The organism is Legionella sp. PATHC039, assembly GCF_026191275.1.
Lineage (GTDB): Bacteria > Pseudomonadota > Gammaproteobacteria > Legionellales > Legionellaceae > Legionella > Legionella pneumophila.
Genome location: NZ_JAPHOP010000001.1, coordinates 229383 through 287053 on the forward strand (window position 1 = coordinate 229383; position 57671 = coordinate 287053).

A 57671-nucleotide genomic window follows, 5' to 3' on the forward strand; every position below is an offset into this window, starting at 1 on the left:
TATTGTTGATGAATACTGCTCTAATGAGTCGTTTTATCCTGTGCCGGAGTTTACCTCGCAGCCAAAATCACCGAAACAATTTAATAATTGGACTACTGACAAGGATGAAAATTGGTTTAGTATTGATTCTAAGTTGTCGGTTGATTTTGCAATATATAAAGGGCTTTACTTCTGCCCTGGGCGGGATGCCGCCGGCGGACTGGGGCGCGGCATTACCGCCGAGCTCGATTTAGATGCCATGACGGCATTATGTAAAGTAAGAACAAACGATTTTATCGATCTCAAATCGCAACTTGAAAACCAGATGACGCCAGATAATCATCACCAAGTGTTTCAGCTTTGACTGAATTGACATCATGTCGATGAAGTAGCTCGGCGGCGTAAGCCGCCACATGCTCATCCCAGCATGAGTCCAAAAACCATAAAAGCAAGTCCTGGTATAACCAGTGTGCAGTTGTTCTCACCCACCACAGACACCATCGATGCAAGTAACTGATGATGCACCGGGGAGAAACCCCATCTTTGACCATCCATTTAACTTGCTCGCGCGCTTAGTACTTTGTTCTTGCATGAGGAACAATGTGTGTTTGCAAAAGAGGCTGCTTTTCGGGTTGCCAAATTGTCTCTACCCCCCCCCGGGTTTGGATTGGTTTTGTTCAACTTGCTCCGTGTTAGGAACGTTTACAACAGCCTGTGTCATTGTGGTGTTATCCAAAGGTTGCGTCTTTGGATATTGGATGCCTAAAAAATGGAAACCCTTATCAATTGACCGAATACGCGTTTTTTCCCGGACAAGCGCAGGCACCTTTCCTGTAATACCTGCATGAGACGCTGCTTACAGCGATTGAGACTGCGCATGCTTTGGCACAAGATAAGGATATCATCCTGATACCGAAAGTAAGCCACATCCATTTAAACTGGATGGTTCCATGCTGAATATGGAGGAGGCCATTCAATCCGCAGTCAATAAAGTGGGTAGTGTTACAACAGCAGAGGCACTATAGCGGTTTGATACAACTAGGGCACCTATTCAAATAGTTCATGTTAGGATGATGAGCAAGGGGAAAGTCCGAAAATGTTATTAGACACCTTAAAATATTGTGGATGTGGTGGGCTCAATTGCTCAAGCTATGGAAGTAGAGTGGATGTATGAAACACCTAAACTTGATGACATCGTTAGCACGGTATCTGTGAGTCTTGATGGCACTTGTGTGCTCATGGTCAATGAAGGGTGGCGAGAAGCCATGACAGGAACAATTATTTTGTACAACAACACAGGAGAACGGTTGTATACTATTTATTTAGGGGCAGCCCCAGAATATGGCAAGGTGAACTTTTTGGAGTGTCTTGAGAGAGAGGTTAAATTACAATACCCTAGTGCAACATACGTGGGTATTGCTCATGGTGCAAAAGTCAATTGGGATTTTTTAGAGCGTCATACACAATACCAAGCGCTTGATTTTTTTCATGTAACTGAATATCTTGCAGCTGCTCCTGATGCCATGAACCAATCGATACTTCACTGCGAAAAATTTGGTTCCATTGTGCATGTCACCGACTAAAACATGAGGTTTTCGAGATCATACCCATCGAGACAATAAAAATTTTGCGATAATTAATTAGGTGAATTAAATGAATCTTGGTATTTTGCTTTGTGATAAGGTAAGCGAGGTATTTGTTGCGGATCATGGTCAATACCCTGAGATGTTTGCCAATCTATTGCGCCCGGCGGATTCTACTCTTGAATTTATTGTATTTGATGCAGAGCATGGGGAGCTGCCAACAGATATCGATGCCGTAGACGCTTATTTGATATCAGGAAGTCGACATGGGGTGAATGATGATTATCCCTGGATAAGAAAGCTTGAAGAGTTTGTTCGTACTTTGCATGCTTCCCAAAAAAAATTAATTGGTATTTGCTTTGGGCATCAATTAATAGCGAAAGCCCTAGGTGGAAAAGTGATTAAATCTCCCAAGGGTTGGGGGGTAGGTATGTCACAAAATCAAATTTACCAATTCAAAGAATGGATGAGACCATCTCTAAATTGCTTCAACTTGCTAGTTAGCCATCAAGATCAGGTGATTGAGTTACCAACCGGTGCGGAGATATTGGCAGGGAGTGATTTTTGTCCAAATTATATGATGCAAATTGGTTCTTTCTTGAGTGTGCAGGGGCATCCTGAGTTTACTAAATCTTATTCTCGTGATTTGATGGTGTCTCGTGAGGACTCGGTCAATGAAATTGAATTTGCAAAAGGGATGAAATCTCTTGAGTTACATGAGGATGACACAATTATTGCCCAGTGGATAGTTAATTTTTTAAAGGCCTGATGAGCTCTTTTTAATTGATTATTATACCCCCTTAGAGTACAATATGTGAACATTAATTTTATTCACTGACCAGAACTATCGGGAGTATGTATGGCGAAGACAATTAAGGCTACTGGAGATGGCGCTTGTCTATTTAATGCAGTGTCAATCGGACTGAGTGTCGAGATCTTGAGCGGAAGAGTGGATTCGCAGCTGGATACACCCGGTTATCAGGCCTTGCTGGATGAATTTGCCAAACATCACCCGAAATTTAACCCCAAAAGCTGGAAAACTTTAAAAGAGTGGCTAGCCTATTACAACGATACCAGAGACATTGAGCTGATTTTGGCACCCGTATTATTTAATTTGAATCAGAAATATCAAGATCATCTGGATGAAGAAGTTCTAAATGAATTAACCAATCTTGTATGGAAAAATAAGGCCAATATTGAAAATGGCCAAGCCTGGTTTCAATTGCAAAACATAGGGGATTTGGGCGAGGCTCTTTTTCCCAAATTGGAAAATCTGGATTTGAACAAAGACAGGGCGCCTTTATTAGATAAATTACGAGAAATTCTTAAAGACTACAAACTTGAACTGACACGTGAAAATGTAAAACAATTTCTGACCGAAAAGGCTAAAGAATTATTGTCTGCTTTAAAGAAAAAGATCAGTTCAGATCCTCGTGCCTTTCAAAGGGGTTATAGCTGTGATGAGTTAAAGGGTATGACAGATGCCTTAGCGATCAGTCTGGTTGAGAATAGAGAAGAGGACATTACGGACAGCCGAATCAAAATCAGATTAGAGAACCGGGAAGAGCATTGGAATGTATTGTGTAATGAAGAAGATAGCGAGCGTTTTCTGGATTCGACACCCTCACGTTTGAAAATGACTTCCTTGGAGGCTTATAGAGGTGATAAACAAGTTAGTGCACCAACATCTGAGCAATTGGATTTGATCGAAGAGCCTGGCGGTTTCTTAAGAGAAAGAACTATTGATAACCCTGGCCTTGGCAATTGCGCTTTTTATGCCTTTGCGATAGGTTTGGTGAATATAATTCAGGAAGAGGCAAAGTATAATAGAAGAACCATGTTTGATCGATGGGTAGGTCTCGATAGGTCAATTTCAGATCAATACGATAAGATTTTGAAACTTAATCTTGAAGATCCCGATAAAGAATTACTGGACAGGTTGCAAAGCTCCTTAAGAATAGTGACCTATCAATATCAAATACGAGAATTAAGAAATGCCTGCGTATTCAGAAATGGAAATTATAATCGATTAACTGGAAACAGCAATTTTGTTAATTTTGCAGCCTTATATTATGGTGATCCTCAGGATACGGACTCCCGTTACAATCCTTTTGCCGATTCTGTTCCTATATTGATTAAAATGGCAGAGATCGATCGAGACAGTGTACATCCAGGGCATGAAAATGATGTTTTGGTTCCCCTCTTTTTGAATTTATTGTATGGCGAAACCACAAATCCAGCCAATATCACTCTGGACACAGAGCCAAGGAGTGAGTCACCTATCATTACCGCTATGAATAACATCACTCAGGATTTTTTCTGGGGAACTCATTTGGATTTAGATTATTTAGCCGAAGCGTTTGAGGTGAATCTTCATGTGCTAAGGAATGATAGTCCAATTCAAGAATTTTTCGATATTCCAGAACGACATACTCTTACTTTAACTAGTAGCAATAATACACATTGGACTACCCAAATTACAACGGAGAGAGCCACTACAGGAATGCTTCTAGCACGTAACACCCCTTTAAGTCGAGTTAAAAGAATGATGGATCAACCAACAGTTACCGAGGATCTTCTTGGAAAAGAATCAGCTCGAGACTTTATAGTACCCCCTTTTGATACACTAACTAATCCTCATAACAGGAAAGGAAATGAAACCAATAAACCAATCAGTAAAGGGTTTTTCCATGATAGACCGGTAGTTAGTGAAGAGCAGAGAAAACTGGAGCAATTAAAACGAATTGTTGCTAATGCTACGCTCACTTACACCACTTACAGTGAAAGCATCTGGTTTTGCTTTTTTCATTATCATGGTCAGACAGGCCGAGATCGGGCGAATAACTTCTGCAAAACATTTTCTAAAATAACAGATTATGGCCAAGCCAAAGAAGCTTTGGTTCATTATTTGAATGACAGCAGAAATGGAAATACACATCCACACTCCTATAGAACAATGTTACTGGATGAATTACAAGGGAATCATGACAATAAAAAAGATTTGCAATATTTGTCCAGGCATTTTACTTCTTCTTTAAATAAACTAGCATCTGTTTTAGAAGTGCAATTGTTTGCCAACAGATATGTTCCCCAGTAAGAGCGGGTGTAAAAGGCATCCTTAGAGCCATTTGCACCCGCATAAGTCCCTAGAGTATATTATTTTTTAATTGAGGACGTTGATTTTTTATTAATTAAAGCGATGATGGGCGGTAAAATTGAAATCGCTATGACCCCATAGATGACCAATGAGAAATTCTCTTTTATTAATCGGATTGAGCCTAAATAATATCCCAGGCTAAGAAGACTTCCAATCCAAAGTATGGCGCTGATCAGATTGAAAAGCGTGAAATGCAATGATCGCATCCTGCCAATACCCGCAATAAATGGAGCAAAGGTGCGTATTATGGGAATAAAACGCGCCAGTATTATTGTTTTGCCGCCATGCTTCTCATAAAAAGTATGGGTATCATGCAGATGCTTGGGATTCAGTAACCAGGAGCGCTTGGCGCTAAAGACACGAGGGCCTATTACACGTCCAACAAGGAAATTCACTTGATTCCCTAATATCGAAGCCATGAAAAGCAAAACAAACAACAGCATGATATTCATAGGGTTTCCTGGTTGAGCGGCGATACTTCCTGCAGCAAATAATAGGGAATCTCCCGGTAAGAAAGGTGTGACGATAAAGCCTGTCTCACAAAAGATGACAGCAAATAACGCAAGATAAGTCCAAAACCCATATGTTGATACAAAGGCATTTAAATAAACATCGATATGAAGAATGTAGTCAATCAGGTGCTGTATGTTTTGCATAGTGTCTCTTTGGATTAAATGTATGACGTAAATTCCATGTATTTATACTAACGTGAGTTATGGATAAAATCAGTTGTTATCTCAAACCGATCGGGCTGAGGGGCATTTATATGCCGTCTCGAAGCCTTGTAGGAGATTTAATCTTTCATACCAAGGCTTCGAGACGATGCTTATGCATCTCCTCAGCCTGAACGGCTCCCTGGGTATCGACTGGTTCTTATATAATATTTATTCATAACTCACGTTACTCTAAAGAAACAAAAGGATACCCATTTTGAAAATATAGAGTTTATAAAAAATTTTGATCTTTTTAACTTGACCTCGAAATTTATGCCCGGGAATGCTTACTTTTTCATCAGCCCAAAATATTATTGTTTTTATTATCTTTTAAAAAAACTTACTAAATTCTACACGACTTACATAAAATCCCCAATCTTCTTAAAAGGAAATGAAATTTTCTGGCAAATGTCGATTATTGGTTATACACTTTATATAATATTTGCGCTGAAGGATTAAGCAAATAATTAATCAATAAGAGGGGACGTTATGAAGAAATGGAATAGCTTTCTATTGTTAATTTATTTGTCTTTATTTATAGACCATGCCCATGCAATTACTTCTTTGTTGGCTAATAATTCTTTGTTGACTAATTTCACGCAATTGGTCAGGGCGGTTGAACGAGGTGATGACGTCAAGGCCATTATACGATTGGATCGATGCCAAATTACAGATCCCACACTGCAAACTCAATTAGTACAGAATTTGGATGGCGCTTCAACAAGATTCAATTTTACAGAGTATTTGCATTTTCGAACCAGAATTAATGATCAATTACGAGATACGGTAACTACTGTCTCAAACAAGATATTTGAGTATTCACCTGGCGTGTTTTTATCTGCTTCTGGCCGTTTAAATGTCTTCGAAGATAATACTGCTACTTTGCGTGTAAATTTCTATAACCCTGCTTTAGGCACAAGTTTGTTAATTATCGATTGGCTTTGTGATATAAGTAATGGCAATGATGAAAATGGATTGTTTTTATATAATAGTCCTTAAGGCCTAAAAGTATAAAATTTACCCCTTCCATTTTGCTAACTCCTTAATGATGGTTCATATTCACCTAGTCTTCCTTAGTAAACAGGCATCAAACGATCCTTAAGCAATCAATTCTGCAATTTTATTTTACAAAATCTCTTCAAATTGTTTTAATAATAGTTAAAATTGAAAAAATATATCAATATTGATCATATCTAGAATAATTTAAACTATTCATGTAATAATGATTTGTCTAGGGAAAGAATTTTTAGTGCTTCATGCTTTGCTTTTGAATAGTTGTTTATAGTAAATGACCTGGAGAATAAAAATGAATTTTCTTAAAAAATTATATGTACAAGTTCTTCTGGGTGTTTTCATTGGTATTTTACTTGGATATTTTATGCCTGATGTAGGGGTTCAATTAAAAGCCATAGCCGATGTTTTTATCAAAATCATTAAGATGTTAATTTCCCCTATTATATTTCTTACTCTGGTCTCCGGAATCGCAGCAATGAATGATATGAGGCAAGTTGGGCGCTTGGCAGGCGGGGCATTGCTTTTTTTTACGTTCATCACAACTCTGGCATTGCTGATAGGTCTTCTGGCGACAGATTATTTTAAGCCTGGTGTTGGTTTAAATGTGAATCCCAATTCTCTGGATGCCAAAGAAGCGAGTTCTTACCTTGATGGGGCACATAAGGTAACCAATGTGACTGATCTGCTGATTAATATTATCCCCAGAACTTTTATTAGCGCTTTTGTCGACGGTGAACTGCTGCAAGTTATTTTTATTTCAATATTGTTTGCGATTGGCCTGATTCTTACAGGCAATGCAGGAAAATCATTGGTTACTGGAATGCAAGTCCTGTCTAATGTCTTTTTTAAAATCGTTCATTTTGTAATGTATATGGCGCCTGTAGCTGCCTTTGCTGCCATGGCATTCAGTGTAGGAAAATTTGGAGTTGGCCCTTTGTTTAATTTAATTGGATTATTGGCTTGTTATTATCTAACCTCCATTTTCTTTATCTTGATTATCTTGGGAAGTCTTTTGCAATGGTACTGCAAAATTAATATCTGGCATTTGTTACGGTATTTAAAGGATGAGCTTTTAATCGTGTGGAGTACCGCTTCCTCCGAGACCGTATTACCAAGTTTGATGCAGAAGCTTGAACGATTGGGATGTGAGCAATCTGTAGTCGGCTTGATTCTGCCATTAGGATATTCTTTTAATTTGGCAGGAACCGCAATCTATTTAACGATGGCTGCCATGTTTATTGCACAGGCTACCAATACTGATCTAACAGTTTGGCAAGAGTTATCGCTGCTGGGAGTCATGATCATTAGTTCCAAGGGTGCCGCTGGGGTGTCCGGAAGCGGGTTTATTGTGTTGGCGAGCTCATTAGCAACGATAGGACACATTCCTGTTGCAGGCGTCGTTCTTGTTTTGGGTATCGATAAATTCATGAATGAAGCCAGGTCAATTATTAATATGATGGCTAATGCAATCGCCACGATTATTATTTCCAGGTGGCAACAATCTTTGGATTACCAGAAAACTCAATTTGAATTGCAAGAAAAAGGACAAGCAGAAACCAAAAGTGTTTATGCCAGTGAGATGTAAGATTTCTACAGGACTCACGAAAAACCCCAATCTCATCGTTAAAAAATGTATTTAATTCGGTCATTTAGTTTATCTAAACTCCCTCATTAAAAACATTTTTTGCCTCGACCTTGGAGTTTTTGGTAAGTCCCGTTCTATTGCGAAAGGGGTCATGTAACTCCTCAAAAAAATCAAGCTTATAGAAAAACCTGGATGTCCTTGTGTTGGGCATCCAGACCCCAATCAATTGTGTTTATATTTACCAATAATCCCTTCAAATTAATTTAGGCCAGCTTCAGTATAGGTTCTTCTGAGTTTTTCATTTTTTCTCTTTTAGCTCGTTTTGCCGAACTAAAAAATAAACTCGAAGTGTTGTAATCTGAAGCAAGTTTTAATTGATTAGGCAGATCATCCATCATGTATACGAGTGCTTCTTTTGCGTCAAGCTGTCTTATCCAATCTCTGGATAAAGTAGATTGCATTGCTTTGTTTTCAATCAGTTTAAATAATCGATAACAAGAAGAGTCAGTCTTTAACAAGAAACAATGGATTTTTGCGAACTCTGCAAGTTGTTGAAAGGATTTGAGTAGAAGGATTATTTGTTCAGTAGTCTCATTTGTCATTTTTAATTTATTGATTTCCTTTATGCTACAGATAATCCGAATTTGCGTTCTACAAACTTGCAAACTGATGTTGTATCGATAGCAATCAAGGAGATTTGTGGCCGTTAATGTTGTATTTGTTTGAGCGCTTTTTAAAAATTCGGTCGTATTGTTACAGTATTGAGCAAGAGTTTTGAGATAGTATTTTGTGCCTTGAGGGTTGATTTCCTGTTCTGCTTTTCCATAAGCAAATACCGTTGCGGACTGGGAGTCGTGTTCTTTAATAAATTTATTAATGAAGTAGCCAAGAATATCAATGAATCTGAAATTATTGGAGTTATAAGCCATATCAAGAGTGATGGCTTGAAAAATGTTATCCAATTCCGTATCAATTACCTCAAAATGATCGCTGTTTTTATAGATACAGGAGTTGGGGGCTTCCTTGTTTAGCAAAAACATTTGGTTTTCAAGATCATCAAAAATGATTTTGGTATCCTGATTAAAGTATTTTTGAATAAAAAGTCTAATCTTAAATTTGATTTCATTGCTGATTTCTTTGCTATCAGATTCGGAAATTGCTGCCAGCTGTTTTAACAACAGCATTCTGTAGAGAACGAATTCATCAGTGACACGCGCTGATTGTTGTAAGGGATCCAAGCCTAATCCAGGTTTGATTTTATGGCAAAGCGATAATAAAAAGGCATAGGAGTTATCAAGATAACGATTGATGTTTTCCGCTGTTAGAGGCTCCCCGGCATCTCTTCTGGCGATACCTAACATTTGTCGATACTCCGGGTCTCCTAAAAAAATACAAGTCGAAGTATATAAAGGCTCATATTTTTTAAACAGATTCAGAGCTGTATCGCAGAGATAATTATAGGGGTTATGCTTGGGTTTATCTGGCGCATTGATGGGGGTCAAACGTTTTATATGAGAAAAATCGGATTCATTACCTCCCAGGCCACCTTTCTCTCTGGAGTTAGAATAGAATTTCAATAACATAGGAGGGATGTAATTGAGTTCACAGACAATCTCAAGGACTTGCTCTTTCATTTTGGGGATTAATTCAAATTCTTCAATCACAGATTGATTTTTTTCATCCTGCAAATAAGTCATGGTATCGTGAATCCATTTAATCAATAACTTGGAGTTTTTCTTGTTAATCGAATGAATGAGTTCTTGAGTTTGTATCCTGCTTTGCGTAATTAATTCTTTGTATTCATCCCCCAAATCAATTTCGATGGCTATACTGTGCCTATACCGAGAAGCGTATTCTCTTAACCATCCAGATACTGAGCCTCTGGCTACCTTTTTACCAATTGTGACTAAATGAAAGTTCTGGTTGATTTTTTGAAAATCTCTTGCATTTTCAATAACCTCATTGGTTGTTTCCTTTTTTAATAAACTTTCTTTTTTCAAACGTAAAAACTCTCCATTTATCATGTCGATAGATTGCTGAATATGAGCTCTATTATCTGAAGAGCGTTGGTAAGTTAATACGCTGATTTTATTGATCAGGAGGTGCGTTGCTATGCAAGAGAGAGCAAAAACCAGGACAGCCAGAGCAGCTATCGCCCATAGAAAAGTACCGCCAGTCATAATAATCATAGTCACACCGACTATTGGAGCAATAATGACTCCTGCAAAGAGTGAAAAAATGATAGGGTATCTTGCGAGTATCCCTTTCTGATTCATTTTTTCCAGTAAAAAATCTCTTGCCAGAAGCACGAATTTCAACTGGATTTCCTGAGTAAAGGCCAAGCGAACCTGTTCAGACTCTGACATTTGATTGATCCACTTGACCAGAGGCGATTGATGTTCACTTTGAATTTCCACATCGTGGACTTGATAAAGAGATTTAAAACCTGAGTTAAAAATACGACTTAATTCACGTGCAAAATAGATTTCGATAGCCAAATGAACAGATTCGCCAGATTGGTTAGCAATCTTTGCTTTGGCAATGAATTCCTCTCTGGAATTGGGTTCGATTGGTGATTTGCTTATTTTCCCAAGCAGCAACATTTCTCTGAAATGAAATAATTTGATAATTTCTATGGAGATGCGCTCACATTCTTTTTTTATCAAATTGGATAATTCAGTTTGTTTTTCCAGGGTTTCATTAAATTCTTTTTGTACATTCTCTGGCGCCCCTAAAAATTCATTATTGAAGTAATCGAATAATAGATCGGTAATTGATTTGCCTAAAGCGAGAGAAAAGACCTCGGCGGCTACAAAATTGAATAAGATATTGTCATTGGAAGAATTGATATCAGAAAGAAAATTTCTTATGGATTCTGGAATAAGCAGTTTTGCTTTTTCAATGTAGTAGGAAGAACCTGCTGTTTCCTTTTCCAATGAAGATATTGTGCTTGGAGCTCGGCTTAGAGCGATAGTATCCAGATAGTGATTAGCTAACAGGCGCGTGTCTTCAATTTTTTCTATCCAGGAATATAATTTTTCAGGATGGTTTGATTGCTCAAAATATACCCCAAAACGGGTTATCATTTGGCTTTCAAGTCGCTTTTTATGGTTATGATGAATAGCCTTAATGACTGCAGTTTCTTTGTCGTTCAGTTCTAACATTCTTCGCTCCCTCGTAGAGTGATTAGATATGACTTTATGTAATAAGGGGTATGCAAAGAGACTATGTTTTCTGTTGCTTGTTTCTTGGCATTTCCCTGCCAAAATTCTTCAGAATCTTGATACATCACATCTGTTGTCCCGCATAAACACTCAGGGGAGTCCACAGAAAAATTGTTGGTAATTTTTCAGCATACCCTTGTAAAAAAGTAAAAGCAGTCATTACTGAAAGGGCAAGACAATCTTAATTATTATTTAAACGTACTATTGGCTGATTGGGTATCCCTGAAATAAGGATAATTCAGCATTAATGAGCCAGTTTTGTGCCATATAGCCTGTCTCCTGCGTCTCCTAAACCAGGAACAATGTATCCATGATCATTCAGCTGCTCATCTATGGCTGCGGTGAATATTGGGATATCAGGATGTTCTCCATGAAAATTGGAAATTCCTTCAGGCGAGGCCAGTAGACAAAGAAATTTAATTGACTTGGGATGTAATGCCTTGACCTCTTTAACCGCGGCAATGGCTGAATTTCCTGTCGCCAGCATGGGGTCAACAACAATAACGTCTCTGTCTTGTGTGTGTTCAGGTAGCTTGAAGTAGTATTCGACTGCTTCTAGCGTTTTGGGATCTCGATAGAGACCTATATGACCAATTCGGGCAGTAGGAACTAATTGTAACATGCCGTCCAGTAGACCATTACCCGCGCGTAATATCGAGACAAAAACAAGTTTTTTTCCTTTTAAAACAGGTGATTGCATGGTGGCCAAAGGAGTTTCTATTTCTTCGTATTCTATTTCCAAATCCCGAGTGACTTCATAGGCTAATAGCATACTGACTTCGTGCATGAGTGTACGAAATTTTACTGTGCTGGTTTCTTTTTTCCTCATTATGGTGAGTTTGTGCTGAATCAGAGGATGATTTATAACCTTAACTTGATTGAAGTCCATTATTATTCCTTATTAAAATATCGTGCCATCACTGATAATTTTTATTGGGGGTGTTCCATTAGTTCGTTTTTTTTGTGCAATCTGCCGCCCCGCTTCCCAAGTACCTCCTTGCAGTATTTTGGCTAAAGGAAGCGATTCTGCATTCATGTTGAGCTGTTGCCTGATTAATAGCGCTAACTCATCCAGCAAGGCTACGGTTAAAGCACGCCATTCTACTATGGGCTCTGAGCCAGGGTCTTGAGGTTGCTCTAGAATTTTATTATTTCTTACTTTTAATAGTTCGGTATCGATTAGTAAACCACCATTTCGATACTCAGGCAATCCGGTCAATACATCCAAATCAGTAACATCAATACCTGTTTGTTCCAGTGGTTCTACTAAAGAATAAGTGAGCCATTGCGATAATTTGTGAAAGGGTATGTATTCAGATCCGGCCTCATTGGTTTTCAATGCGCTGTGGATCCAGACATCGCCTAAAGATACTCCATGATAGATCAATCGCACAGGCCATATGTCATTGAATGCTTCTAACACGGCCTCGAATAATTTGGTAGTAGGCAGTATTTTGTTGTCTTGCAAGGATTCCACATAAGTATAAAACTCACCAAGACGTTTTCGGCGATTAAAACAGTGTTCCTTGCGATGAATGATTTCTCCAAGGCGATTAAGCAAGGATACTCGACCGGGTATTCCTTCAAGCAGATTGGTAGAGCTAACCTGAAAACCTTTTATGAGATCTGTTTCTTCAAAGTCAAGCAGACGTTCGGCATCCACGCGAAAAGGGTTTGTTGGGTCAGTGCTAAATGCTCCACTTTCATAGAGGTATAAACTGGCCAGGGCTAATCCTTCAGAGCGACTGTATTCCTTTTCAGTGAGAGCTTCTTTATAGCGCCATAGAGGGCCTGCCCCTGCATCGAGGAAAACACTGATGATAACCAGTTCGTAGAGTATTTTTCCCCATTCTGAGGAGGAAATAGGCTCCAGTTGTTTGCGTAAATTATGAATTCGGGGAAGGCCATCCATTTCAAAATGTCGCCAGCGGCTGTGATATGGAATACCAAGCTCAGGATAACGGCTGGTGATTATGTCTATGATATACGATGCCGTTGTTGTCATTCGTTCAGGGCTCAGGGAAAAGTGTTCTAGTCGATTCTGTTTTGCCAAGTTTAAAATACGATGCGACTGAGTTCGTATGGTGCGAGGATCACGAAGCGTATTCAAAACATTTTGTATTTGTTGCTCTTGATTATTCATGAAGAGCACGTCCTTTCGGTTTAGCCAATTCATTGATATCAATAATTCCTTCAGGTGAGTAATATCCTGCTGCACATTTGGCATCAATTTCTACCCGAGCATCTGGAGGAATCAACTCATCCGGTATTTTTACCCGTTCAATTACATTGATTCCAGATTTGAGCAAGGCATCGTATTTCATATTGGACATTGAAACGAAGCGATGAATTTTAGTGATCCCCAGCCAATGAAGAATATCGGACATTAATTCCTGGAAACGCATATCCTGAACACCAGCAACGCATTCTGTTCTTTCAAAGTACTTGGCTGCAGTGTCACCACCTTTCTGTCTTTTTCTGGCGTTATAAACCAGAAATTTAGTGACCTCCCCAAGTGCTCTTCCTTCCTTGCGATTATAAACGATAAGGCCTGCGCCTCCTTTTTGTGCGGATTCGATAGATAATTCGATTCCATGGACCAAATATGGCCTGCAGGTGCATATGTCAGAACCAAAGACATCGGAGCCATTACATTCATCATGGATACGGCAAGTTAATTCGATTTCCGGATTATGGATGGTAGTCACATCACCAAAGAAATAAGCAGTTAACCCCCCAATGGGTGGCAAAAAGACATCCAAGTCGCTACGGGTCACCAGTTCAGGGAACATTCCAGCTGTTTGTTCAAAAAGAGTGCGTCTGAGCAATGCTTCTGAAACCTGGAAGCGCTCCGCAATTCCAGGCAAGTACCATACTGGTTCAATCGCGGCCTTAGTCACCACGACATCTCCTGTTTCACTTAAAATCTTTCCATCAGGTTTTAATCTGCCTTTTTGCATGGCGATATGCAATTCCGGGATATTAATATGTGCCCTTGTGACGGCAATGGTTGGCCTAATGTCATAGCCGGCTTTTATTTCCTCTGAGAAAACAGAAGCCACTAGATGCCCCCAGGGATCGAGGGAGACAATTTTCCCTGCTTCACCCCATTGCTTATGAGGCCCTATGTCAACAGGAGGCAGGGTGTCGGTTAGATCAGGAACGTGTTCGGGATCCAGCAGACCAGCTGCTACTGCCAAGGCCCTGTAAACAGAGTAAGATCCTGAGTGAGTTCCAACTGCATTTCGATTTTTGATATTGGTGAGAGAAGCAATAACAGGTCCCCTCTCTTTAGGGTTTTTTTCACCCCATTTGATTTTTAATGGAGCTTGTGTATGGCTTGCCGGGTGTGAAGACAAGACAATGTGTCCTTTTGATTTTTTCTTTGAATCATCTGGTGACATGATACTTAATTCCTTTTGTTTCAACGGTGCTCAAATAAATCGGTTGTTTTATCTTTTATCCCTTTATAAGCAGGTGCGCACTATTGTTATAAATTGTCTAACCAATCATAAACCACAGCATTGGAATAAGAAACATTGCCTACCTGACAATGACTTCCAGCCCCTTCAAAATCACTAAATTCATATTGTGCAGAATTCGTTATTTTGCAAAACTCCGCGAATTGTTTTCCAGGCTCTCCTCCTTCGCCACTACCTAATAATGCAAGGCAAGGGATTTTAATATGATTTAATGAATTACCTACGGTGAACTCTCTTAAATAATTAAATGTTGCCTTAAAAGTAGGTTGCCCAAATCTTCTGATTAAATGTTCTGTTTGAGCTTTGAGTTGAGGGGGCATCACTTCATTGGGTATAGAAGGTAAGTCATTGATGCTAAAATCTTCAGAATCAGGCATTTCACAAGGGTCCATTTTTACAAAGGAACACATATAGGCATGTAAATCCAGAATAGGCGAGTTGGCAATTAAAACCTTGATTCTTGGTTCATGGCTCGCGGCACGAGTTGCAAAATAGCCGCCAAAACTAATGCCCATCAATGTCAATTTGCCCATATTGATCTCTTGCCTGAACTCAAAATAATTAATGATTCTTTTAACCACTTGCTCAAAATCAGGCTCAAAATAAGTGTCCGGATATTTTCGAAAGACATCCATTTGGCCGGGGCCTGCGAAATGAATCACATTATACCCACGTTCTACCGCAGCCAAACCACGCATGAGGAACTCTTCTTCCAAAGTTCCATCAAAGCCACTGACTATCATGACGGTATCTCGTTTTTCTCCATCATTGGCAGGGGAGATAAAATAGCATGGGAGATTGATGTTTTTATAAGGAATGGAATGATTTTCAAAATGGATATCCATACTCGAGATGGCTGTGCAAAAGCAATCTGCTGAATTCAATCCTAATTTTCTGTGATGTTCTGAGGAAGGGGGAGAGTAATATTCAGCGGCACGAAATGAATTGGAGGCTTTGAACAATTGCTCTCGACCGCTTATGACGTGGTTTTTTACCATGCGTTCCAAGCCGTCTTTTTTTTGCCACTCGGCTAACCGTTCAAACTGTCTGACCCATTCTTCAGGGTCTTCATTTTTCATGGTGTTTGCAATATTTAAACATTCACCGACTGATGATGCTTTATAGTTGCTGGATCCCAGTTGTCGTATTAATTGAAAATCCATTTCTGAATCAGTAAAACCCTTCACCCGAATATCGCCACGACTGATATCACTCATTTTACTTCTCCGTTATTTCCGTTTTTACAGAGTGTTATGAGCTTAATAGTAACGGTACAAGCCAAGAACATCAATCTTAAATACAAAATCCTTAAATCATGATAATGCCTAAAATACGGTATTAAATTTAAAAACCAAATGATGTTATGATCGCTCAATCCATTGATTTGCTGATTTGTATTTTTTAAATGCGCAAACGTACGAATCAGAATAAACACAGTCTGACATTATCAGGCTAGAGGCCCGCTGTTGAAATGTTTTGATTTTGATCTTTTTCAACTTTTTCTTTTGAATCCATAGATTCAGTGAGCTTTTCCAGTGCATGCTCTCTTTTTTCCGGATTTGGCAATTTATTATGAAGTTGTTTTAAAAGATGAATATTCGGTTTATCTATCTTTGTTTGGCTTAATTCAGTTTGAGTAAAGTCGATCAGAGATAGATTGAATTCCTTAATCAGCGAGTCAGGAACTGGTAAACAAAAATCAGAAGCTAAAATGGTTTTAATTTCTTCAGCAAACGATATTAATTGAAGGTAACATTTTTTTTCTTGTGAGTAGTATGAGGCTTTTGCATAGTCTGATTTTGTAGTCTTGATAAGCTTATCAATGACTCTATCAAATTGGTTTTTTATTATTTCTAGCTGTGATTCTGAATAATGGCTTTCAGGAGCTAGAGATTGCAGGTTATTCATCACCCTAAGCCAATGTGATAATCGAACGTAATCGTAGTTCACGTCATTGTAATGAATTTTTTCCAATAATGATTTGAATACATCCAAATTTTCATCATCAAAAACAATTCCGGCATTCCTAAATGTCTCGAGCATGGAATGAATCTCGGAATAGATTGCCTTGTCGTAATCATTCAACCATCTGAAAATATAAGGTTTTACTTCTTCTCCTACCAATTTGGCAATAGCGCAATAATAACTCCACTCTAGAGGTTTCCTCTCATGGAGGGTCTCATTCGCTTTGTCTAAGACAGGTTTAAAGTATTGTTTTAATCGGGTATCTGGAACGCCTGCATTTTGGAGTGTCTTAAGTAGCATGTAGCTGTTGTATAAATCCAACCTTTCATTTGTGTAGCTAGCGATCAGCTTAGAAACTATATTCAATAAGATTGATTCAATGTTATCCCTTATGTGATTGTCCTTATCGATTAAAGTCATTATATTGTTTAGGTTAATCATCTGGTATAATCTTGATTGCAAATCATAGGTGTTCTCTGTGATGAAAGCACTTTGATCATTAATAACTTGTATTGCCAATTCATTCACTTTGTTGCGCAAGAATTGTATTTCTCCCTCTAAACCTAATTGCTGACATAGAATAAAGGCTTGTAAAAATTGATTTTTACACAAAAACTCCCTTTCCTTATTGTTGCAATGTTGGATATCAAGCGTCGTTGTTTTTTCTTTTAATGACGTCAGAGCAATATCTGATAATTTGTAAGAAATGACTCCATCTGGAGAGTATATAAAGCGCAACAGATCATCTTTTATTTTATCAGAGCACAATTCTCTCAAACGAGGGCTATATTCTAGTGCTAAAAATGCTTCTTCTGAAAATGGAGATAATTGATTGTCTTGAAGTCTTTTGAAAACAGTCTCTTCATATTCTGCTATTATTTTTTCTTTAGCTTCTGCTATGGCATCAGTAATTTTCTCCCTTAATTCAACGTTGTAGCTTAAATCAGCTGGTTGATTCACTTTTGCCAATCTATTTCCTTTTGTTTTGTACATGCTTAAAACTTTTATGTCTTCGATACTCATGTCATAAACAAGTTCATCGTAAAAATCATAACTATTATCTTTACCCATATGGGACAGTGCATTTCTCATGAAATCAGAACACATCTCTACCCACATGTGAAAAATGTTCTCATCTGTAAATTTGTCTGTATCATAAGGTGTTAACTTATTTTTTAAGCCGGAATATTCGTAAATTGGTAAAAATTGGTTAGGGCCAAAGCGTTCGAGGAATAGTGTTTCACCCCTCTCTTGTCCATAGCGTTCATAATAAGCTTTACGCGTCTCCTCATATTGTTTTGCATATTGCTTCTGTAAATAAATTGCTTGCAAAAGGGGGGATAGGGGATGGGCTGGATAAAAATCATTATAGGCAATTTCATTTCCTATGGTTGGGTCATTAGTAAAGAAAATGGCATCGTATTTGTTAATGTCATATAAAAGTTCAACGTAATTTGAGCCAAGTTGCGTTTTCTTGCCGAATAAGCCCAGTTTCATTTTACGGCGAAGATCATGAAGTTCCTTTTCCAGAATTTGACGAGACTCTTTGTATTCTTTTTCTTGTAAATGGGCCAGATGGTTTTTTTGACCTCGCCCACTATCAAAATCCTCTGCTGAAATTCTCTGAATTTGGCCTATGTCTGGATTGAAGATCAACATGCCTGCTGCTGGATAGACCCCACTGCCATAACCGAGTATGGAGGTTGAGCGCAGAGGGTTTTTGTATTTGAGATTGGGTGCTTCTTTTCTGCTTTTGATGTTAATATTTTCAGAGCGCATGGATTTTCGCATTTCTCTTTCGGCCAACGTTTCATCTGTTTGAGTTGGTTTATTGGGCCTCGGTGTAGGCATGGCACTTGGTGTAGTAATGCCACGGGCCAGAACTCTCCCTTCTCTCAATGCCGCAGCCAGATTTTCTCCGGCCATTCCTGCTGTTTCATCGAAAGGAGTAAGATTAACCAAGGTAATAGCCTGCAATTTTTCTACGGATAACAGTTTGTCATGTAAAGTGCTTAGAATAGGGTAAGCTTCTGACCGCATATCTCTGATTATGCGGATATGAGCTTCCTCATTTTCATAACCTGTTTTGATTTCTTCTTTTTTACTGATGTGTGAATCGCCCTGCGTATGGATAAGGCCTCTGGCTTCGATGATAAGTTCGGCTATTTCTTCTAAAGCGACATTGTCTTTACTGGCTATATCCTTATAAAAATCAAGATAGGTGGCATCATATTGATTTCTTGCCCTGATGATATCAAGGCAATCGCAATCATGAATTATTTTTTGATAGATATTTTTTGCAGGAAACTGTCCTTCTTCATACTTCGAAAACTGCCAGATTAATTCACCATATTCGTTCTCAAGGAGCTGAAAATAGCCATTCTCGGGACTCGGATCCTTGTTGGCGGTTGCCTCAGCTACAAATCTTGCTGTTTCTGCATCAATATGTAAAATGCGTGTCAGATAATAGTATAAAAAGATAGCACTTTCATGATCCCATAAATCTTCATCATCTCCTTCTCGGGCCGAATCATGGAATAGCAAAGCGATTTGAATGAGTTTTATGTCTGTTTCTGTTAAATTTTGGGCTTCCTCGTTACCATGTCTTCTGTATAAATTGGCAAATACAGGTGCATAGCTCGCTGCCCGGGTAACATGCTGTATGCCGTGATGAAATCTTGCTATAGCGGATTCCTGATGCGAGTTAGGATAAGAATAACTATAAATATTGTCATAAGCCCATCTCACATGATCGCCCAGATTATTTTCAAGATTTAAATTATTCGTTTCTAAAGAGTCAAAAATTGTATATGGTATTCCTTTTGAATCGAGTAGTTGATAAATATAGAGAGGTTGCCAAACTTGTTCATCTTCGTAAGGTTCTCCATTTCCAGTGAGAATTTCTATTGGAGATGGTTCTACAATAGTGCTTTCTCTCATTGAGTAATCAATGGAGCCCTCATTAAACATCACGTAATTAAACAATTCGCGAGTTTTTCCATTTTTTGATAATTCGTTAAATCTCTCTCCTAATATCCCGAAAATTTCTAGACGAGTTGTGGCTGTTTCTCCCTCCTGCTGATAATCTGAATTTTCTTTTAAAGCATTTAATTTTTCGATTATATTTTCTATAATATGTATATTTTTTTGCGTCACTTTCGGTTGAAAAAAAGGATGTTTGTCAATACGCAACCCAATGCCTAAATACTTGGCAAGTTTGTTATCCTGTCCCCAGCTTTCCCTGCTCTGTTTTAAACTCTGCAAAGTCAGAATCAAGGAATCTATTGTATTATTTCCCTCATATTTATGGCGTTCATAAAGCTCAATATATTCGTTCATTTTCATCATACCAGAATGCCATTTAAGAATAAAATTATAGCAGTTAATTTAATTATCGCTCAAAAATACGACCATAAAGTCATTTAAAAGTTATTTAAGGAGTATTCCTGTCAACTAAAGTCTACTGCAATTAAATTTACCCGATTGAGTTGAGAGAACATCTTGGTTAATATGTCATTTAGTTATTTTTAATATCAAATCAAAAAGACTCTAAAACTATGTTTACTGTAATCGTTTGCTTGTTTATCGCTGTACTACTGCCTTATCTGGCAAAAGTTCCCGTAGCTTATGCCATGCATAAAGCGGGTGGCTATGATAATTGTTATCCCAGAGAGCAACAAGCTCGCTTGCAAGGGTTTGGCGCAAGAGCTCTGGCAGCGCATCAAAATGCTTTTGAGTCTTTACTGATATTTGCAATAGCTTCATTAACTGCATTGGCGACTAATTCAGTCACTTTAATGACCCAATATTTCGCTATCGCCTATATTATTTCCCGGCTTTTTTATCATTTGTTTTATTTACTGAATTGGTCTTCCCTGCGCTCCACTGTATGGTTTTTGGGTGTAATATGCTGTCTTTCTATTTTATCGCTTAGTATTCCTTAAATTTTAGAAAGGCATATCTTTATTCAAAAAACTCACCAAGTGATGATTAAAAGTGCAAAAACACATCAATTTATCATCTAATTGGTTATAGACACTTACTCTTTGTCTTTGACTTTGATATCTTAAAAAAGAAGTTCCAGATTTTTTACAAGGATGTGAATATGTCTGACTTACAACAATTGCCTAAGACTATCCTGAGATTTTCCTGGCATTTTATAAAAAAAAGTCCCTGGCTTTATGCTTTATTTTTCATAGCACCAGTGGTGATGGTGCTTGAAACGAATGTGATTCCCTATGCTTTAAAAATGATTATTGATGGGATAACAAACCATAAAGGGGGGAAAGAAAGCATATTTCAAGACATCGCACCAGCTTTGTATTTGGGTGGAGTTGCCTGGTTTGGCGTGATTCTGGTGTTGCGCTTGCATAATTGGTGGCAAGCCTACCTTGTTCCTCAATTTCAAGCCAATATCCGCATGACCCTATTCGGTTATTTAATCCAGCATTCCCATCATTTTTTTTCTAATCAATTAGCGGGAAACCTGGCTAATAAGATAAGTGATATACCTCGAGCATTGGAAGCCATTCGTAAAATCGTATCTTGTAATGTAAACACTACTTTTGCGGCAATTGTAGTTTCAATCGTTCTAATGTTAACCATTAATCCCTGGTTTGCATTCATTTTGTTAAGCTGGATCATAATCCAATTATTTATCAGTTTTTATTCAGCTAAAGAGATCAATAAGCTTGCCAGGGTGAATGCGGAAGATAAAAGTATTTTAAAAGGAAAGATCGTTGATTCTTTGAATAATATCAATACCGTGAAATTATTTGTCCAAAATGAGTATGAAAAAAAATACGTTTGGAAAACACAAGATAAAGAGGTTCAAAGTAATAAGCGCCTGGTTCTTTTCATCAATTTTTTTCGTCTTTTAGTCGATGTTCCTGTCAGTATTATGTTAATTGCCATGATTTATTCAGTCATCAGTTTCTGGCAAAGAAACTTAATCAGCACAGGTGACGTGGTCTTTATATTTGCAACATCATTTGCCATTATGAATCAAATGTGGAGTCTCAGTAATTCGCTTTGTGATTTGTTTGTCGAAATAGGGATAGTCAAGCAAGCGCTTGCCATATTATCCCAACCTATAGAAGTTCAAGATATAGCCAATGCAAAAGAGTTAAAAGTCACTCATGGTGAAATCAGGTTTGAAAATGTGACTTTTCGCCATAGAGATGGTCAGGAATTATTTACTAATGAATCGTTGGTCATCCCGGCTAAACAAAAAGTTGGGCTTGTAGGCTATTCCGGGGGAGGCAAAACAACTTTTATCAATCTAATTCTCCGTTATTTTGATGTGGATAGCGGCAGAATATTGATTGATAATCAAGATATTAGCGAGATCACGCAATACTCTTTAAGAAAATCAATCAGTATGATTCCTCAGGATACGAATCTATTCCATCGTACTTTATTAGAAAATATTCAATATGGTAAAGAGGATGCTGGCAGGGATGAAGTAGTAACAGCAGCTTCTTTAGCAAATTGCATGGACTTTATTCAGAACTTGCCTCTGGGTTTTAATACTATAGTAGGGGAAAGGGGTACTAAGTTGTCAGGGGGGCAAAGACAAAGAATCGCTATAGCAAGAGCGTTTTTGCATCATACTCCTATATTGATTTTAGATGAAGCCACTTCACAACTGGATTCTTTAACTGAAGAATGCATTCAAGAATCCTTGCAACCATTATGCGAGGGCAAAACAACTATTATTGTAGCGCATCGACTTTCAACCCTTCTTAATATGGATAGAATCCTGGTTTTTGATAAAGGAACAATAGTAGAAGATGGCACACATCAAGAGTTGATAGAAAACAATGGATTGTATAAATCCATGTGGGACGCGCAAACCTCAGGTTTCTTGCCTGTGGAACAAGAAGATGAGGCGACTGATCACACTAAAGAATTTGATCGCCCCTATTTGGCACAAGTGTAATTTTATATATAGAACTGATGTTGATTCATGAGATTAAGTTTCTCCACACGCTTTGGTTTTATTGCCATATCGCGCCATTGATTGGAAGCTGACAGGCATTTGTAAACTCGATTTCTCAAAATATTCGTATGTTGTAGTAAAATACTGACTCTGTCTTTTAGGTTATTTTTCATGCATTAGGCCACTGTTGCTTTTGTCGAGCCAATTATAGCAATAAAATCATAAGCGATAAGAAGAAGTGCACCTTATGTAACCAAAAAGCATAAATACCCAATAGGCCAATTTTGAGAAAACAAAGCATCTCTAATGTGCAAAAAGTTAATCCTTATCGCATAAAAGGTTCTTTTATTGGAAAGAAGATGCGGTTCTTTTATAAGGAAAAGTAGTGCATAAGGCATAATTGATGACATAAAACAAAACACTGCAAGCGAGCGACGATAGCAGAGTGTTTTTAAATAGCAATAATATTAAAAGTATCAATGTTGCGCGCGATATTTCTAAATAAAGGGTATTGCTATGGCCATCTGCAATTCGGCCAAGGGTATAAAGTGTCAATAAAATTAATGCATCAATCAACCAGGATGTGACCGTGGCGGGATCAAAAACAAGAGAGAGATAAGTATATAATAACACTGCAAATGCAGTATTGGTTAACATATAAATCCCAGGTGAGGTCGTATTTTTTTTAATCGTTGTTTTTTTTGAGGCAGGGGATTTTTCTTGTTGCAAGCGATGAATGAGCCATTCTGGCGGCATAAAGAACGCGCGTAACACATCCCATTTATTTTTTAGCCCTTTCCCATAATACAAGATATCTTTAACCACTTTGATGTTGGCGTAAAAAGGGTTCCATGAATCCAGGGGTTCGGTGACTCCATAATCAGCTGGCGCTTCTTCTGGTTCAAAAGTGCCGAACAGTTTATCCCAGATAATCAGGCTTCCCGCATAATTTTTATCTATGTATTGAGGGTTTTTGCCATGATGAACTCTGTGATGAGACGGAGTATTAAATATTTTTTCAAACCAACCCATTTTCCGAATGGATTCAGTATGAATCCAGAATTGATAGATGGTATTGACAGAAGCGACAATGACAAACATCCAGGTTGGAAAACCAATCAGAGCCAAGGGCAAATAAAACACCCAGGAAGTTAATGTCTGGAAATAGCCCTGTCTTAAGGCAACAGATAAGTTAAAGTGCTCACTTTGGTGATGGACCGAATGACCTATCCAGAAGAAACTGTTTCTGTGGCTTACTCTGTGGTACCAGTAATAGAAAAAATCAACCCCGATCCATAAAAGTAACCAGGAAAAAATCGATTGAGTATTCACATTAAAAATAGCGTAATGCTCATATAAATAATAGTAACTATAAATAATCAGGCCCTTGATGGGGAGTGCGCCAATTTCTTCAAGGATGCCGCTGCTGAAATTGTTGACCGAATCATTCAGTTGATAGACACCGGATTTTTTATAATAGGCTACCCAAATTTCAATTCCTATGAGGATCAAAAAAAGAGGTGAGGCAAAAACCATTAAATTTATATCCATAAATATCCTTTGAACAGTGATAGACGCTTTGCAATAGGTGTTTTCTATTTTGCAGACGTTGAGGCCTATGCCTTATTTTCTAATACTTTTGTTTTGCTTGTAAATAATGATATTGTTATCAGCCTTGTTAGGAATCATTCTAAAGGATATTTGATGCATCAGGAACATCCAGGCCAAACCGATACCCCAAAAATAGATCCTTGGTTAATATTTGTCATATTAATGTTGATGGCTTTGATGCAAACTACAACCGATCAATACATTCCTTCTCTTCCAGCGATTACCACAGCATTGAACAGCAGTGAAGCGTCTATTCAGTTAACCATTTCTATGTTTATGCTGGGTTTAAGCCTATCTCATATCTTTTATGGCCCCTTGTCAGACAAAATAGGACGCAAACCTCCGTTAATGTTCGGTGTTGGGCTAAGTATATTAGGCAGTTTGGTTTGTTTTTTTGCGCCCAACGTCAGTGTGTTAATCTTGGGTCGATTTCTTCAGGGGTTTGGAATTGGGTGTTGCAATTCAGTGGGGCGATCTTTGGTGAGAGATTTATTCACCGATCGTTTGCTGGCTAAAATTGGCTCTTATGTCGGTGTTGTCAGTATTTTTATTATGGCAGCTTCACCCACTTTAGGAGGATTTATTCAAGAGATGGCTGGGTGGAAAGCCAATTTTATGTTCTTATTTGTTTTTGGAATCCTTGTTTGGCTTTTAGCATTTTGTATTCTTCCTGAAACGAATAAACACTTAAATCCTGAAGCTACAAAAATCAAAATGATGGCGAAGAATTATTTTACCTTATTACGTAGCAAGATCTTTGTGGGATATACACTGTGCGCTTGCTTTGCTTTTGCGGGAATGGTTTCTTATCTTACGATTGCGCCATTTTTATTTCAAAATACCATGGGGTTGAGTCCCTTGGAATTTGGACGTTTAACTTTTTTTATTGCGGGCGCCATCTGTTTTAGCGGGATTGTCAACAGTCAGCTGGTCATGCGTAAAGGAATATCCTTTATGGTTTGTACCGGTGTTCTTTTTATGATTGTCGGTGGTTTAAGCCTGTTATTAATTACGATACTGGGTTGGTCACAAATCTATTTTATTATGATTTCAATGACATTATTTAGTGCTGGTGCCGGATTTACATTTATTAATGCCTTTGCCGGTGCGTTTCATCCTTTTCCGCAAATGGCTGGAACGGTTGGGGCTTTATATGCCAGCATGCAGGATTTAAGTGCAGCACTGACCAGTGGTTTTATTGCGGCAATTAAGGGGTATGGTCAATATTCTTTAGCTATGATATTACTGATTTTAGGTTTAAGTTCTTTAGTGGCATGGTATTATCTTGGATTGCAAGATGACGCTATTTCAAATTAAGGGGTATTAATGAAAATTACCGATGAAGAATTGAAAAAAATTATCAGCAAATTATCTGGCTCTAAAGCCGATGACATTCAAGATGATACGGCCCTAATAGAAGATTTGCATTTGGATTCTTTAAAAATTGTTGAGCTTTTGGCTATCCTCAGTGAAGAATATCAATTAGAGGTTAGTGAAGAAGATGCGATGAATTTTCATACTTACAAAGATTTGTATGATTTTACGCAAGCCTGATTGTTAACGGTTATTCCATTTTTTGTAGTGAGCTTGGGCATTTTGCTCCATGGCCGCTAATCTATAAGAGTAAATAGTTTTAGCTTGACAGCTATGGGTAAAATGCCTTAACAAACAATAAAGCCAAATCAGATAACTTCCAATAAAGAACAGGCTGCAATTCCTCCTCCACCTGCCGCCACCAAAAGTACTTTTTCCCCAGATTTTATTTTGCCATCCGACCTCAGTCGATCCAAAGCGATGCCTACACTGGATCCTGAAGTATTTCCTGTTTCCTCAACAGTTTTTATCGTTTTTTCTTCAGGAAAACCTAATTGTTTTGCTACCGACAAAACCAGATTTTTATTTCCCTGATGAGGAACAAGCCATTGGATATCAGAGATTGTCAGATTTAATTCTTTTAGAAAATCTTTGGCGCTATCTGCCATTCCATGCACTGCTTTTACAAATAAAGCAGTACTTTCCTTTATGGTAATGTAAAATTGCTCATTATCATTACAAACTGCGGCAGGCAAGCGGGAACCTCCTGCTGGAGTTGAGACGGCATCATATACTTCACCGTCAGCAAACAACGCAGACGCTATAAAACGAAAGTCTGCTTCTTCTTTATCTTGAGAAACACAACATGCTGCTGCTCCATCACCGAATAAAACACTGGTTGCAAAATTGTTTTTATTTAAAAATTTGGAGCGAATTTCGCTGGCTATGAGTAATACCGAACCATCATTGGTCTGTGCTAAAGCAGCACTTGTATGCAAACCGACAACAAATCCGGCACAGGCAGCTCCTATATCAAAAGCTCCGGCGTTTTGTAGGCCAAGTCTGTATTGTACGAGAGGGCTGCTTGGCGGGGAGGGGTAATCCCCTGAGATAGTGGCCAGGATCACTTGGTTCACTTTATGTTTTTCCCTGGGTTTTTCCATAAATAAATGTTCTGCCGCTCGCACAGCCAGATCGCTACAAGCTTGATCCTCATTTACCCAATGCCGGTTTTTAATTCCAGTTGAAAATCCAATTACGGCTGGATTTTGGGTACTGTTCATCCAATTGAGAACATCTTGGTTGCTCATGATTCTCTCGGGAAGCGCGACACAAGGGCCTTTTATATAGATGGGTTTTTCACAACGGAAAAAATTCATGACAACAATCCTTCTGAACGCATTAAAGGCAGACCACCACTGACTGTTACAACTGATCCCGTCATAAACGAGGTTTTTGACAAAAGTGGATCAATGGCTTCCGCAACTTGAGTTGGTTCACCCATAGTGCCCTGTGGAATAATTTGTATTACCTTTTCTTGATAGACTGGATTTTTCCAAAATTGCTCTGTTCTCGAGGTTTTAATTAAGCCTACGCGTACTATATTAGACAAGATATTGTTAGCACTATAATCAACAGCCAAATTTAAAAATAATCCTTCCAGAGCAGCTTTTGCCGTACAATAAACAGGGTATCGACTGGTGCCAGCTGTTGCTGAAAGACTTGAAATGAGGACTAGTCGCCCGAATTTATTTTTTAGCAAGGCAGGTAATAAACGATGAATAAGCCAAATGTTGCCATTGAGATTGTTATCCAGGTAAGTACGAACAGCGTTATAGGGCAATGCATGTAATTTACGCAGTTGGGTGACCCGAGTGAACGCATTTAATATGATGCCATCAAGTGGTTCTCTTAAAATCAGTTCCAAATCGTTTTCACAAGCTTGAGGATCTGAAAAGTTATAAATGAAACCTGTCACGTCAATGTTTTGTTGGCGGTATATTGCAAGTGTTTCATTAAGACTGTCGTCGTTAGAACAGGTAATGATGATCTTATCGCCTGATTCACTGCGTCGTTTCGCTATGGCTTGGGCAATCTCAGAGGAGCCGCCAGTAATCAGGATATTCATTTTGCCCCCAGCTCAATGAGGTATTGTTCAATAGTATCGATCGATTCGTAATGCTCTTTCTCAAGTGGAATGACAGGGATTTTAATTTCAAATTCACGTTCCAACTCAATGATTAACAAGGCCAGCATCAAACTATCCAAGCCCCCTTGCTCAAGTTTTGCCTGTTTGTTTCCAGGAAGATTGGTAAGACCAATTCGTTCCAGTACTTGTTCAATTCGATTACTTAGCATTATTTTTTTCCTTATTATCTAAACCATCAATATTCAATACCAATGCTTTTCTATCAAGCTTCCCATGTTGATTTCTGGGTAGGGATGACATGAGCTGTAATTGAATAGGCAATTTCCTGGGTAGTAGATGCGTTTGTATTTTTTCTATTAAATTTTGTTCAGAAATGGAAGAGGGCAGCGATTTTTTTTCGATACAGACAATTAATCGTGTCCCATATATCTTGTCTTCCTGAGGAATAACAATGGCCTCTTTTATCACATCAATTTGGCAAATTTTTTGCTCGATCTCAGAGAGGTTAACTTTTTCTCCCCCAATATTAACAAGACTGTCTCGACGGCCTTTGATTGCGATTAGCCCATTGGGTAATATTTCTGCAATATCTCCTGTTGATAACCAGCCATTTTGTATTTTAGTACTATCTTTTTCACCAAGATAACCCAGCATCATTTGAGTACCGCTAATTAATAATTCATGTTCAGCAGAAAGTTTGACCTTCCAATCGCCAACAGGATAACCTGCATAATTTTCTGTGAATAAAGGATCCTTACTGGAATAAGTCAGCACTCTAGGAGACGCTTCAGTTAAGCCGTAATTGTTATAGATGATAGCGTTAGGAAATATTTGTTTCAAATCCGTTCTGAGTGCAGTGGATAAAGGAGCGCCAGCAGAAACAATCGCGTTAATTTTGGCTGCGCTATCAGGGTATCGTTTTGCTATGGCATTGATAGCTACCCAGTGAGAAGGTACGCCACTCCACATTTGAGGAACGGTACTTTGCTCCATTAGCATTTTAATGTCTGTAAAATGAGTGATTAGTCGAGTGGTCAGGCCAAACATTAAACCAGGGAGCAATTGGCCCAGAAGGCCAAAAGAATAGGATAAAGGTAAAAAGAGCAATTGATCTTGAGTTTTTTTAAATTCCAGCGCTTTTATGACCGCATGGCAGTTGGCTTTTAAGTTGATGCTTGATAGTTGAACTGCTTTTACTGATCCTGTGCTTCCTGAGGTGAAGAGAATAAGCGCTGTCTGGGGATGGGGCTGGATCGTTTTATTTTCACATATTTCCTGCAATTCCCCTTCTTCATTTATCATTACGGCATTACCCAAAAGAGACAGTCGTCTTTGCTTTTCTTCCTCTGAAATGGAATTGGGGAAAAGGGCAATGGGGCGACCAGTTTCCAAACAGGCTAATAGTTGAATAATAAATCCAATCTCATGTCTTGCATGGAGGACAATGATGGTTTTTGGAAGTTTCAGGAATTGCTTTGAACATGCTAAAACTTCATGTGTTAATTCATCAAAAGTTATTGCTCGATTGCCCTGAGTGATTGCTACTTTATTTGGAAGATCTGGCGCCAAAAACAGCATGATTTTATTCCTCAATTTTATTGAGCTGCCAGGTAGCCACTATTGGCAGAGTTTTATCCAAAAGATGTTTTCGGCAAAAATTCCTGCGAATTTTTCCGCTGGTAGTATGTGGCATTGCTTTAAGAGGAATCAGGACTATAGTATGTACCTCCAATTGGTGGTTTTCGTAAACAAGCTCAAAAATCTCATTGAATAAATTGTCTTGAGCGACGTCATCCATGAATCGATTTTTTACTTCACACATCACAGTCAGTTTATATTCATGCTCCTCCTGAATCACAAAAGCAGCGCATTTGCCCAATACGTGATGGAGAGGAGAATGCATCAGGCTGAACTCTATGTCCTGAGGATAATGATTTTTACCATAAATAATAATTAAGTCTTTAATGCGTCCAGTAACGTATAACTCATTCTCATGGAGAAAGCCCAAGTCCCCGGTTCTTAAATAGATTGCGCTACGCTTATCGTCTTTAATTTTCCCTGCGAACGCATGCTTTGTTTCTTCGGGTTGATTCCAATATCCTTTGGCCACACTGTTACTTTGTACCCAAATTTCACCAACCTGGTCAAAATCACATGGGATCAAGGTATCAGGATCTATAATTTTAACTGCTTGAATGGGATTCCCACTGCTGACTAACTTGTAACTGCCTGGACTGTTATCGTCATCAAAATGTACTCGATGATCTTGAAATTGTTCTTTGGCCAGAGTTAATGTTTTGTATGGACTTCCTGGTGTTCCTCCCGTCACTAACAAAGTAGCCTCAGCCAAGCCATAGCATGGATAGAAGGCTTCTTTGCGAAATCCAAACTCTTTAAATGCCTGATAAAAATGTTCCATGGTTTCTGCTCGTACTGGCTCAGCACCGTTGAAAGCGGTCACCCATGAACTTAAATCCAACCCTTCTTTTTTTTCTTCCCTGATTCGTTTGACACAATAATCGTAAGCGAAGTTGGGGCTGCCACTAATAGTGGCTCTGTATTTAGTAATATGTTTTAACCAGGAAAGCGGGTTTTGTAAAAATGAGAAAGGGGACATCATGATTGCCTGAATTCCACCATAGATGGGTGTCAGAATGCAGCCAATCAAACCCATATCATGATGTGGGGGCAGCCAGCTGAAAATAATGGTTTCATCATTCATATGAAAAGAGGTAAAAATTTTATTCAGATTATCCAGTAAATTATGGTGGCTTACCATCACTCCTTTAGGGTGCATGGTTGAGCCGGAGGTGTATTGTAAAAACGCAATGTCATTGCTCTTAATGGAGGTTGGTTGCCAACTACTACTTCTGTTTAACTCAATGCTATCAAGCGCAATAGCAGGAATTTTCAGGAATTTGGGATTTGTATTTAATTCGTCTGCGGTGAATTTTTTGATGTGATCCGCAATCATCAGTACTATGATCGGTTTTGAGTTGGTAACTATGCGTTGTGCCTTGTCCAATAATTTTTCTTGGGCTGGTGGGTAAATGGGTACAGCAATGCAGCCTGCATAAAGGCAGCCCAAAAATGCCTGGATAAGGGGTAATCCAGGTGCAAACAATAACAAGACCCTATCCCCAGGTTTTGCTCCTTCTGCTTGTAAAGTTGCCGCAATTGCTTTGGCGTGTCGATCCAGTTGCTCATAAGTCATCGTCTCTTCCAACTCTTTGTTCAGAAAAGTACAGCTTTTCTTGTTAGGGCTGTGTAAAGCACGTAACCTGACGACGTCAACCAGAGACTGGCACTGCATATATTCTTTTTTCACTATAAAACACCTCAATTGCTATATGATGCTTTTTGATAGTTCAGGACTTGTCCCGCATAGGATAGACCACCACCAACACTCATCAGAAGAATTTTCCCTGATCTGTCAAACAATTTTTCCTCCACTGCCCTTGCTAATGTGTAGAGAACTGATGCGCCACCTATATTGCCTATCGTATCAGCATCCCAGATGATTATTTTGTCGTTTAAATGATTTTCATGAAGTACTTGGTCTATTAATTTTCGATTGACCTGATGTGGGATTACCCATGTTATCTCGTTTTTTTCCTTTTCTGTTGGTAATAAATTATCAAGCATTTGCATGTATCTGGAATAGGCCAACTCTTTCATTAGGGTTTCATCACCCACCAGATGATAACCAACCGAATCGATTTGCTCATGAGTTGGCGGGAATACCCCTTGAGTCGTAAATGCGTTGACGTATTGACCATCAGTAGAAAAAAAACTCTTTTCAATGGTAAAAGACCCCTCCTTGCTTTTTTCTAAAAGTAAGGAGGCAGCTCCATCAGCCAAACCTATCCAGGTTTTTTCATTCTCAGGGTCAATCACTTTGGAAAGTGTTTCAGAGCAACAAACCAATATTTTTTGATACCCCAAAGCCATCATTGCGTAGGCAAAATGCAAGGTCGATAAAGAGGTGGAGCAACCGGTTTTTAAATCGTAAGCGGGCGCATTTAATTTCAGGTTTCCAAGTACAGCAGCCGCTTGAGATCCCGTAAAGCGTTTATTAGTTGTCGAGCCCAAGAGAAATGCGTCGACATCTTTTGACCTACTGTGGGTTATCAGTTTATCTACTGCTTGCATAGCTAGCGATTCAGAAGACAGTTCTATTGAATTGTCGAGTGATTCCCAGGGTTTGTGGCACCAGTATCGAGTATGAAAGCCAAATTCTTCGCCTATTTTTTCTGCGAATTTTTCGAGAAAACCTTGAGACTTATCTGCAGTTCTCGGAAAATTCTTTAAAATTTCCAGGTTCGTGATAGGGCCTGATGCAGGCAGAATTCTTGATGCGCCAGTAATTTCAAATTGTATGTTAGGTTTTAAGATATTCATAAAGTGGCCTTATTTTGTCTGGAGCGCATAGAGGTTACAATTATTGAAATTACACTCTTTCTATCCTGCTAGATCAAGAATTTTTATCTTTTTCGTATAAATAGCTCTAAACTTATACAATTAAGAGTAGCCTATTTTGCTAATTAAGTTATTATGACTATGGATCAAATTTCCAAATCAGAGAGTCTCTGGTCCCAGGATTTAAATATTGCAAGAGGAAAGAGGTATGTCTTCCCAACATACAGATAAGACATTAATTAAATGGATAGATAATTTAATTGATGAACAAAGTTTTTTACCAATAGGTTCTGAATATATTCCAGATAATAAACCTCATTCCCTTCCTGGCGCTGAGGTGATTACCGGATTAGCCAAAGTGAATCAAAGGCCAGTAGCGATTTATGCTCATGATTCTTCAGTCAACAGGGGGTATGTTACCCGACAAGGCGCTAGAAAGATTATTCATTTAATGGATAAAGCGGAAAAATTACGCATTCCCATCGTTGCCTTTTTAGCATCTCCCGGGGTTTCTCTCGAAGAAAATTTGCTGAGTGGTGACGAATACACTCAAATTATTGCTCGCAATATTAGACTGTCAGGAATTATCCCACAATTTGCAGTAATACTGGCACCCACTCTTGGAGCGCCGGCATATTCCGCCGTGTTAATGGACTTATTATTTTTTAACAAGCATAGAAGTTATCTTATGGTGACCAGCCCTATGGTAGTGCAACAAGCCATTGGTGAAAAGGTGACTATGAGCGAACTGGGGAGTGCAACATTGCATGCAACGACAACGGGTATTGCTGATTTCGTGGATGATAGTGTTACAGCACAAATAAATCATGTGAAAGCCATGCTTGGTTTTTTTCCCCTACATACCAATGAGCGCCCGCCTGTTCATTCTATAATAGAGCCTAATCATCCCATTCCGGATATTCCTGCAAATCCCAGAGTACCATTTAATATGCTCAATTTAATTCAGGCTGTAGTGGATAATTCAAACGTTATCCAGTACAAAAGGACTTATGGGCAGGCAATGATTTGTGCTTTTGTACACCTGCACGGTTTTGCAGTAGGGGTTGTCGCTAATCAAAGCATTCGTTATAGCGGAGCCATCGATTCTGATGCGGCTCAAAAAGCAGCCAAATTTATACGAATATGTGATGCTTATTCTATACCGATTTTGACTTTCATCGATGTTCCCGGTTTTATGCCAGGCAAAAGAGAGGAACAAAAGGGATTATTGCAGCATGGTGCAAGGTTTTGTGTAGCGATGCAAACCAGAGTGCCAAGATTAAGTGTTATCGTTCGTAAATGTTATGGAGCGGCTGCTTTTCTTATGATGCAAACCAAATCGCAAAATGGCGATTTGGTTTTGGCTCTGGAAACAGCAAATCTCGGTGTCATGGGTAAGGAAACGACCAGTAAGGTGCAAGCTAAGGATGGTCAAGCAGCACAGGAATCATCACAGTCCCAATTGTCAGAAAAATCTCAGATTGATGATTCTCTCATGGAGGCTTATTCTCTGGGCTTGATTGATGAAATTATCCGACCGGCTCAAATTCGCTGTCGCCTGGCGTCTCATTTAGAGTTTTTATATAGAAGTATGGAAACCATGCCTTTGGCAAAACACTCTATTGTATAAGGAAAATAATGACTTCTTATGAGAATTTGATACAACTGTCTGAATTTTTCGAGTCATGCTTGGGCAATCCTTGGGATGACAGTTCTCCTGTTAGTTTTCAACAAATTTTGCTCGCTGACGAGCAGGAAATATTAGCTTCGTCACCAATAGAATTCATTAAACAATGGGGTTATTTGGACTATACCATACCCCAATATTTAGGGGGTAAGTTGAACTCCCTTGATGAGTTATATACTTTAACCAGGTTGTTGGCCAGGCGTGATATCACTATGGCTATTATGTTTGGATTGGCTTTCTTTACTGCATTGCCAATATGGATAGCTGGAAGTTCCAGGCAAAAGAAACGTTTGAGCGAGTATCTTCGCCAGGGAAAAATAGGCGCTTTGGCTTTGACCGAAGAAGAGCATGGAACCGATTTGACTTCCAATAAGATGAATGCCAAATCAACTGAAGAGGGCTGGGAAATTTCGGGACGAAAATGGTGTGTTAATTTTGCAACCTTGAGCGAGTATGCTGTGGTGTTGTGTCGTACTAATGAGAAGGGAGGGCTATTAGGTTTTTCTTTGTTTTATATCGATAAAAAATCAGCTGAAAAGGGCATTTCTCCCACACCTAAGCTGCCAACTCATGGAGTCAGAGGGTTAGACATCAGTGGTTTTTCTTTTGATAAAGTGACAGTGTCTAAAGACGCATTAATAGGAAAGGAACAACGTGGTTTGGAAATCACCTATAAGGTATTCCAAATTTCGCGTACCTTATGCGCCTGTTTGGCGATTGGAGGAGCTGATTCTGCTTTGAGGCTGGCATTGTCTTACAGCTTACAAAGGCAACTGTATGGCAAATCAGTGTTTGAAATACCAGCAGTAAAACAACGGTTGGGTGAGTTATTTACTCTTTTATTAATTGCGGATTGCACTGCTCAGGTTATGGTTCGCGCCTGTACGGTAATACCGGAAAAAATGAGTCTTTGGTCAGCAATTATTAAATTCCTTATTCCGCATATTGGAGAAGATATAGCAGAACAGTGTGCCATTATTCTAGGCGCCAGAGCTTATCTGAGAACCACTCAATGGGCTATTTTTCAGAAAATAAGACGCGACATTCAAGTGGTTGGCTTGTTTGATGGAAGTACTCAAGTTAATTTATCAATTATTGCTGGTAATTTGTTGCCTCAGGCAGGCATGCGGGGTAAAAATCGGGGAGAGCATTCCGGAAAAATTGAGAAAATTTTTAATGTTCGTTTGTCTTGTCCTCCTTTTAAGGAGGATAGACTCGGTTTGTTTACTCATGAAGAAGATGATGTATTGGCTGGTATCCTATCGTTAAACTCAATTCCAATCAATCCATTGATCACTACAATACGTCATGAAATTGAAAAATTGGATCAAGAAGTCATCCGTTTACATGATGAGAAATTATTTGACCCACGCAGTTTAGCCGTTTTTCGTTTGGCAGAAAAATATTGCTGGATTTTTGCTGCCAGTTGTTGTTTGCAGTTCTGGCACTATAATCAGGAGATACTTTCTAATAATTTGCAAAATACAGATTGGCTGGATTTAGCGATGCAGTTAATTCTTAAGCGATTGAATTCAGGTTCGATGATTGATAGCGGGTTGCAAGAATCTATGAGTGAGCGTTTGTATTCTTTTTATCAGGAAAAACAGCTGTTTTCTATTATGCCAATACATATTGCGGGGTAATGAGAGATGAATTGGAAGAGATTTTTAATTGCCGCCATGACAAAGAAAAAATACCAGGTTTTTCTGAATGATACCAAGCATCCTAAAGAGGCGAGAGAACGATTATGGAATGCAGAAATTATCCCGTTGCTGAAAAAATCATCTTATTGGCAGAAACTATTAAAAGATCAATCTTCTGTAGCTCTTAATGACTTTGGAATTACAGAATATGAAGATTATCAGGAAGGATTGTTGGCAGCCCAGCATTCTACTATCCAACCTTTTAATGGTGAGGAATTGATTTTTTGGTCAGAAACTTCAGGAACATCAGGAGTTAGAAAATTTTTCCCTATAACAGATTCATTCCAGAAACAATTTCAGCGTACAATGGCCCCGTATATTTACAGTCTAACTCAGCGATTCCCCGGCTTTTTTAAGGAAAAAATGTTGTATCTTGTCGCGGTAGATACTCATAAAACGACTCCTGCCGGTATTCCTACGGGATGGATTAGTAATTTTAATTATCGTCATTTGCCTTCCTTTATTAAAAAATTTTATGCCATGCCTGATGAGGTTTTTGCTAGCCATGAGGCTTACAATCAATGGGGTCCCATCTACGGTTTGGCTTCTGATTTAAGTGCGATATTTGCGGTGACGCCGATGGTAATTGATGCTTTTTATCAACGCTGTATTGAGGGTTTTAATGAATATCTTCCTTATTTATTGGGGAATAAACCTCTGCCATCGCATCTTCCACCTCTCAACATGACCCGGAAACGACGAAGACATTTGCAGGCTTTAGCCAAGGTTGACCATCTCTCATTCAAACAACTGTGGCCATCTCTGGAAATGGCTGGATGCTGGACCTCTGGTCTTTGTGAATATCCCGCTCAGCAATTACAAAAATTGCTGGGTTCTGAGATTAAATTGGTAGACGGTACTTATTCGGCAACCGAGGGGTGGCTAACGGTTCCTGTAGAGACTAACAGCGTGGGTGGAATTTTACATCCAGGCGCACATATTGTGGAATTTATTCCAGAGGGGGAGGTAATTGAAAAAGAGAATCTTTTACAATGTTGGGAGTTGGAATTAGGTAAGAAATACGAAGTATTTTTGACAACAGCTATGGGGTTTATTCGCTACAGACTCAAAGATATTGTGAAATGTACCGGATATTTGAACAGTTCGCCAAAGCTTGAGTTCTGTTATAAAACTCAACTCTTGAAATTGGAAACCTGCTCAATTACTGGTAGTGAACTGCAAAGTGCGGTGCTGGCAACTCCGCTCAATATAGAGCCTTATTGGTATTTTGCGCGCAATAGTGTTGGGAATCGTATTGTTTTGGTGACTGATGAGGCAGAGATTTCAGAGCTATCACTGAAAAAATTGCATGAACAATTAATTCATATTAGTCCTACTTATGCTCATAGTGTGGAAACCGAAGAAGTTTTACCTGTGACCTTGCTGCAATTGCCAAAGGAAAAATTATTAGCTGGCATGCATGGGCAAACCAAACCGAAATTTATCTCTCAGGAGGTTATTGCTGAGAGATGAAGCATCCGCTGACAAATTCATTTCTTGCCTATCGTATCAATATAGATAGATTTTGGCCTATTTTAATTGGCTGTGATGGATAGTTATCAATAATGGCAATCAGCGTTTTTTTTCTGAATTATTGCCCTATTATTGATCAAATAGCCTTATTATAGTATCATTTGGGGCCATATGTTTTCCTTTATGGGTCCCTGCTGGTTTTTTATGTCATGATAGATGAAAAAAATTATTTCTTGAAGATAGAGTTTGCCAGACAGCGTGTTATCGACTTGCCTGCAGGAGAGTTTAAATATTATCTATACATTCTGTTAGAATCGATAAAAGCCCAAAATATCCCATCCAGGCGCGAATTTTTAGCAGTACTGCTAAAATTGCTGGATACCCTGCATGAATTAAAAGAATTAAAAACTTCCAATTTTTTAGATAATCAATGCCCATCAAGCCAATTACTCAAAGAATTAATGCTTCACCTCTGTGAATTGCAACAAGTGGTCAAAACTCATCATTTCACTGCTCAAGTGATGATTATTTTACTGCATATTGGCGGTATTATTTCGGCTGTAGCTTTAAGCGTAGTCGGTGGATTGTTGGGAGGAATACTGGGTTTTGTTAACGGTTTATGTGAATACAAACCGGTTATCGGTTTTCTTGTTGGAACATTTACCGGTATAGTTCTTGGTGGGCTTTTTGGTTTCAGGGCACCGAAAAAGCTATTTAAGAATGAGATACAGCGGCAAATAAAATTTGGTCTTGATGGTTTAGGTGAAAGCTTGGACAACATCAATCAGGAATATTCCTCATCAATGTTTGGTCCAAATAAAATTAAACCATTTTCATTTTATCTTGGCGAAGTGGAGGGCGAAATTAAGCAACTTTTCAATGATGATTGTGAGTATGAGGCATTTTTAAATAATAAGGTTGATTATGAAATTAACTCTTTTCTGGCCAGTTTTATTGGAGAATCCTTGCTTCATGGGTGTGTGGGTCACCATGCGTATATAAAGATTAATATTAAAAATCGTGAGTATTTAATAGAATTTACCCCTCAGCCAACCGATACCAAAGAAGCTCCGGCTCAAAGCGAAACAAGAACAGTAAGTGGTAGAAAGATTGTAGAAATGCTGGCCTATCATAAAAAACTTCAGGAAACGAATCCACCGACAGCGTCTTTCATATTAACTAAAATGAAACCCGGTGATAATGACTGTTTCAGTTACGTCAATAAAATACTCATTGGAACAAATCAACAGGGCGCTAGAATCAAGCGATTTGCCAATATGGGGCTCATTGGTTCTTTATTAGGAATGGGGATAGAGTCTTTAAGTCCTTTTAAACCAGATTTTTTTCAAACTACAAGTTCGGTGAGATCTCATAAGGAAAAAATGCCTGATCGTTCGAATGATTTGTCAATGAATAGCCTGCTACCTCAATAACCAGCCCTCCAATATCGGATTGCAAAGATAATCTGTCTTTTTCATGTTATTGCCACTTTGTGCGCATTTACTGCATATAAACTCCGCTCCTCAATACGTTTGTACCTTTCCCTAAAACAAAATAATCACGTTATGCAAGAGTTATAATATCTTGATGAAAGATATAAAAAAAACAAAATGAAAAAGGATTTTATACATTGTTGAATTTATGTCATATACTTTAAAGCGATAGCTCTTAAAAATAAGGTATATATCATGGACATGAAAAAATATATTTTATCTCTTTCTCTACTGACGGTGATCAATTCTTCAGCTATCGCCACGACTCAGGAAGGTGAGGAGGCCTATAACAAGGGGTATTACGAAAAAGCATTTATTTTGTTGTCTCCTGAAGCGGATAAAGGAGATGCCAAGGCTCAATATTTGCTGGGTAAGATGTATTATAATGCCCAAGGTGTAACTTATAATCCGGAAAAAACAGAGCAATTATTACTTGCCTCAGCGAATCAAGGTAATGTCGATGCCCAGGTATTGTTAGCCGGTTTCTATTGGTACCTTAATACACCTGAGGGCTATAAAAAGGCGTTTGAATGGTATCAGAAAGCAGCGGATCAAAATAATGCAGATGGTCAATATGGCTTGGGCTATATGTATGATACAGGAACGGGTGTACCTCAGAATTCCGATACAGCCATGGTATGGTATAAAAAAGCAGCAGAGCAAGGCAACTCTAATGCGGCTTTGGCTATTGGTTATAATTATGATACCGGTACAGGAGTGAAAAAGGATAAGACTCAGGCTCTCAACTGGTATGCAAAAGCAGCTGACTTAGGTAATGCCAGCGCACAATATAATCTTGGTTTGATGTATGAACAAGGGGATGGTGTTCCTAAAGATTATCAGAAAGCAGCAGAGTATTTCGAGAAAGCAGCGAATCAAGGTCATGCCAAATCACAATTGGAGTTAGGTTATTTATATGATTCTGGAAAATTAGGTAAATCTGATCTGCAAAAGGCTGCTTTTTGGTATCAAAAAAGCGCAGATCTGGGGAATGCCAATGCCCAATTTAATTTAGCTGATATGTATTTTTACGGTGATGGGGTCGGTAAAAGCCTTGAGCAATCCGTATACTGGATGCAAAAAGCAGCTGAGCAAGGGTATGGTAAGGCTCAAAATCAATTAGCCATCTATTACAGAGACGGTATTGGTGTTGCTGCTGATCCTGTAAAAGCTTATGCCTGGTTTACAGCAGCCAAGAATAATGGCTTTGAAAAAGCGGCGAGTAATGCCAGTGATCTTGAGAAATCTATGAACCCAGAGGATCTGAGTAAGGCGAGAACTTTAGGACAACAATATACCGATAATTACAAGGCCAAAAAATAAATGCCTGTTACCTGTTTTCAAGAGCTAGGGATACTACATTTGTGGGCTATGGGAGTGTGCGAGAGAATTCTCGCATACACTCGCCCAAAAATAGAAAAATATAAAGTTAATTTCAGCAGAATAAAAAGACCTCTTTGAATTTAAGAAAGTATCTTCCAATCTTTTGTTTGTTTTTGTTAGTATACCTCCAGATTTAAATAAAACAGACAGGACTTACGAAAAACCCCAATCTCTTTGTTAAAAAATGTTTTTAATTCGGTCATTTAGTTTATCTAAACTCCCTCATTAAAAACATTATTTGCCTTGACCTTGAGGTTTTTGGTAAGTCCTGACAGACTCAAAAGTTGGCAAATGAATTGTCTATTATTTTCAAGGAAATCACAGGATGACGGAGCGCAAGAAAACGACAGTCAAGAATAAAAAAGCACCTGTCAAAAAAAGTCAGCTGACCGTTTCTTTATTGATTTTTATTGATTTGATTTCTATATTCCTCAGTTTAATGCCTGGCGTGGCCGCATTTAGCTTAACCGGTTTGTTTTTGTATTATGGGTTTTCAAAAACCTGGCTTGTTTTAATTTGCTCACCGTTTGTATTACTTTTTTCTTTTATTCTTATCATTGCACTTATCAGGATAAGCCTCCCAAAACTCAAACCAGGTCGCTATAAACGAGAGTTAAATAAGACCATGATCGCCTGGTTTTGTCATTTTGCACTCTCTCGTGCAGCGAAAATTGTTGGTCTGATTCATTTATTACAATCCTTTAATGTTATTAAATATTTGTATTGGCGTGCATTGGGAATTAAAGTGTCATTTCGCGTTATGAACTCATTTGATATCGATTTTGTGGATTGCCCTCTCATTTCGATTGGAAAGGATGTTACCCTTGCCAGTCAAGTCTCTATCAGTTGTCATTCTGATGTAGGAAATTATCTTTTTTTATCGCCTGTGGTGATAGAGGATAATGTTTTTGTTGGAATGACGACTAAAATTGGCCCAGGAACAACAATTAAAAAAGGGGCCTGGATAGGTTATGGGAATGCTTTTGTTAACCAGATTATTGAGGAAAATGCAAAAGTTGGCAATGTTAGACCTGTTCCTGAATAGAATGAAATGTTTTATCTTAAGTTTGGATTAATAAAAATCAGAATTTAGTGCATTGTTTTCCCGGTTAACTTAATGAATTCAGATTGCTGCAATCAGGCTTTGAAGCCGCTGATTATTTCCTTGATTAAACGGATGTTCCAGAATGAAAAAAATTGTTTACGTCTTGTTATTTATTTCTTCGCAGACTCATGCCAATTGTGTGATCTATTTTAACGAACAACCGCTCAATAAAAGGTTATCTGATCCTTTGTATTCTCTGTTGTCCAATACTGAAATTTGCCCGCAATCGATTCAGGAGTTAAGAAATTCCATGAGATTAAGAGGATTAAAAGAAGTTATAGGGATGGTCGCTAATCGAGGAAGAAATAATCCTGGTGAAGGCAGTTTTAGTTTTTTTGAATCAGTGTACGGTCGATTAGCAACTGATCAATTGATTGCAAAGGGAGAGTTATTTCTGGGGTATTTTACTCGTTTAAAAGATGGCCTAATTATTTTGGATCAAAAACCCAGGAAAGGTAAATTATTGATTGAAGCAATCAGCTGGGATGCTAAAAAGGCGCTTTATAATTTTTATGAATTGCGAGGAATAGAACATGGAGGCGTACGTTGGTTTTATCGAGGAAACTCGAAGGATGCTTATAAAGATAACACCTGGTTATATAGAATAAGTCCAGAGGGCGAAAACCATTTTGGCAGTCGTATGCGATGTTCTGCTTGCCACAACTCCGGCGGGCCGATCCTTAAGGAACAGTCTCTTCCTCATAATGATTGGTGGACTAATCAACGTCCGCTTATTTTGCTACCCAATAAGCCCGATGGAGATGTGAACCAATTATTGGAACAAGTCAGTGATGCCAGTGTATTTGCAAATGACGTGATAACAGGAATGCGACATTTGAGCGATAGTAAAAAAATGAATGCATTTCAAGGGAAACTGTCATTGCAGGAGCAGTTACGGCCTTTATTTTGTACTACCGAAATAAATCTTCAGTCCAGTTCTGACTCATCAGAAACTTTTGTATCCATTCCATCAGCGTTTTGGCTTAATCCACTATTAGGCGACATTAACTTGACCATTTCAGCTGAAGATTATAATCAATTATTGAAAGAGTTTGGCACTCGTTTCCCAGAAACGTCTTTACAAGACGCTGATCATGCCTGGCTTACACCTGTCAAGGCGGAGGCTGATCTCAACGCGATTAAGCAACTTATCGAACAGAATATAATTAGCAAAAAATTTGCACAATCCGTGCTGATGATCGATTTTACCAATCCTTTGTTTTCATCAAAACGATGTGAGTTATTAAAATTAATACCGGAATCTTATCAAACGAACAGCAAAGAATGGGTTGAACAATTTCTGATTAATTTAAGAAACAATGAGGAGCAATTTAAAGGGGCATGTCAGCTAGCTGATTATATGAGTAAAGAGCAATTGGATTTAAAAGAACTGATGAAAAAAATCAAAATTTATGAATATTTTCTAAACCAGTCTATATCAACCAGAGCAGGATTAAGAAAGTATTTTCAGCATTTAATCGAGCTGCGAAAAGCGGTTTTTCGTAGTGAACTGTCACAAAATCCCTTAGGGCAAATTTTAGAGCCAGGGTTTCGAGTAATTTTCCCTGAAATTCAGCAGTAGACAAGAAGAGGTCTATTATTGGCTCTGTGCATGACAAAAAACTGTCATGCGCTGAGTATTATTTTCTACGAAAGAGTTGAGGTGATGAAATTGATGGCATTTCCTCCACCAATTGTGAGCTCAACAGGAATATAGGGCAGATTACAGAGAAATAGGATGATAATGAAAAATATTGCTGTAACTATATTTCCCATATAAATCCATTGCTTTTCCTGATTTTCATTCAAAAATGCTGTAATGGCATAAGTGAAACTGAATAATACGGCAACCAGTAAGTAAATGAAATTATTAGTATCTAGTGAGAAGTCGTAAAGGATCTTGTAAGCCATGATTAAAGCCAGGAGGAACAAAATGACTCGATAGACTCTTAAAGATAATTTTAACCAGGAAGGATAGTCTGATTTAATAGTTCCATCCTGAAAATAGGCATTGAAAAATATGATACCTGCTGCAGTCAGTGGAATTAGTACTATTAACGGGTTGATGTGTTCCTGACTGCTCGAAAAAGAATGAAATGTATATAATATAAAATAGAGGATACTTATTGCTGCCAAGAGGGGAAAGAGATAATACATTATTCTAAGTAATAAAAATCGCATGTTATGAATGATATTGAGATTTTGTTGACCAACACCCAAACCCATAAAAAATAAGGTTGTATTACTGATTAATTTAAAATCACGATTATAAAAATACAAATCCCATAAATAATTATTTCCAACGGTTTTAAATACAAAAGATCCCAATACAATAAGTAAATTGGCCAATGAGGAAAAGACGAGGGCAATAAACAAAAGAGGAATTGTATTCCATACTCCAGCAAATAAACTGCTATAACTTACCCGCCAGGTGTTGTCATGATGATAAGCGTAATGGAAGCAATGAGCAACGTAGATAAAAAATGGAAAGCCAACAAAAAAAGTAAAAAAATGGAAATAGTCTTTCATAGAGTAGTCCATTTTCAATGGAAACAATGGAATTGATAGAAAGAAAGCGAGCAGGAAGCTGGTTCCAATAAGACGCGACAAATTAACGTTGTTATAAGTAAGGGCAAATAAAATACCGAAGATAGTGACGACACTGTATATAAATGCAGTCGTGTTTTGGTAGCTTATCAGTATGTCTAATGTTACCCCTAGAAGTAAACCAATCAGGGTAAAAATATAAAGGTGTCTTTGAGCAACCATCCTGTCTTTCTCCACAAAGGGGTTATATTCATGATTTAGGGTTTGGTAGAATGCCCTAATCGTTATCTAAAAATAATTCTAACTCAGTTACTTAATTGATCTAAATCGTTTATTAAAAATATTTTTTCGTTCCAAGTCTGAGCATGTTACAGATCTAATTTCAATCATTAAGAAACTCACAAAGTAATCTTTGAAAATGATGAGTACCTTGTTCTTTTGTTGGAGAGAAGCGTCCCATATCATAATAGCGAGATTTTATCCCCCTTTGCACAGACTCCACCACTCTTTCATCTTCTTGTTCAACCTGGTCAAGTGCTCCACCAGCGCCTTTCCCAAGTTTTGATTCATCAAGAACAAAAGATAAAAAGGAAACCTGAGTTAACTCAGGACTAAGCGGTTTGACTACATTCACAGAACAACCCCAGGGATAAAAATTAAGCATCGTATTGGGGAATATCCAAAAGTAATAGGCAGCAACCTGTTTGCCATAATCTTGCGCCCCTTTAGGTAAATCAAAGCTGACTTCATCAGGGCTTGCCAAAGCCAATTGCAGATTACTGTAGCGGAAGAGCTCTGTGGTGTAGGTGTTGCAATCGATTACTTTTCTTAGCGAGGGATGTACAAAAGGGATATGTAACGCTTCCAGGTAATTTTCACAGTATAAGGCCCAATGCGATTTAACTACATAAACTTTGCATTTTTCTTTATCCAGGCGCATTTTTTCCATAGGCAGCCAAAACAATCTTTCTTTAATTTCTGCAAATACCTCATGGAATGGGACGATGGGGGAAAGTGAAGCAAAGAGAAAAGGTTCAAGAATACCCGTTGAAATTTGACTTAGGTTATCATTGCTCGATGGGAAATCTTTTGTGAGTTCAAATTCAGGCATATGAATTAATTCGCCACAAAAATTAAACCGACGGCCATGATAAGAGCACTTGATTTTATGAGCTACGCAAGGTTCTTCGATCAGGATTTTACCTCGATGGGTACATACATTACTCAAACAACGAATTGTACCCGATTCATCTTTTGTAAACAGCAAGGGTTCTTCAAGAAATCCAGGCAGCAGGGTAAAAGGAATTAATTGTCTATTGGTTGTCAGCTCTTCGGTACTGATACAAAATTGCCAGGTTTTACTAAATATCTTTTCTTTTGTAATTTCAAACCATTCTTTTGATGTATAAAATTCAGAAGAGATTGTGGAGGCTTTTGTAATATCAGGATCTATATAGAGATTCTTCATGAACATTTCCTTACTGTAAAGAGAAAAACCTGCAAAAAGAGAATAAACATTTTAACCATTTCTTTGGATGAAGCGATGGTTAAGGTTTGGTAAAAGGTAGTGCAAACCTTTGTACCCTGTCAACTTGTTTATTTGATAACAAAATGATTGATTAATTATCCTAATGATGCAAAAATAAACACATCTTGGGTTTTAAGGAACTATTGAATGAGATATAGCCGGTTTTTATGTTTATTAAATGGCATGTTATTATCCAGTAATGTTGCGGCGGTTTCACCCTATGCCCCTATATTTAGCCCTTATGTTGATTTAACGATTAATACTCATTGGGACTCGCAATCACAGGATATGGAGCCAATGGATTTGATTTCTCCGGCAAAAAAACTGGGGATTAAAGCTTATCATTTGGCTTTTATTACAGACAGTGGTCAATGCCAACCTGCCTGGGGAGCCCAGCAAAATTATAGTGTGGCAAAGGGATGGGGTAAAAAACAGTTCGATACGCTATCAAGAGAGGGTGTGAAACTCACCGTTTCATTTGGCGGAGCGAGCGGTACTGATATTTCCTATCATTGTGATAAAAATCAATTAATTAATACGTTTAATCAAGTGACTAATCAATATCATGCGAACGTCCTGGATTTTGATATAGAAAATGGAACAGCCAATATTCCTAATTTGTTGCAGGCTTTGAAATTATTCCAAAAGGAGCATCCGGATGTTTTGTTAAGTTTTACCCTTCCTGTGATGCCCGAGGGTTTAACTTCTGTTGGAAAAGAGATAATCACCTCAGCGGCTACTTTAGGCCTTCATTTTAATGTGAACATAATGGCTATGGATTACGGGCCGGCTTATAGTGGAGATATGGGGGATTATGCGATATCCGCAGCAACGAATCTCCATCAATTTCTGCAGGAAATTTATCCGGATAAAAAACCGGAGGCTTTATGGCAGATGATTGAAGTAACGCCAATGATAGGTGTGAATGATGTGAATACAGAGCAATTTACCTTATCTAATGCAGCCCAATTAAAACAATTCGCACAGAAAAACTCATTGGGAGGATTATCGATGTGGTCTTTTAACCGGGATAAACCTTGTGCTGATAAATGGGCAAGTCCTGTATGCAGCGGTAATAATTTGCAAAATCATGATTATGAATTTGTGAGGTATTTTCAGTAATGGAATTAATTGCGGGTTCCTTAACTATTATCAATTAAGAAAAAAGCAAAAATTGGATTTTAAATTACCCATGCTAAACACAGCGTTTTGAGGTTTAAGTTTAGAAGAATAGAATTCAGTTCTTAATTTTAGAGAGATGTCAATGGATATGCTTGAGCTTTATATTGATAATTTGATTTTGCAAAAAATACTCCGCCTCTAATCTGCGGGGTTGTTCAATTTGGTTGCGGGGGCATTTGTTTTAGCGCCATTAGTTGATTTAGTTTATTCATTTTTTGCAACAAACCCTTTCCTATTCATTATTTCATCAATTGCAGGGTTTGTTGATAAAGTTTCCCGGATTTTTCGAAAATTGAGACAGCTTGGCTTGGCAAACGCGTCGATGATGCAATTAGCATTCTCGCTGTGATTATTATCTTTATTCTCTACTATCTTTTTTTTGATTTCAACAATGGCACTGGTTATGTTTTCTTCCTTTGACGAGTCAATCGCGCTCACAATTTCTTTTATTTGTTTAATAATGGATGATACTGTGCCATCTTGATTTCTCAAAAAATCATCATTTTCTAATACCCTGTAAACTGCAGAAATGTTTTCTTTCCTCTCATCAGCATCTATCTTGGCAATACTCACATGGATTTTTGCGCTATTGGATAATGACAATTGTTTTTCATAAGCTTTAATTGTAGCAATAAAGTTGGTTCGTTCGGCTCGAGGGAGCAACATTTGAATAGATTCTATTGCAGAGTCATCTGTGATCTTATTCACATGTCTGATTGCAAAACCGAAACGAGTACGTGAAGATAAAACGCCTAAAACATCGTAAAGTCCTTCCGCATTCTGAATTTTATCTTCATGTTCAGTTGCAAAATCGAGTCTATCAGATGGCGATAATTCGTCTATAACATCAGAAAGGCCTGTCACATCCGTAATTTTGTCTCCATGTTCAGTTGCAAAATGGAGTCTATCAGATAGTGATAATTGCATTAAAACATAAGAAAGGCCTTTCCCATCCTTAATTGTATCTCCATGTTCAGTTGCAACACTGATTCTTTTGTCTTGATTTAGTTGCATCAAAACATCAGCGAGGTCTTTTGCATTTTTAATTTTCATTTTATGTCTATCTAAAAAATCTATTCTTTTTTCTTCAGGAAGACTACCCAAAACTTCAGCAAGTTCTTTAGTATTCCTAATTTTATGTTCATTTCTGAGTAAAAAAACCATCTGTTGATCTTTAGGAATAAGTTTTAACAAAATTAATAAGTAATCTCCACTGTACATTTTATCTTCATGCATGCTTGCAAAAAGGGATCTTTCATTATCAGGAATCACTGACATAATACGCGCAACATCAGTAATGTCGTTAATTATATTTTGTGATAGCATTATAAAAGCGAGGCGTTGCTTATCAGGTATGATGGATGATACAGCATAAAGATCCACAGCGTCTTTAATGTTATGTTTATACTCTTTTGCAAAATCGAATCTTTGATTTTCAGGTAACTTGGATAATATAGAGGTGAGAACATATTGGCTGTTGATTTTACTCCTAAATTGGCTTGCAAAATTCAGCCTTTGTTCAAGAGGTAAACTCTTTAATACGTCGCCAAGATCATAATGATCATTGATTATATGTTTTAATTTATCTGCAAAATCAAATTTTTTATCATCAGGCAATGTATTTAAGATGAGAATCAGGGTATTTGCATCTTTGATTTTGTCTTGATGGTCAATTGCAAATTGCATTCTGTTACTCTTTTCTATGGCAAAAAAAACTGAAATAAAGGGTAGTTTATCTAATCTTCCTTCGTAAAATTTTTCGCCATAGATAGCAATTAATGTCTGCTGGCCATTTGGAGTTGTTAATAATCGCTCAAGCAATGTTTTGCTTTCATTTTTAGAGGAACCTCTATTACTGTAAGAAATTTTATTTGATTTTAATACCTTATCTTTAAATTCAGGATGAGTTTCGGTAATCCTTTTTATACTTTCGAAATCCCCTGATTCAAGCAACTGAATAACAAGTTCGTCTGTTATCTTGTTGCTGCCAAGATTTAATCCGGCTTGTTTGTAAACATCACGCAGATTACGCATCAAAGGCAATTTTGAGTTTAATTTATTTAATTGGTTTTGGTGCTTCATAATGTCAAATACAATATTCTCAGCCAACTTTTGAATTTTGTGATTAAAGTTAGCGTGCATTTCCTGATTGCCTGGATTTCCCCAATGATATTCCCTCATGGTAATAGGTGCATTGGGAGGTGTCATCAAACGTGCTTGAAGAGATTCTATATATTGTTTATCAACTCGACCTCTAGTCATTTCATTTAATAGCTGAGAGATATCAGTTGTGTCACCGCTCTCTGTTGATAGAGGATTTAAACGCCCACCAGGAGCTGCTGCATAGGCATACTTATCCACATCATCTAGAGGGATGCTCACTTGATACAAAGCTCCTTGGCCTTGGTATGGGAATTCTTTTGCCAAGGCTATTAGTTGATTTATTATGCCGATGCCCACTCCCATTGATTTCATGCTTTCAGAGAGCATATTCTGTAAATCAGTTTTGCTGGCCGACTTATTGTTGGTGTAATATTCAATTGTGTTGGAGCCCTCGACATTATGACTTCCAAATAAAAAAAGATTAGCTGATATTGCAGATTCCATATAACCACTAGCATAATTACTAATCTTTCCACTTTCAGAGATAATTTTAAAGTGACTGATGAATTCCTGGATAGTAAGGCATTTATGAAAAAGAGGATTATCCATACGTAAAGCACCGATACCGCTGTTTGCAGCAAGGATTCGATAAATTGATGTGTAGACAGCGTAGGCGTGAGCAATATCACTATTCGTGCCATGATAGAAGAAGACTCTCTCGGGATGGTCTTTTTCATACTGAATCATCTCAACAGCTTGATTGATTAGCCGCTGCTTTTCTTCTTCTGATAATCCCTTGTAATGTATATCCAGAAACCGTTTTATATTCTCTGCATTTGATTCTTGAACATGAAAATCATCCCCCATAACTGCCTTAAGATGTAATTCGCTTTGAGAAAGAATAGGTTCGCCAGTTTTTGCCGGTTGGTAATCTTCTTTAATTAGTGCTTTAGGGTTTGAAGAAACAAGTCCTTTATTTTTTATCTCATCGAGCACTTTTGACTTTTTGATAGAGGTTCTTATTATTTCTGTTTCAACTTGTTCAGGAGATGCAATTGGTCGATAAGGATTATTCTTGCTTTGTTCAGAACCATCTGGTTCCTCAGCTAAGCCCTGCGTGCTCTGTTTACGAAAATGACTATTTAGCAATAGGTCATCGATCAGGGTGTTGACCGGTCCTTGACGAAGCATAGAATAGAGAGGCGGAAAAATAATCACATCCTCGTTTTTTATGTCTTTAACCTGAATGGTTATCTGTTCTTCTTCAACAACAGTACTATTTGTTTTTAATGCACTTTGCAAATTCTGTAAGGGAACCCAATGGTAAGACTCGTGCTCTTTATCAAGCAGTTGGGTGGTATCAACCGGATTAATGCCTTCAATAAAATACATTCGATACAAGAATTGTTGACCATTTGTGTCTTGAGTGATAATGTCATGAAATGGGGCCTCAGCGAGCTCTCTATCGCTATAATCCAGCACCCCATTGGACTCTTCTTTTGCCTCTCTTTGAGCGGTTCGTGCAAGTGATACATCGTCTGCATCACTCTTGCCACCGAAATTATCGCACCAGTTGTGACGGGCGCGTTTCGATAATAGAACACATAATTGGCCACGTTCATCCTTTTGGATATGCATCACTCCTGCCGCAGTTTTTCCTGGAATAGCTGCTTTGTCACGTTTGGCAAAATGCTGTGTTGCAAATCCATAGCGTTGAGCCAGATTATCAAGGCGATTGGAAAAACCAGAAAGCAATTGACGTTGAACAAAAGAGGGGATTTCAAGCTGTTGGCTTACTTCCCATATGGTTTTTTCAATTGTAGAACGCTGCTTTATCAAGTCATGAACCTGGCTTTTAATTTCTTCAGGACTTAAATCGCCAAACCATTGAGCCCCTGCAAGATTGATTTCATGATTACGCATCGAGTCTATTTCACTGACTTCTGCTGACATCTCTTCGCGTAAATCACCAAGAGCTCTAAATATAAAAGAGGCGCCTGAGTCGATTAATCTTGCTTCACCACCTTGTGTTTGAATGAAGTTATCCAACTTGGCAACATCAATATTACCCATGAAGGCATGAACTATAAAATTCCTGCGTGCCTGGCTAATAATAACCTGCTCATCCTGATTTTGATCCGGTTTAAGCCGTTCGGCAAGTTGAACCGTTCTCTCAGCATGTTCGAAGTTGAGTGATTGAGCTAAAACTTGATTTACAGAACGATACGCTCGGACATCGGCAACTGGTACTCCCAAACGCTGATAAAGTACATTCATCAACGCTTCGACTTTTATTTGCACCTCACTAGAGCCAAACTTTAGGACATATGCTTTTTTGCTGCTGGTATCTCTAGCTTCATAGGTACTTGAAGTTCCACCGCCAAGTGATGCCCCAAGTTCAATGGATGACAAGTTCTGAGGAAAGTCTTTCGCTTTGACTGAGTCTGTCAATAATTGTGTATCAGGCTCGTAATAGTAATAAGTAGTTTTTATGTTTAATCGAGCTTCAATAATTGCTTTATCAATTTCCTCAAGTCTACTTTTATCATTTTCAAATAAATGTAACCGTTTAGAGTGTGATGCTTTCTTAAGATGCTCGATCAGAGTCTTAGCGTTATCTTTGGAGTGAATTAAGACATCATAGTTTATGTCCAAATGTTTTAACTGCGCAATGGTTCTCTGGTTGTATTCTTCATTGTATGTGGTAAACAGTATTACTGGATGTTTAGTTTCTTTTAAATACTTGAGTACGGACGCAAGATTATTGTCAATTAATGGTGGTCGAGTATCAACATACTCCATCACTGGATTAGGAACTAGAGTGTTATCAATATTGAATACTACCAGATCATCCTGAGGTATGTTTGATAAAGCTACAATAATCTCTTTGTTGCTTAGATTTTTGATTACCATAATATCTATCTCAAGACAAATTTTGTTTAGTATTATTTGATATTAAAAATTGTAGCATAGGATGGCCTTTGTTGCAGAAACAATTCAAAATGCGAAATGAAGAAACTGCTTACGAGATTATGAAACGAGGCCATTTAAAAAATGCTGAAGAGAAGAAATACACAATTAAAACAGCTCCGTTGCAAAAAAGATTCAATTTAAAAAATCTTAAGTTTTGGGGAGAGCTAAACTGTATAGACCAAATTGTTCATCGATAAAGGATATTTCAGTACGTGTTCCATACATCCAAATATTGAGCTGTCCTTTTTTGAACATACGCATCATTTTAAATCCTTTAATAGTCGCGTAGGCAGTTTTCATGGATTGAAATCCTCGGACTGGATTAATAAGGCGCTTTAGTTTTCCATGATCCGCTTCAAGTCGATTATTACGATACTTTATTTGTAAATGCTCCACATCCGCAGCAAGGGCGCCTTCTTGTTTTAACTCTTTAATAGCTTGACCGTAAGCTGGATTTTTATCCGTATTAGTCACACCAACATCACACTTTGGATTGCTCTTTATCATTTTCTTTAAGAATCGCTTCGCAGCAATAGCATTGCGCCGGTGAGAGAGATAGAAATCAATTGTATTGCCTCGTTCATCAACAGCACGATACAGGTATTTCCATTCGCCTTTTATCTTGACGTACGTTTCATCTAAGTGTCAACGTCGAGAATAGCGCTTCTTATTCCATTCAAGTCGCTTTTTCAGTTCGCGGGCGTAATGCTGAACCAAACGATACAGAGTGGTGTGATCCAATTTAAGACCACGTTCACCCATCATCTCTTCCAAATCTCTATAGCTGATGCCGTATTTACAATACCAGCGTACACATTGCAGAATCAACTCACCCTGAAAATATCGCCATTTGAAGGCAATTGGTTTTGTCGAACGCATCGGGATAATCCATTAAGAATGGTTACCAGACTAAATTATAAACTAGTTTCCGTTTTTGCAACGGAACCACATAATTGAATCGACCTATTTTGTTTGTTTTTTGAGCTAGGAAACAAAGCCATTAAAGCTTATGAAAAACAATTGTCGTTATCCAAAAGCGCAAAAATCCATGTGAGTATTGCCAAGATAGATGCTGATGAGAGGAAAGAAAACATTTCTGCAGTTTACAGGGTGTTAGGAAATGATGACTTTTGAGAAATGAAGGTGGTACAGTATCATCAATTATTACACAAATAAGAGCGCCATTGACTCGTCAAAGGAAGAAAACATAACCAATGCCCTTGTTGAAATCAAAAAAAGATTAGTTGAGAATAAAGAGGATAATCACAGCGAGGATGCTTACTTCATCATCAACGCCATTGCCAACCCAAGTTGCCACAATTTTCAAAAAATCCGCGAAGCTTTATCAAAAAACCACGCAATTAATGAAACAATGAATAGGGGTTCAGACTAATCCTTTGATTTGACCGTCAAAAGGATGATTAAATTGCCTAAGGAAGATTCTATAGTTAATTAAAAATTAAATGATCTTTTTTTAAGACTCTGATATTGACTTTTATTTTCAAAAATGTAAAAATAATTAACCAATATATGCGGTGTTCTGTTTATGCGTTTTTTTACAGCAAGTGTAATTGGCTTTTTTAAACAAAAAGTAAATTCATCTCAACATAGCATACGAAAAGAGACTTTTAAAAAAGAGGCCAATAAAGTAGCCGATCTTTTAAAAGCAAGACACGATCAGACTATATATAAGCTTATAAAAGCTGCTCAAGAAAAAATCATAGCGGATTATGATAGGCGTCGGGTTGATTATGAAAAGCGATTTGGAAATTATACGTTCGGCGTGAGCCCAGTTAAAGACAATTGTGTAAAACAATTTCACGAAGATTCGGAATTTTATGCATCTCAAGATGACAAAAGATTAGAATCAGTTATAAATACAAATACTCCGGAAATAGAACTTTCAGATCTGTTTAAAAGGCTAGCTCAATACGGTGTCACAGACGAGTCGTACCCAATTATAGAAACTCTAAAAATAGAAATGTCTACACAAAAACCGGAATTATCGAACATAATTTCTGACTTCCTAGAAGACCAACGTTTACAAATTGATCGTCAGCTAGAAGAGGATAGATTTTCTAAAACGTCAAGCCCTAATTAATGATCTTATCTAATTTTGGACGATCTCATTATAATTATATTGATCAATATATGATGTTAATGAATTTTTATTAAATTTGCATTGGTTAAAGGCTTTGTTTTTTAGCTCAATAAATAAACAAAATAGGTCAATACAATTATGTTAAGGTTATACTTCTTCACATCTACAATCCCCCTGAAGTGTGGAATAAATGCCCAATAAATATGCCAATAAAAAAGGTTGAAATGTACCTAAGCAAAAATATAAATTAAGGAATTGGTCTGAATATAATGAGGCATTAAGGATATCACTATTTGGTTGTCAGCTGATGCGGTTGCCCAGTGGTATGAACGGGAGCGAGTTTATGATGGAACAGGAACTCCAAGTCGTTTCAATGATTTTGCGATTATTACCTGTCATGAAATAAGCCAGGTCTATAGTTTACCTTTGCGGCAAACCCAAGGATTTATAAATTCTGGGGCTTGGGGAGTAATGGAACGGTCAACCGACTTAAGGATTTTCAGTCAGCTATAGTATGCTTTATTTACCCTATGTTTCCGTCGCATCACCTATAAATATCTGAGTTGCGGGTTTTGAGCTTCCAAATTTATCCCTAAATTTTAGAAAAGGAGTCTCCACACAAGTGTATAATAGCCAGCCACCAACGAGACTGAATAAGATTACTAACAACAGCATAAGAATGTTGGATTTTGTAATAATAGAATCAGACAGCATTAATTCAGTGACAGGTAGATAGCGTTAATGCACCTGGAATTTTAATTCTATATAACATTGTATTGGAGCTTAAAGCAGCCACTGTTAATGCTGCAAAACTCACAGATCGTAAAAGATAACCAAAGGCAGTGGGTACAAATCCAAAAAGGTTAGATAGAGGATAGCCTGTAAAATAACAGCCAATTAGACCGATTAACATAAACCAATTACCTTTGTGTGATTCATAGACATCGTTCAATTAATTGGTAGATTTACCCGCGTTATGAAAAAGCAAATTAAAGCCAGGTTAACTTGGGTAAATCTATATCTTGAAACTAAAGATGCAGGATATGTTTGCCGTAAATGTGGTATTTCTCGTCCTACCCTGAGAAAGTGGTACAGGCGTTATTTAGAAGCTGGTATCGATGGATTAAATGATCAAAGCAAAAAGCCTCATTTGTCACCCGGTAAGAAGTTAAATTCAGAGCTGATTAATCTAATTCTTGATTTGCGTATCAGTCGTAATTTGGGCGCCAGGCGTATCCAAACTGAATCGATTAGATTGCATAACTGTTCGCTTTCTTTGGCGAGCATTCATAAAGCGCTAACTAGCAACCAGACACAACCGATAAAAAAACTTAAGCGGAAAAAGAAATTTCAGCGTTATAGTCGTCCTATTCCTGGTGAACGTATCCAGATGGATACCTGTAAAATAGCACCCGGAATTTATCAATATACTGCTATTGATGATTGTTCTCGTTGGCGTGTACTAGAGATTTACAGACGCCGAACAGCCACTAATACACTACATTTTTTAGACTTGGTTCTGGAGCAATTCCCTTTCCCTATACAGCGTATTCAAACGGATAGAGGATTAGAATTTTTTGCTGAAAAAGTTCAGCTAAAAATGATGGAATTAGGTATTAAATTTAGACCCAATAAGCCAGCTTCTCCTCATTTAAACGGCAAGGTAGAGCGATCGCAAAAAACAGATCTTGAAGAGTTTTACGCTATTACAGATTTATCTGATTTCGAAACTCTCAGAGAAGAGTTAGCTCAATGGCAATTTTTTTATCACTGGCAGCGTCCTCATGGTTCACTAAAAGGAAAACCACCCTCGGCTATAGTGGCTGAATTAAGCGAAATAACTCCCTTCAGTGAAGAGGTCAGTCATAACTATAAAATAGACAACGAACGCATCCAAATAGCCAATTATCATACTGATTTGATTATGAAAAAATTGAAAGGATCTCTATGAATTACACACTTTAGGAAATATAAACTACATCCAACTCATGAACTTTATCTTCAGCCAGCTTCATCATAGCATTATTCATTTCATTTAAAACTTTGCTTTAAAATTAATACTTCACGCCTAATTTCTTTTTTGAGCTGTTCCTCTGTCGGCAAATAAAGTTGATATTTGGCTAGCAAAAATCTGTTTGGCTTTATCTCCTAGCATATATTTAGCCATTTCTTTCCTTTTTTCCGTACAAAGAACCAGTCCAATTGTAGGATTATCATCACTTTGCTTTATTTCTTTATCAAAATAATTAACGTATAACTGCATTTGTCCTAAATCAGCATGCGTGAGTTTCCGTGTTTTTAAATCAATAATTACATAACATTTTAAAATCACATGATAGAAAACCAGGTCAGCATAAAAGTGATCTCCATCAAAAGTTAATCGCTTTTGCCGTCCAATAAAGGAGAACCCCTTGCCTAGTTGCAATAGAAATTGCTGTAAGTTGTTAATAAAGGCTTCTTCACGTTCTGATTCTACTAATTTATTCGATTCTGGAAGCCCTAAAAATTCTAAAATTACTGGTTCCTTTATAGCATCATCAGGTCTATTAATTTCCTGCCCTTTTGTAGCTAGCTTAATCAGACCTTCTTTATCTTTGCTTTTAGCCGGTCTGTCATAAAGTAAACTATTTATTTGCCTTTTTAGCTCTCTTCCACTCCAACAATTTTATTCTGCTTCAATTGCCTTTAATACTTTATAACGCTCCTGATTTTAATTGAATCAAGTAAATCAGCTGTGCGAGAACTTATAGAACCTAAACGAATTTCTGGGAAATCCATTTCTACTTTATTAATCGCATCAACTGCATCCATAGTTAAAGAATTTTCAATCAAGGCTTCTAATCCTGCTACTTTTTTTGCCTTCCGGTCCTTATGAGGATAAGGCCAGCAACTATTAATTTCCTTATTTAGTTCATTTATCAAATTTCGTATATCTGTAATCTGTTGTTTGGAAAGACTAGATTGTTTTTCTTCATTTGCATGGGGAGTATTTTCTGATTGGCTTTTGCTAAATAAACCTCTAGCTAACACAGTTGATAAAACGGAAAATACAAAATTAGTTCCAAGGGCTGTATTTAAATTGGCTATAAAATTTTCTTGAAAAAAATTGGTAGTTGTATTACTTCTATATTCGCATCAGCTTTTCTTTTTATGAAATAAGGTTCGAAAATTGCTCCTATACCGTTTGAAATAGTTTCAATTAATTTTTTTAATGGTTCGCTTAAACCATATATATCTTTTAAATCCATTTCCTTCCTAAGAATTTTTTAAAATTATAAAAATATTCGGTAATTAATTTGAAATTTTTCACCAATCCGTTTTGCCAATTCTTTACCTATATTGCGCCTACCATTCTCCATCGCAGATAAATTATTTTGAGAAATATTTAATATTTTAGCTAATTCAATTTGACTCAAACCTTCTCTATGGCGCAACCCCTTTAACAAAAGTCCAGGCTCACCGCCTTCCTTAATAAGATCACCAAAAACATCATCAATAGATAAATGCGTTTTGTTTTCTTCTTTAACTCTATATTTTTCAATAACCCCTACTGGCAATGCATAATGTACTCCATGCCAAGTAACCATAGCTATATTTTCAGTATGGGGCTTTTTCATGTGTTCCGACATAATACACCTCAATAAGCTTTATTTGTTTATCGATAACTTCCCAACAACAAACATAAGTTGGCTTTCCTTTCATTAAATGACAATGACGTTTATCTCCTATCATGCCTTTTAATTTCCCATAATTTTTCCAACCACCACTTGTACTTGGTCCATTTCTTTCGATATCACGAAGCAAAAGTAATAAAGTAGCTTTAGCCGATTTAGGCAGCTTCTCTATTTGCTTAGCAGCTTTGTTTGTTATTTTTATTTTCCAGCTCATAAAACAAGGATATATCTATTTTTGATATATGTCAATATTTGATTAGTTGGTTGGATTAATAACAAAACCGGGTGCGGTTTAATTGAAGAATTTTTCGTTATGAGAGCAATCAACTCTTATGTGTTACGGCTCGCTTTCATAAATAAGTCGGCTCGCAATCATCTCATTTTTTGGCCCAGATTAACTGCGAATATAATTTAACTTTGACTCACTTTAACTGCCATTATAAAATTACTGGCCCACATTAATTGCAAATGAGCCCACATTATTTGCCACTGAAATGCTCATTTAAACCTCCATTAAAATAGAATTCTTCTTCCATCTCTTTTGGTAGAGGTAATAAGTCTTTGGGGTTTTTTGTCAAATAAG

43 protein-coding genes and 3 pseudogenes (1 of these 46 only partly in view) are annotated in these 57671 nt (G+C 37.8%); 22 read left to right on the top strand and 24 right to left on the bottom strand.

Features of this window, described 5'->3' with window-relative positions:
• The 4 genes and pseudogenes from OQI99_RS01140 to OQI99_RS01155 all read left to right on the top strand — a co-directional run.
• Nucleotides 1–343: the 3' end of an F-box protein gene (locus OQI99_RS01140; protein WP_265731113.1), read on the top strand. It extends 593 nt beyond the left edge of the window; 343 of the gene's 936 nt are visible here — the last part of the coding sequence; its start codon lies off the left edge, out of view; its stop codon occupies nucleotides 341–343.
• Between the two features lie 574 nt (nucleotides 344–917).
• Nucleotides 918–1573, top strand: a pseudogene (locus tag OQI99_RS01145) (hypothetical protein); the annotation flags it as partial.
• A gap of 59 nt (nucleotides 1574–1632) precedes the next feature.
• The gene (locus tag OQI99_RS01150) at nucleotides 1633–2331 is read left to right on the top strand and encodes a glutamine amidotransferase-related protein (RefSeq protein ID WP_265731114.1); all 699 of its coding nucleotides are present in this window, start codon (nucleotides 1633–1635) and stop codon (nucleotides 2329–2331) included.
• A 90-nt stretch (nucleotides 2332–2421) separates the two neighbouring features.
• The gene (locus tag OQI99_RS01155) at nucleotides 2422–4659 is read left to right on the top strand and encodes a hypothetical protein (protein WP_265731115.1); all 2238 of its coding nucleotides are present in this window, start codon (nucleotides 2422–2424) and stop codon (nucleotides 4657–4659) included.
• Between the two features lie 59 nt (nucleotides 4660–4718).
• Here OQI99_RS01155 and OQI99_RS01160 read toward each other — a convergent pair whose 3' ends face one another.
• A complete protein-coding gene (locus OQI99_RS01160; RefSeq protein WP_265731116.1) occupies nucleotides 4719–5375 on the bottom strand; it encodes a DedA family protein in 657 nt (218 codons plus the stop codon).
• A gap of 546 nt (nucleotides 5376–5921) precedes the next feature.
• On the opposite strand from OQI99_RS01160, the gene OQI99_RS01165 reads away from it, so the two are divergent.
• Nucleotides 5922–6431 (top strand): hypothetical protein, encoded by a 510-nt coding sequence (locus tag OQI99_RS01165; protein ID WP_265731117.1) that lies wholly within the window; start codon nucleotides 5922–5924, stop codon nucleotides 6429–6431.
• A gap of 307 nt (nucleotides 6432–6738) precedes the next feature.
• Nucleotides 6739–8031, top strand: a complete 1293-nt coding sequence (gene dctA, locus OQI99_RS01170; RefSeq protein ID WP_265731118.1) for a C4-dicarboxylate transporter DctA — start codon at nucleotides 6739–6741, stop codon at nucleotides 8029–8031.
• 263 nt (nucleotides 8032–8294) lie between these two features.
• Here dctA and OQI99_RS01175 read toward each other — a convergent pair whose 3' ends face one another.
• From OQI99_RS01175 to OQI99_RS01200, 6 genes are all read right to left on the bottom strand, one after another.
• On the bottom strand, nucleotides 8295–11195 hold the full coding sequence (locus OQI99_RS01175; protein WP_265731119.1) for a hypothetical protein: 2901 nt from the start codon (nucleotides 11193–11195) through the stop codon (nucleotides 8295–8297).
• A gap of 304 nt (nucleotides 11196–11499) precedes the next feature.
• Nucleotides 11500–12144: a uracil phosphoribosyltransferase gene (gene upp, locus OQI99_RS01180; protein ID WP_265731120.1), complete on the bottom strand. Its 645-nt coding sequence runs from the start codon at nucleotides 12142–12144 to the stop codon at nucleotides 11500–11502.
• Between the two features lie 12 nt (nucleotides 12145–12156).
• Nucleotides 12157–13398, bottom strand: coding sequence for a URC4/urg3 family protein (locus OQI99_RS01185; protein ID WP_265731121.1), 1242 nt, complete (start codon nucleotides 13396–13398; stop codon nucleotides 12157–12159).
• Nucleotides 13391–14659: a GTP cyclohydrolase II gene (locus OQI99_RS01190; RefSeq protein ID WP_265731122.1), complete on the bottom strand. Its 1269-nt coding sequence runs from the start codon at nucleotides 14657–14659 to the stop codon at nucleotides 13391–13393. The genes OQI99_RS01185 and OQI99_RS01190 overlap by 8 nt, the downstream gene beginning before the upstream one ends.
• Before the next feature lie 86 nt (nucleotides 14660–14745).
• The gene (locus OQI99_RS01195; RefSeq protein ID WP_265731123.1) at nucleotides 14746–15954 is read right to left on the bottom strand and encodes an alpha/beta hydrolase family protein; all 1209 of its coding nucleotides are present in this window, start codon (nucleotides 15952–15954) and stop codon (nucleotides 14746–14748) included.
• Nucleotides 15955–16189: 235 nt separating this feature from the next.
• Complete coding sequence (locus tag OQI99_RS01200) at nucleotides 16190–20047, bottom strand: SidE phosphodiesterase domain-containing protein (protein ID WP_265732335.1); 3858 nt, start codon at nucleotides 20045–20047, stop codon at nucleotides 16190–16192.
• Between the two features lie 212 nt (nucleotides 20048–20259).
• On the opposite strand from OQI99_RS01200, the gene OQI99_RS01205 reads away from it, so the two are divergent.
• Both OQI99_RS01205 and OQI99_RS01210 read left to right on the top strand, forming a co-directional pair.
• Nucleotides 20260–20646, top strand: a complete 387-nt coding sequence (locus OQI99_RS01205) for an MAPEG family protein (RefSeq protein WP_265731124.1) — start codon at nucleotides 20260–20262, stop codon at nucleotides 20644–20646.
• A 161-nt stretch (nucleotides 20647–20807) separates the two neighbouring features.
• Nucleotides 20808–22643 (top strand): ABC transporter ATP-binding protein, encoded by a 1836-nt coding sequence (locus OQI99_RS01210; RefSeq protein WP_265731125.1) that lies wholly within the window; start codon nucleotides 20808–20810, stop codon nucleotides 22641–22643.
• A gap of 345 nt (nucleotides 22644–22988) precedes the next feature.
• Here OQI99_RS01210 and OQI99_RS01215 read toward each other — a convergent pair whose 3' ends face one another.
• Entirely contained in the window at nucleotides 22989–24194 is a 1206-nt protein-coding gene (locus OQI99_RS01215) for a sterol desaturase family protein (protein WP_265731126.1), read from the bottom strand.
• 153 nt (nucleotides 24195–24347) lie between these two features.
• Here OQI99_RS01215 and OQI99_RS01220 point away from each other — a divergent pair, with 153 nt between their 5' ends.
• Together OQI99_RS01220 and OQI99_RS01225 are read left to right on the top strand one after the other, a co-directional pair.
• The gene (locus OQI99_RS01220) at nucleotides 24348–25571 is read left to right on the top strand and encodes a multidrug effflux MFS transporter (protein ID WP_265732336.1); all 1224 of its coding nucleotides are present in this window, start codon (nucleotides 24348–24350) and stop codon (nucleotides 25569–25571) included.
• A 9-nt stretch (nucleotides 25572–25580) separates the two neighbouring features.
• Complete coding sequence (locus OQI99_RS01225) at nucleotides 25581–25808, top strand: acyl carrier protein (protein ID WP_011216137.1); 228 nt, start codon at nucleotides 25581–25583, stop codon at nucleotides 25806–25808.
• A 128-nt stretch (nucleotides 25809–25936) separates the two neighbouring features.
• Here OQI99_RS01225 and OQI99_RS01230 read toward each other — a convergent pair whose 3' ends face one another.
• From OQI99_RS01230 to OQI99_RS01255, 6 genes are read right to left on the bottom strand one after another with little or no spacing between them, the layout of a single operon-like run.
• Entirely contained in the window at nucleotides 25937–26947 is a 1011-nt protein-coding gene (locus tag OQI99_RS01230; protein WP_265731127.1) for a 3-oxoacyl-ACP synthase III family protein, read from the bottom strand.
• Entirely contained in the window at nucleotides 26944–27696 is a 753-nt protein-coding gene (locus tag OQI99_RS01235) for an SDR family NAD(P)-dependent oxidoreductase (protein WP_265731128.1), read from the bottom strand. Before OQI99_RS01235 ends, OQI99_RS01230 begins: the two co-directional genes overlap by 4 nt.
• Entirely contained in the window at nucleotides 27693–27926 is a 234-nt protein-coding gene (locus OQI99_RS01240; protein WP_265731129.1) for an acyl carrier protein, read from the bottom strand. The genes OQI99_RS01235 and OQI99_RS01240 overlap by 4 nt, the downstream gene beginning before the upstream one ends.
• The gene (locus OQI99_RS01245; RefSeq protein ID WP_265731130.1) at nucleotides 27916–29295 is read right to left on the bottom strand and encodes a class I adenylate-forming enzyme family protein; all 1380 of its coding nucleotides are present in this window, start codon (nucleotides 29293–29295) and stop codon (nucleotides 27916–27918) included. The genes OQI99_RS01240 and OQI99_RS01245 overlap by 11 nt, the downstream gene beginning before the upstream one ends.
• Nucleotides 29296–29299: 4 nt before the next feature.
• Entirely contained in the window at nucleotides 29300–31045 is a 1746-nt protein-coding gene (locus OQI99_RS01250; protein WP_265731131.1) for a fatty acyl-AMP ligase, read from the bottom strand.
• A gap of 11 nt (nucleotides 31046–31056) precedes the next feature.
• Nucleotides 31057–32118, bottom strand: coding sequence for a 3-oxoacyl-ACP synthase III family protein (locus OQI99_RS01255; protein ID WP_061512730.1), 1062 nt, complete (start codon nucleotides 32116–32118; stop codon nucleotides 31057–31059).
• A gap of 226 nt (nucleotides 32119–32344) precedes the next feature.
• Between OQI99_RS01255 and OQI99_RS01260 the strand changes: the two genes are divergently transcribed.
• The 7 genes from OQI99_RS01260 (at nucleotide 32345) to OQI99_RS01290 (ending at nucleotide 42562) form a co-directional block, all read left to right on the top strand.
• Nucleotides 32345–33766 (top strand): acyl-CoA carboxylase subunit beta, encoded by a 1422-nt coding sequence (locus tag OQI99_RS01260; RefSeq protein WP_265731132.1) that lies wholly within the window; start codon nucleotides 32345–32347, stop codon nucleotides 33764–33766.
• 8 nt (nucleotides 33767–33774) lie between these two features.
• Nucleotides 33775–35466 (top strand): acyl-CoA dehydrogenase, encoded by a 1692-nt coding sequence (locus tag OQI99_RS01265; RefSeq protein ID WP_265731133.1) that lies wholly within the window; start codon nucleotides 33775–33777, stop codon nucleotides 35464–35466.
• A 6-nt stretch (nucleotides 35467–35472) separates the two neighbouring features.
• Nucleotides 35473–36999 (top strand): GH3 family domain-containing protein, encoded by a 1527-nt coding sequence (locus OQI99_RS01270; protein WP_265731134.1) that lies wholly within the window; start codon nucleotides 35473–35475, stop codon nucleotides 36997–36999.
• Between the two features lie 209 nt (nucleotides 37000–37208).
• The gene (locus tag OQI99_RS01275; protein ID WP_265731135.1) at nucleotides 37209–38432 is read left to right on the top strand and encodes a hypothetical protein; all 1224 of its coding nucleotides are present in this window, start codon (nucleotides 37209–37211) and stop codon (nucleotides 38430–38432) included.
• 255 nt (nucleotides 38433–38687) lie between these two features.
• Complete coding sequence (gene lpnE, locus OQI99_RS01280) at nucleotides 38688–39815, top strand: Dot/Icm type IV secretion system effector LpnE (RefSeq protein ID WP_061512735.1); 1128 nt, start codon at nucleotides 38688–38690, stop codon at nucleotides 39813–39815.
• Nucleotides 39816–40200: 385 nt separating this feature from the next.
• Nucleotides 40201–40920, top strand: a complete 720-nt coding sequence (locus OQI99_RS01285; protein WP_265731136.1) for a hypothetical protein — start codon at nucleotides 40201–40203, stop codon at nucleotides 40918–40920.
• A gap of 142 nt (nucleotides 40921–41062) precedes the next feature.
• Nucleotides 41063–42562 carry a hypothetical protein gene (locus OQI99_RS01290; protein WP_265731137.1) on the top strand — a complete coding sequence of 500 codons (1500 nt, stop codon included), beginning with the start codon at nucleotides 41063–41065 and terminating at the stop codon, nucleotides 42560–42562.
• Nucleotides 42563–42627: 65 nt separating this feature from the next.
• Here OQI99_RS01290 and OQI99_RS01295 read toward each other — a convergent pair whose 3' ends face one another.
• Both OQI99_RS01295 and OQI99_RS01300 read right to left on the bottom strand, forming a co-directional pair.
• Nucleotides 42628–43749 (bottom strand): hypothetical protein, encoded by a 1122-nt coding sequence (locus OQI99_RS01295; RefSeq protein WP_061512738.1) that lies wholly within the window; start codon nucleotides 43747–43749, stop codon nucleotides 42628–42630.
• Between the two features lie 160 nt (nucleotides 43750–43909).
• Nucleotides 43910–44995 carry an SRPBCC family protein gene (locus OQI99_RS01300; protein ID WP_265731138.1) on the bottom strand — a complete coding sequence of 362 codons (1086 nt, stop codon included), beginning with the start codon at nucleotides 44993–44995 and terminating at the stop codon, nucleotides 43910–43912.
• A gap of 207 nt (nucleotides 44996–45202) precedes the next feature.
• Between OQI99_RS01300 and OQI99_RS01305 the strand changes: the two genes are divergently transcribed.
• Nucleotides 45203–46177, top strand: a complete 975-nt coding sequence (locus OQI99_RS01305) for a chitinase (protein ID WP_265731139.1) — start codon at nucleotides 45203–45205, stop codon at nucleotides 46175–46177.
• A 264-nt stretch (nucleotides 46178–46441) separates the two neighbouring features.
• Here OQI99_RS01305 and OQI99_RS01310 read toward each other — a convergent pair whose 3' ends face one another.
• A complete protein-coding gene (locus OQI99_RS01310) occupies nucleotides 46442–51253 on the bottom strand; it encodes an NUDIX hydrolase (RefSeq protein WP_265731140.1) in 4812 nt (1603 codons plus the stop codon).
• 207 nt (nucleotides 51254–51460) lie between these two features.
• Nucleotides 51461–52192 (bottom strand): annotated as a pseudogene (locus tag OQI99_RS01315) (IS6 family transposase).
• A gap of 93 nt (nucleotides 52193–52285) precedes the next feature.
• On the opposite strand from OQI99_RS01315, the gene OQI99_RS01320 reads away from it, so the two are divergent.
• The 3 genes and pseudogenes from OQI99_RS01320 to OQI99_RS01330 all read left to right on the top strand — a co-directional run.
• A complete protein-coding gene (locus tag OQI99_RS01320) occupies nucleotides 52286–52447 on the top strand; it encodes a hypothetical protein (RefSeq protein ID WP_265731141.1) in 162 nt (53 codons plus the stop codon).
• 412 nt (nucleotides 52448–52859) lie between these two features.
• Nucleotides 52860–53414, top strand: coding sequence for a hypothetical protein (locus tag OQI99_RS01325; protein ID WP_265731142.1), 555 nt, complete (start codon nucleotides 52860–52862; stop codon nucleotides 53412–53414).
• Nucleotides 53415–53604: 190 nt separating this feature from the next.
• Nucleotides 53605–53870: pseudogene (locus OQI99_RS01330) on the top strand (transposase); the annotation flags it as partial.
• Between the two features lie 262 nt (nucleotides 53871–54132).
• Here OQI99_RS01330 and OQI99_RS01335 read toward each other — a convergent pair.
• A complete protein-coding gene (locus OQI99_RS01335; protein ID WP_265731143.1) occupies nucleotides 54133–54327 on the bottom strand; it encodes a hypothetical protein in 195 nt (64 codons plus the stop codon).
• 63 nt (nucleotides 54328–54390) lie between these two features.
• Between OQI99_RS01335 and OQI99_RS01340 the strand changes: the two genes are divergently transcribed.
• Nucleotides 54391–55365, top strand: a complete 975-nt coding sequence (locus OQI99_RS01340; protein ID WP_265731144.1) for an IS481 family transposase — start codon at nucleotides 54391–54393, stop codon at nucleotides 55363–55365.
• Between the two features lie 117 nt (nucleotides 55366–55482).
• Here the strand turns inward: OQI99_RS01340 and OQI99_RS01345 are convergent, their stop codons facing one another.
• From OQI99_RS01345 to OQI99_RS01365, 5 genes are read right to left on the bottom strand one after another with little or no spacing between them, the layout of a single operon-like run.
• Nucleotides 55483–56046, bottom strand: a complete 564-nt coding sequence (locus OQI99_RS01345) for a PDDEXK nuclease domain-containing protein (protein ID WP_322783709.1) — start codon at nucleotides 56044–56046, stop codon at nucleotides 55483–55485.
• A 53-nt stretch (nucleotides 56047–56099) separates the two neighbouring features.
• On the bottom strand, nucleotides 56100–56444 hold the full coding sequence (locus OQI99_RS01350) for a hypothetical protein (protein WP_265731145.1): 345 nt from the start codon (nucleotides 56442–56444) through the stop codon (nucleotides 56100–56102).
• 53 nt (nucleotides 56445–56497) lie between these two features.
• Nucleotides 56498–56662, bottom strand: coding sequence for a hypothetical protein (locus tag OQI99_RS01355; protein ID WP_265731146.1), 165 nt, complete (start codon nucleotides 56660–56662; stop codon nucleotides 56498–56500).
• 24 nt (nucleotides 56663–56686) lie between these two features.
• Nucleotides 56687–57031: a helix-turn-helix domain-containing protein gene (locus OQI99_RS01360; RefSeq protein ID WP_265731147.1), complete on the bottom strand. Its 345-nt coding sequence runs from the start codon at nucleotides 57029–57031 to the stop codon at nucleotides 56687–56689.
• The gene (locus OQI99_RS01365) at nucleotides 57012–57302 is read right to left on the bottom strand and encodes a type II toxin-antitoxin system RelE family toxin (protein WP_265731148.1); all 291 of its coding nucleotides are present in this window, start codon (nucleotides 57300–57302) and stop codon (nucleotides 57012–57014) included. The genes OQI99_RS01360 and OQI99_RS01365 overlap by 20 nt, the downstream gene beginning before the upstream one ends.
• Between the last annotated feature and the right edge of the window lie 369 nt (nucleotides 57303–57671).

Excerpts from the sequence above, each read along its gene's own strand:
- OQI99_RS01335 (WP_265731143.1), bottom strand. The coding sequence starts at position 54,327 with ATGTTAATCGGTCTAATTGGCTGTTATTTTACAGGCTATCCTCTATCT.
- OQI99_RS01190 (WP_265731122.1), bottom strand. The coding sequence starts at position 14,659 with ATGTCACCAGATGATTCAAAGAAAAAATCAAAAGGACACATTGTCTTG.
- OQI99_RS01285 (WP_265731136.1), top strand. The coding sequence starts at position 40,201 with ATGACGGAGCGCAAGAAAACGACAGTCAAGAATAAAAAAGCACCTGTC.
- OQI99_RS01220 (WP_265732336.1), top strand. The coding sequence starts at position 24,348 with ATGCATCAGGAACATCCAGGCCAAACCGATACCCCAAAAATAGATCCT.
- OQI99_RS01255 (WP_061512730.1), bottom strand. The coding sequence starts at position 32,118 with ATGAATATCTTAAAACCTAACATACAATTTGAAATTACTGGCGCATCA.
- lpnE (WP_061512735.1), top strand. The coding sequence starts at position 38,688 with ATGGACATGAAAAAATATATTTTATCTCTTTCTCTACTGACGGTGATC.
- OQI99_RS01245 (WP_265731130.1), bottom strand. The coding sequence starts at position 29,295 with ATGCTGTTTTTGGCGCCAGATCTTCCAAATAAAGTAGCAATCACTCAG.
- dctA (WP_265731118.1), top strand. The coding sequence starts at position 6,739 with ATGAATTTTCTTAAAAAATTATATGTACAAGTTCTTCTGGGTGTTTTC.
- OQI99_RS01195 (WP_265731123.1), bottom strand. The coding sequence starts at position 15,954 with ATGAGTGATATCAGTCGTGGCGATATTCGGGTGAAGGGTTTTACTGAT.
- OQI99_RS01165 (WP_265731117.1), top strand. The coding sequence starts at position 5,922 with ATGAAGAAATGGAATAGCTTTCTATTGTTAATTTATTTGTCTTTATTT.
- OQI99_RS01225 (WP_011216137.1), top strand. The coding sequence starts at position 25,581 with ATGAAAATTACCGATGAAGAATTGAAAAAAATTATCAGCAAATTATCT.
- OQI99_RS01290 (WP_265731137.1), top strand. The coding sequence starts at position 41,063 with ATGAAAAAAATTGTTTACGTCTTGTTATTTATTTCTTCGCAGACTCAT.
- OQI99_RS01355 (WP_265731146.1), bottom strand. The coding sequence starts at position 56,662 with ATGGATTTAAAAGATATATATGGTTTAAGCGAACCATTAAAAAAATTA.
- OQI99_RS01175 (WP_265731119.1), bottom strand. The coding sequence starts at position 11,195 with ATGTTAGAACTGAACGACAAAGAAACTGCAGTCATTAAGGCTATTCAT.
- OQI99_RS01185 (WP_265731121.1), bottom strand. The coding sequence starts at position 13,398 with ATGAATAATCAAGAGCAACAAATACAAAATGTTTTGAATACGCTTCGT.
- OQI99_RS01325 (WP_265731142.1), top strand. The coding sequence starts at position 52,860 with ATGCGTTTTTTTACAGCAAGTGTAATTGGCTTTTTTAAACAAAAAGTA.
- OQI99_RS01260 (WP_265731132.1), top strand. The coding sequence starts at position 32,345 with ATGTCTTCCCAACATACAGATAAGACATTAATTAAATGGATAGATAAT.
- OQI99_RS01300 (WP_265731138.1), bottom strand. The coding sequence starts at position 44,995 with ATGAAGAATCTCTATATAGATCCTGATATTACAAAAGCCTCCACAATC.
- OQI99_RS01295 (WP_061512738.1), bottom strand. The coding sequence starts at position 43,749 with ATGGTTGCTCAAAGACACCTTTATATTTTTACCCTGATTGGTTTACTT.
- OQI99_RS01310 (WP_265731140.1), bottom strand. The coding sequence starts at position 51,253 with ATGGTAATCAAAAATCTAAGCAACAAAGAGATTATTGTAGCTTTATCA.
- OQI99_RS01210 (WP_265731125.1), top strand. The coding sequence starts at position 20,808 with ATGTCTGACTTACAACAATTGCCTAAGACTATCCTGAGATTTTCCTGG.
- OQI99_RS01265 (WP_265731133.1), top strand. The coding sequence starts at position 33,775 with ATGACTTCTTATGAGAATTTGATACAACTGTCTGAATTTTTCGAGTCA.
- OQI99_RS01205 (WP_265731124.1), top strand. The coding sequence starts at position 20,260 with ATGTTTACTGTAATCGTTTGCTTGTTTATCGCTGTACTACTGCCTTAT.
- OQI99_RS01240 (WP_265731129.1), bottom strand. The coding sequence starts at position 27,926 with ATGCTAAGTAATCGAATTGAACAAGTACTGGAACGAATTGGTCTTACC.
- OQI99_RS01275 (WP_265731135.1), top strand. The coding sequence starts at position 37,209 with ATGATAGATGAAAAAAATTATTTCTTGAAGATAGAGTTTGCCAGACAG.
- OQI99_RS01340 (WP_265731144.1), top strand. The coding sequence starts at position 54,391 with ATGAAAAAGCAAATTAAAGCCAGGTTAACTTGGGTAAATCTATATCTT.
- OQI99_RS01270 (WP_265731134.1), top strand. The coding sequence starts at position 35,473 with ATGAATTGGAAGAGATTTTTAATTGCCGCCATGACAAAGAAAAAATAC.
- OQI99_RS01305 (WP_265731139.1), top strand. The coding sequence starts at position 45,203 with ATGAGATATAGCCGGTTTTTATGTTTATTAAATGGCATGTTATTATCC.
- OQI99_RS01160 (WP_265731116.1), bottom strand. The coding sequence starts at position 5,375 with ATGCAAAACATACAGCACCTGATTGACTACATTCTTCATATCGATGTT.
- upp (WP_265731120.1), bottom strand. The coding sequence starts at position 12,144 with ATGGACTTCAATCAAGTTAAGGTTATAAATCATCCTCTGATTCAGCAC.
- OQI99_RS01200 (WP_265732335.1), bottom strand. The coding sequence starts at position 20,047 with ATGAAAATGAACGAATATATTGAGCTTTATGAACGCCATAAATATGAG.
- OQI99_RS01215 (WP_265731126.1), bottom strand. The coding sequence starts at position 24,194 with ATGGATATAAATTTAATGGTTTTTGCCTCACCTCTTTTTTTGATCCTC.
- OQI99_RS01155 (WP_265731115.1), top strand. The coding sequence starts at position 2,422 with ATGGCGAAGACAATTAAGGCTACTGGAGATGGCGCTTGTCTATTTAAT.
- OQI99_RS01235 (WP_265731128.1), bottom strand. The coding sequence starts at position 27,696 with ATGAATATCCTGATTACTGGCGGCTCCTCTGAGATTGCCCAAGCCATA.
- OQI99_RS01360 (WP_265731147.1), bottom strand. The coding sequence starts at position 57,031 with ATGAAAAAGCCCCATACTGAAAATATAGCTATGGTTACTTGGCATGGA.
- OQI99_RS01230 (WP_265731127.1), bottom strand. The coding sequence starts at position 26,947 with ATGAATTTTTTCCGTTGTGAAAAACCCATCTATATAAAAGGCCCTTGT.
- OQI99_RS01365 (WP_265731148.1), bottom strand. The coding sequence starts at position 57,302 with ATGAGCTGGAAAATAAAAATAACAAACAAAGCTGCTAAGCAAATAGAG.
- OQI99_RS01150 (WP_265731114.1), top strand. The coding sequence starts at position 1,633 with ATGAATCTTGGTATTTTGCTTTGTGATAAGGTAAGCGAGGTATTTGTT.